Source organism: Tenacibaculum sp. 190524A02b (assembly GCF_964036645.1).
GTDB classification, from domain to species: Bacteria; Bacteroidota; Bacteroidia; order Flavobacteriales; family Flavobacteriaceae; genus Polaribacter; species Polaribacter vairaonense.
In genome coordinates this window covers 519,043-573,540 of the sequence record NZ_OZ038525.1, presented here as the reverse complement: position 1 = coordinate 573,540, position 54,498 = coordinate 519,043, and the positions used below count along the sequence as shown (strand labels likewise).

Annotated in this window: 76 protein-coding genes (1 of these 76 only partly in view); 9 read left to right on the top strand and 67 right to left on the bottom strand. The window is 29.2% G+C overall.

Annotated elements, in window-relative coordinates; translation table 11 throughout:
* From ABNT65_RS02380 to ABNT65_RS02370, 3 genes are all read left to right on the top strand, one after another.
* Positions 1–650: the 3' portion of a S28 family serine protease gene (locus ABNT65_RS02380; protein WP_348702089.1), read on the top strand. The gene continues 676 nt to the left of window position 1, outside the view; 650 of the gene's 1,326 nt are visible here — the last part of the coding sequence; its start codon lies off the left edge, out of view; the stop codon is at positions 648–650.
* Between the two features lie 11 nt (positions 651–661).
* Positions 662–1,873: a Xaa-Pro peptidase family protein gene (locus ABNT65_RS02375; RefSeq protein ID WP_348702091.1), complete on the top strand. Its 1,212-nt coding sequence runs from the start codon at positions 662–664 to the stop codon at positions 1,871–1,873.
* A gap of 261 nt (positions 1,874–2,134) precedes the next feature.
* A complete protein-coding gene (locus tag ABNT65_RS02370) occupies positions 2,135–2,935 on the top strand; it encodes a DUF547 domain-containing protein (protein ID WP_348702092.1) in 801 nt (266 codons plus the stop codon).
* Here ABNT65_RS02370 and ABNT65_RS02365 read toward each other — a convergent pair whose 3' ends face one another.
* From ABNT65_RS02365 to ABNT65_RS02345, 5 genes are all read right to left on the bottom strand, one after another.
* Complete coding sequence (locus ABNT65_RS02365) at positions 2,936–3,589, bottom strand: hypothetical protein (RefSeq protein ID WP_348747072.1); 654 nt, start codon at positions 3,587–3,589, stop codon at positions 2,936–2,938.
* Between the two features lie 81 nt (positions 3,590–3,670).
* The gene (locus tag ABNT65_RS02360; protein ID WP_348747071.1) at positions 3,671–4,495 is read right to left on the bottom strand and encodes a hypothetical protein; all 825 of its coding nucleotides are present in this window, start codon (positions 4,493–4,495) and stop codon (positions 3,671–3,673) included.
* Positions 4,496–4,767: 272 nt separating this feature from the next.
* Positions 4,768–5,436 carry a hypothetical protein gene (locus ABNT65_RS02355; RefSeq protein ID WP_348702095.1) on the bottom strand — a complete coding sequence of 223 codons (669 nt, stop codon included), beginning with the start codon at positions 5,434–5,436 and terminating at the stop codon, positions 4,768–4,770.
* Complete coding sequence (locus tag ABNT65_RS02350) at positions 5,426–5,593, bottom strand: hypothetical protein (RefSeq protein ID WP_348702096.1); 168 nt, start codon at positions 5,591–5,593, stop codon at positions 5,426–5,428. Before ABNT65_RS02350 ends, ABNT65_RS02355 begins: the two co-directional genes overlap by 11 nt.
* A gap of 76 nt (positions 5,594–5,669) precedes the next feature.
* The gene (locus tag ABNT65_RS02345; RefSeq protein ID WP_348736396.1) at positions 5,670–6,299 is read right to left on the bottom strand and encodes a response regulator transcription factor; all 630 of its coding nucleotides are present in this window, start codon (positions 6,297–6,299) and stop codon (positions 5,670–5,672) included.
* A gap of 379 nt (positions 6,300–6,678) precedes the next feature.
* Here ABNT65_RS02345 and ABNT65_RS02340 point away from each other — a divergent pair, with 379 nt between their 5' ends.
* Positions 6,679–6,891, top strand: coding sequence for a hypothetical protein (locus ABNT65_RS02340; RefSeq protein WP_348702099.1), 213 nt, complete (start codon positions 6,679–6,681; stop codon positions 6,889–6,891).
* Between the two features lie 2,348 nt (positions 6,892–9,239).
* Here the strand turns inward: ABNT65_RS02340 and ABNT65_RS02335 are convergent.
* Genes ABNT65_RS02335 through ABNT65_RS02315 form a run of 5 tightly spaced genes read right to left on the bottom strand, consistent with a single transcriptional unit; the run spans position 9,240 to position 12,756 of the window.
* Positions 9,240–9,869, bottom strand: a complete 630-nt coding sequence (locus tag ABNT65_RS02335) for a hypothetical protein (RefSeq protein ID WP_348747070.1) — start codon at positions 9,867–9,869, stop codon at positions 9,240–9,242.
* Positions 9,866–10,285 (bottom strand): TIGR02594 family protein, encoded by a 420-nt coding sequence (locus ABNT65_RS02330; RefSeq protein WP_348747069.1) that lies wholly within the window; start codon positions 10,283–10,285, stop codon positions 9,866–9,868. Before ABNT65_RS02330 ends, ABNT65_RS02335 begins: the two co-directional genes overlap by 4 nt.
* Complete coding sequence (locus ABNT65_RS02325) at positions 10,278–10,640, bottom strand: hypothetical protein (protein ID WP_348747068.1); 363 nt, start codon at positions 10,638–10,640, stop codon at positions 10,278–10,280. The genes ABNT65_RS02330 and ABNT65_RS02325 overlap by 8 nt, the downstream gene beginning before the upstream one ends.
* Positions 10,641–10,653: 13 nt before the next feature.
* On the bottom strand, positions 10,654–10,833 hold the full coding sequence (locus tag ABNT65_RS02320; protein ID WP_348747067.1) for a hypothetical protein: 180 nt from the start codon (positions 10,831–10,833) through the stop codon (positions 10,654–10,656).
* A 6-nt stretch (positions 10,834–10,839) separates the two neighbouring features.
* Positions 10,840–12,756 carry a hypothetical protein gene (locus tag ABNT65_RS02315; RefSeq protein ID WP_348747066.1) on the bottom strand — a complete coding sequence of 639 codons (1,917 nt, stop codon included), beginning with the start codon at positions 12,754–12,756 and terminating at the stop codon, positions 10,840–10,842.
* 110 nt (positions 12,757–12,866) lie between these two features.
* Here ABNT65_RS02315 and ABNT65_RS02310 point away from each other — a divergent pair, with 110 nt between their 5' ends.
* Entirely contained in the window at positions 12,867–13,094 is a 228-nt protein-coding gene (locus tag ABNT65_RS02310) for a hypothetical protein (RefSeq protein WP_348747065.1), read from the top strand.
* Here the strand turns inward: ABNT65_RS02310 and ABNT65_RS02305 are convergent.
* From ABNT65_RS02305 to ABNT65_RS02210, 20 genes are all read right to left on the bottom strand, one after another.
* Positions 13,084–15,147, bottom strand: coding sequence for a hypothetical protein (locus ABNT65_RS02305; RefSeq protein ID WP_348747064.1), 2,064 nt, complete (start codon positions 15,145–15,147; stop codon positions 13,084–13,086). The genes ABNT65_RS02310 and ABNT65_RS02305 overlap by 11 nt on opposite strands.
* Positions 15,148–17,370, bottom strand: a complete 2,223-nt coding sequence (locus ABNT65_RS02300) for a hypothetical protein (RefSeq protein ID WP_348747063.1) — start codon at positions 17,368–17,370, stop codon at positions 15,148–15,150.
* A complete protein-coding gene (locus ABNT65_RS02295; RefSeq protein ID WP_348747062.1) occupies positions 17,363–21,457 on the bottom strand; it encodes a phage tail tape measure protein in 4,095 nt (1,364 codons plus the stop codon). The genes ABNT65_RS02300 and ABNT65_RS02295 overlap by 8 nt, the downstream gene beginning before the upstream one ends.
* Positions 21,450–22,016, bottom strand: coding sequence for a hypothetical protein (locus ABNT65_RS02290; RefSeq protein ID WP_348747061.1), 567 nt, complete (start codon positions 22,014–22,016; stop codon positions 21,450–21,452). Before ABNT65_RS02290 ends, ABNT65_RS02295 begins: the two co-directional genes overlap by 8 nt.
* Positions 22,016–22,486 carry a hypothetical protein gene (locus tag ABNT65_RS02285; protein WP_348747060.1) on the bottom strand — a complete coding sequence of 157 codons (471 nt, stop codon included), beginning with the start codon at positions 22,484–22,486 and terminating at the stop codon, positions 22,016–22,018. Before ABNT65_RS02285 ends, ABNT65_RS02290 begins: the two co-directional genes overlap by 1 nt.
* Positions 22,428–22,640, bottom strand: coding sequence for a hypothetical protein (locus ABNT65_RS02280; protein WP_348747059.1), 213 nt, complete (start codon positions 22,638–22,640; stop codon positions 22,428–22,430). Before ABNT65_RS02280 ends, ABNT65_RS02285 begins: the two co-directional genes overlap by 59 nt.
* Before the next feature lies 1 nt (position 22,641).
* Positions 22,642–23,499, bottom strand: a complete 858-nt coding sequence (locus tag ABNT65_RS02275) for a hypothetical protein (RefSeq protein ID WP_348747058.1) — start codon at positions 23,497–23,499, stop codon at positions 22,642–22,644.
* A gap of 12 nt (positions 23,500–23,511) precedes the next feature.
* Complete coding sequence (locus ABNT65_RS02270; protein WP_348747057.1) at positions 23,512–24,012, bottom strand: hypothetical protein; 501 nt, start codon at positions 24,010–24,012, stop codon at positions 23,512–23,514.
* A complete protein-coding gene (locus ABNT65_RS02265) occupies positions 24,012–24,590 on the bottom strand; it encodes a hypothetical protein (RefSeq protein WP_348747056.1) in 579 nt (192 codons plus the stop codon). The genes ABNT65_RS02270 and ABNT65_RS02265 overlap by 1 nt, the downstream gene beginning before the upstream one ends.
* Entirely contained in the window at positions 24,590–25,873 is a 1,284-nt protein-coding gene (locus tag ABNT65_RS02260) for a major capsid protein (protein WP_348747055.1), read from the bottom strand. Before ABNT65_RS02260 ends, ABNT65_RS02265 begins: the two co-directional genes overlap by 1 nt.
* Position 25,874: 1 nt before the next feature.
* Positions 25,875–26,237 (bottom strand): hypothetical protein, encoded by a 363-nt coding sequence (locus ABNT65_RS02255; protein ID WP_348747054.1) that lies wholly within the window; start codon positions 26,235–26,237, stop codon positions 25,875–25,877.
* A 10-nt stretch (positions 26,238–26,247) separates the two neighbouring features.
* A complete protein-coding gene (locus ABNT65_RS02250) occupies positions 26,248–26,880 on the bottom strand; it encodes a hypothetical protein (RefSeq protein ID WP_348747053.1) in 633 nt (210 codons plus the stop codon).
* 81 nt (positions 26,881–26,961) lie between these two features.
* The gene (locus ABNT65_RS02245) at positions 26,962–27,237 is read right to left on the bottom strand and encodes a hypothetical protein (protein ID WP_348747052.1); all 276 of its coding nucleotides are present in this window, start codon (positions 27,235–27,237) and stop codon (positions 26,962–26,964) included.
* Positions 27,218–28,597: a phage portal protein gene (locus tag ABNT65_RS02240; RefSeq protein ID WP_348747051.1), complete on the bottom strand. Its 1,380-nt coding sequence runs from the start codon at positions 28,595–28,597 to the stop codon at positions 27,218–27,220. Before ABNT65_RS02240 ends, ABNT65_RS02245 begins: the two co-directional genes overlap by 20 nt.
* A 3-nt stretch (positions 28,598–28,600) precedes the next feature.
* Entirely contained in the window at positions 28,601–30,121 is a 1,521-nt protein-coding gene (locus tag ABNT65_RS02235) for a terminase large subunit domain-containing protein (protein ID WP_348747050.1), read from the bottom strand.
* On the bottom strand, positions 30,122–30,631 hold the full coding sequence (locus ABNT65_RS02230) for a terminase small subunit (RefSeq protein WP_348747049.1): 510 nt from the start codon (positions 30,629–30,631) through the stop codon (positions 30,122–30,124).
* Positions 30,632–30,814, bottom strand: coding sequence for a hypothetical protein (locus ABNT65_RS02225; RefSeq protein WP_348747048.1), 183 nt, complete (start codon positions 30,812–30,814; stop codon positions 30,632–30,634).
* A gap of 12 nt (positions 30,815–30,826) precedes the next feature.
* Entirely contained in the window at positions 30,827–31,243 is a 417-nt protein-coding gene (locus ABNT65_RS02220) for a hypothetical protein (RefSeq protein WP_348747047.1), read from the bottom strand.
* 281 nt (positions 31,244–31,524) lie between these two features.
* Positions 31,525–33,204 carry a pentapeptide repeat-containing protein gene (locus ABNT65_RS02215; RefSeq protein ID WP_348747046.1) on the bottom strand — a complete coding sequence of 560 codons (1,680 nt, stop codon included), beginning with the start codon at positions 33,202–33,204 and terminating at the stop codon, positions 31,525–31,527.
* 149 nt (positions 33,205–33,353) lie between these two features.
* On the bottom strand, positions 33,354–33,743 hold the full coding sequence (locus ABNT65_RS02210; RefSeq protein WP_348747045.1) for a hypothetical protein: 390 nt from the start codon (positions 33,741–33,743) through the stop codon (positions 33,354–33,356).
* A gap of 133 nt (positions 33,744–33,876) precedes the next feature.
* Here ABNT65_RS02210 and ABNT65_RS02205 point away from each other — a divergent pair, with 133 nt between their 5' ends.
* Positions 33,877–34,059, top strand: coding sequence for a hypothetical protein (locus ABNT65_RS02205; RefSeq protein WP_348747044.1), 183 nt, complete (start codon positions 33,877–33,879; stop codon positions 34,057–34,059).
* A gap of 9 nt (positions 34,060–34,068) precedes the next feature.
* Here the strand turns inward: ABNT65_RS02205 and ABNT65_RS02200 are convergent, their stop codons facing one another.
* The 30 genes from ABNT65_RS02200 to ABNT65_RS02055 form a co-directional block, all read right to left on the bottom strand.
* A complete protein-coding gene (locus ABNT65_RS02200) occupies positions 34,069–34,398 on the bottom strand; it encodes a hypothetical protein (protein WP_348747043.1) in 330 nt (109 codons plus the stop codon).
* 244 nt (positions 34,399–34,642) lie between these two features.
* The gene (locus ABNT65_RS02195) at positions 34,643–34,864 is read right to left on the bottom strand and encodes a hypothetical protein (RefSeq protein WP_348747042.1); all 222 of its coding nucleotides are present in this window, start codon (positions 34,862–34,864) and stop codon (positions 34,643–34,645) included.
* Between the two features lie 5 nt (positions 34,865–34,869).
* A complete protein-coding gene (locus tag ABNT65_RS02190; protein ID WP_348747041.1) occupies positions 34,870–35,031 on the bottom strand; it encodes a hypothetical protein in 162 nt (53 codons plus the stop codon).
* Positions 35,032–35,110: 79 nt separating this feature from the next.
* Entirely contained in the window at positions 35,111–35,863 is a 753-nt protein-coding gene (locus ABNT65_RS02185; protein WP_348747040.1) for a DNA (cytosine-5-)-methyltransferase, read from the bottom strand.
* Positions 35,864–35,882: 19 nt separating this feature from the next.
* Entirely contained in the window at positions 35,883–36,086 is a 204-nt protein-coding gene (locus ABNT65_RS02180; RefSeq protein ID WP_348738441.1) for a hypothetical protein, read from the bottom strand.
* Positions 36,087–36,136: 50 nt separating this feature from the next.
* Complete coding sequence (locus ABNT65_RS02175) at positions 36,137–36,466, bottom strand: hypothetical protein (RefSeq protein WP_348747039.1); 330 nt, start codon at positions 36,464–36,466, stop codon at positions 36,137–36,139.
* Positions 36,467–36,515: 49 nt separating this feature from the next.
* Positions 36,516–36,731, bottom strand: a complete 216-nt coding sequence (locus tag ABNT65_RS02170; protein WP_348747038.1) for a hypothetical protein — start codon at positions 36,729–36,731, stop codon at positions 36,516–36,518.
* 13 nt (positions 36,732–36,744) lie between these two features.
* On the bottom strand, positions 36,745–37,515 hold the full coding sequence (locus tag ABNT65_RS02165) for a DNA adenine methylase (protein ID WP_348747037.1): 771 nt from the start codon (positions 37,513–37,515) through the stop codon (positions 36,745–36,747).
* A gap of 252 nt (positions 37,516–37,767) precedes the next feature.
* Complete coding sequence (locus tag ABNT65_RS02160; RefSeq protein ID WP_348747036.1) at positions 37,768–38,013, bottom strand: hypothetical protein; 246 nt, start codon at positions 38,011–38,013, stop codon at positions 37,768–37,770.
* A gap of 21 nt (positions 38,014–38,034) precedes the next feature.
* Positions 38,035–38,163, bottom strand: a complete 129-nt coding sequence (locus tag ABNT65_RS02155; protein ID WP_348704203.1) for a hypothetical protein — start codon at positions 38,161–38,163, stop codon at positions 38,035–38,037.
* A gap of 9 nt (positions 38,164–38,172) precedes the next feature.
* Positions 38,173–38,379 (bottom strand): hypothetical protein, encoded by a 207-nt coding sequence (locus ABNT65_RS02150; protein WP_348704201.1) that lies wholly within the window; start codon positions 38,377–38,379, stop codon positions 38,173–38,175.
* Between the two features lie 4 nt (positions 38,380–38,383).
* Positions 38,384–38,653 carry a hypothetical protein gene (locus ABNT65_RS02145; RefSeq protein WP_348747035.1) on the bottom strand — a complete coding sequence of 90 codons (270 nt, stop codon included), beginning with the start codon at positions 38,651–38,653 and terminating at the stop codon, positions 38,384–38,386.
* Positions 38,654–38,663: 10 nt separating this feature from the next.
* Positions 38,664–38,843 (bottom strand): hypothetical protein, encoded by a 180-nt coding sequence (locus ABNT65_RS02140; protein WP_348747034.1) that lies wholly within the window; start codon positions 38,841–38,843, stop codon positions 38,664–38,666.
* Positions 38,844–38,853: 10 nt separating this feature from the next.
* Positions 38,854–38,985: a hypothetical protein gene (locus ABNT65_RS02135; RefSeq protein ID WP_348747033.1), complete on the bottom strand. Its 132-nt coding sequence runs from the start codon at positions 38,983–38,985 to the stop codon at positions 38,854–38,856.
* A 112-nt stretch (positions 38,986–39,097) separates the two neighbouring features.
* On the bottom strand, positions 39,098–39,691 hold the full coding sequence (locus tag ABNT65_RS02130) for a hypothetical protein (RefSeq protein ID WP_348747032.1): 594 nt from the start codon (positions 39,689–39,691) through the stop codon (positions 39,098–39,100).
* Positions 39,692–39,744: 53 nt separating this feature from the next.
* On the bottom strand, positions 39,745–40,161 hold the full coding sequence (locus tag ABNT65_RS02125; protein WP_348747031.1) for a hypothetical protein: 417 nt from the start codon (positions 40,159–40,161) through the stop codon (positions 39,745–39,747).
* A gap of 183 nt (positions 40,162–40,344) precedes the next feature.
* Entirely contained in the window at positions 40,345–41,034 is a 690-nt protein-coding gene (locus tag ABNT65_RS02120; protein WP_348747030.1) for a hypothetical protein, read from the bottom strand.
* The gene (locus ABNT65_RS02115) at positions 41,024–41,797 is read right to left on the bottom strand and encodes a hypothetical protein (RefSeq protein ID WP_348747029.1); all 774 of its coding nucleotides are present in this window, start codon (positions 41,795–41,797) and stop codon (positions 41,024–41,026) included. The genes ABNT65_RS02120 and ABNT65_RS02115 overlap by 11 nt, the downstream gene beginning before the upstream one ends.
* The gene (locus ABNT65_RS02110; RefSeq protein ID WP_348747028.1) at positions 41,790–41,987 is read right to left on the bottom strand and encodes a hypothetical protein; all 198 of its coding nucleotides are present in this window, start codon (positions 41,985–41,987) and stop codon (positions 41,790–41,792) included. The genes ABNT65_RS02115 and ABNT65_RS02110 overlap by 8 nt, the downstream gene beginning before the upstream one ends.
* A 17-nt stretch (positions 41,988–42,004) precedes the next feature.
* On the bottom strand, positions 42,005–42,310 hold the full coding sequence (locus tag ABNT65_RS02105; RefSeq protein WP_348747027.1) for a hypothetical protein: 306 nt from the start codon (positions 42,308–42,310) through the stop codon (positions 42,005–42,007).
* A 63-nt stretch (positions 42,311–42,373) separates the two neighbouring features.
* Positions 42,374–42,721, bottom strand: coding sequence for a DUF3127 domain-containing protein (locus tag ABNT65_RS02100; RefSeq protein ID WP_348747026.1), 348 nt, complete (start codon positions 42,719–42,721; stop codon positions 42,374–42,376).
* 10 nt (positions 42,722–42,731) lie between these two features.
* Complete coding sequence (locus tag ABNT65_RS02095) at positions 42,732–43,661, bottom strand: PD-(D/E)XK nuclease-like domain-containing protein (RefSeq protein ID WP_348747025.1); 930 nt, start codon at positions 43,659–43,661, stop codon at positions 42,732–42,734.
* Complete coding sequence (locus ABNT65_RS02090; RefSeq protein ID WP_348747024.1) at positions 43,661–44,209, bottom strand: hypothetical protein; 549 nt, start codon at positions 44,207–44,209, stop codon at positions 43,661–43,663. The genes ABNT65_RS02095 and ABNT65_RS02090 overlap by 1 nt, the downstream gene beginning before the upstream one ends.
* A gap of 74 nt (positions 44,210–44,283) precedes the next feature.
* Positions 44,284–44,526: a hypothetical protein gene (locus ABNT65_RS02085; protein WP_348747023.1), complete on the bottom strand. Its 243-nt coding sequence runs from the start codon at positions 44,524–44,526 to the stop codon at positions 44,284–44,286.
* Between the two features lie 5 nt (positions 44,527–44,531).
* Positions 44,532–44,726, bottom strand: a complete 195-nt coding sequence (locus ABNT65_RS02080) for a hypothetical protein (RefSeq protein ID WP_348747022.1) — start codon at positions 44,724–44,726, stop codon at positions 44,532–44,534.
* Between the two features lie 4 nt (positions 44,727–44,730).
* Positions 44,731–45,795, bottom strand: coding sequence for a hypothetical protein (locus ABNT65_RS02075; protein WP_348747021.1), 1,065 nt, complete (start codon positions 45,793–45,795; stop codon positions 44,731–44,733).
* 549 nt (positions 45,796–46,344) lie between these two features.
* Complete coding sequence (locus ABNT65_RS02070) at positions 46,345–46,545, bottom strand: hypothetical protein (protein ID WP_348747020.1); 201 nt, start codon at positions 46,543–46,545, stop codon at positions 46,345–46,347.
* A 77-nt stretch (positions 46,546–46,622) separates the two neighbouring features.
* Complete coding sequence (locus ABNT65_RS02065; RefSeq protein WP_348747019.1) at positions 46,623–46,859, bottom strand: hypothetical protein; 237 nt, start codon at positions 46,857–46,859, stop codon at positions 46,623–46,625.
* Positions 46,860–46,866: 7 nt separating this feature from the next.
* Positions 46,867–47,154 (bottom strand): hypothetical protein, encoded by a 288-nt coding sequence (locus ABNT65_RS02060; RefSeq protein WP_348747018.1) that lies wholly within the window; start codon positions 47,152–47,154, stop codon positions 46,867–46,869.
* Positions 47,155–47,173: 19 nt separating this feature from the next.
* Positions 47,174–47,512, bottom strand: coding sequence for a hypothetical protein (locus tag ABNT65_RS02055; RefSeq protein ID WP_348747017.1), 339 nt, complete (start codon positions 47,510–47,512; stop codon positions 47,174–47,176).
* A 97-nt stretch (positions 47,513–47,609) separates the two neighbouring features.
* On the opposite strand from ABNT65_RS02055, the gene ABNT65_RS02050 reads away from it, so the two are divergent.
* From ABNT65_RS02050 to ABNT65_RS02040, 3 genes are read left to right on the top strand one after another with little or no spacing between them, the layout of a single operon-like run.
* Entirely contained in the window at positions 47,610–48,029 is a 420-nt protein-coding gene (locus tag ABNT65_RS02050; RefSeq protein ID WP_348747016.1) for a helix-turn-helix transcriptional regulator, read from the top strand.
* A 33-nt stretch (positions 48,030–48,062) separates the two neighbouring features.
* Positions 48,063–48,479, top strand: a complete 417-nt coding sequence (locus tag ABNT65_RS02045; RefSeq protein WP_348747015.1) for a hypothetical protein — start codon at positions 48,063–48,065, stop codon at positions 48,477–48,479.
* A 13-nt stretch (positions 48,480–48,492) separates the two neighbouring features.
* Complete coding sequence (locus ABNT65_RS02040; protein WP_348747014.1) at positions 48,493–49,218, top strand: hypothetical protein; 726 nt, start codon at positions 48,493–48,495, stop codon at positions 49,216–49,218.
* A gap of 96 nt (positions 49,219–49,314) precedes the next feature.
* Here the strand turns inward: ABNT65_RS02040 and ABNT65_RS02035 are convergent, their stop codons facing one another.
* From ABNT65_RS02035 to ABNT65_RS02005, 7 genes are all read right to left on the bottom strand, one after another.
* Entirely contained in the window at positions 49,315–49,734 is a 420-nt protein-coding gene (locus ABNT65_RS02035) for a lipocalin family protein (protein WP_348747013.1), read from the bottom strand.
* A 41-nt stretch (positions 49,735–49,775) separates the two neighbouring features.
* Complete coding sequence (locus ABNT65_RS02030) at positions 49,776–50,054, bottom strand: hypothetical protein (protein WP_348747012.1); 279 nt, start codon at positions 50,052–50,054, stop codon at positions 49,776–49,778.
* A 1-nt stretch (position 50,055) separates the two neighbouring features.
* Complete coding sequence (locus ABNT65_RS02025) at positions 50,056–50,664, bottom strand: hypothetical protein (RefSeq protein WP_348747011.1); 609 nt, start codon at positions 50,662–50,664, stop codon at positions 50,056–50,058.
* A 55-nt stretch (positions 50,665–50,719) separates the two neighbouring features.
* Positions 50,720–50,887, bottom strand: coding sequence for a hypothetical protein (locus ABNT65_RS02020; RefSeq protein WP_348747010.1), 168 nt, complete (start codon positions 50,885–50,887; stop codon positions 50,720–50,722).
* A 393-nt stretch (positions 50,888–51,280) separates the two neighbouring features.
* Positions 51,281–52,030: a hypothetical protein gene (locus ABNT65_RS02015; protein WP_348747009.1), complete on the bottom strand. Its 750-nt coding sequence runs from the start codon at positions 52,028–52,030 to the stop codon at positions 51,281–51,283.
* A gap of 135 nt (positions 52,031–52,165) precedes the next feature.
* A complete protein-coding gene (locus tag ABNT65_RS02010; protein ID WP_348747008.1) occupies positions 52,166–52,792 on the bottom strand; it encodes a response regulator transcription factor in 627 nt (208 codons plus the stop codon).
* A gap of 274 nt (positions 52,793–53,066) precedes the next feature.
* On the bottom strand, positions 53,067–54,260 hold the full coding sequence (locus tag ABNT65_RS02005) for a pentapeptide repeat-containing protein (protein ID WP_348747007.1): 1,194 nt from the start codon (positions 54,258–54,260) through the stop codon (positions 53,067–53,069).
* Positions 54,261–54,498 lie beyond the last annotated feature (238 nt).

Below are 54,498 nucleotides of genomic sequence, written 5' to 3'. Positions count from 1 at the left end.
TAGAAAATAGAACAGAAGCTTTAGAAGCTTTTAATGAAATTGCAACGAAAAACAAATTAAGTTTTACAAAAGTGCCTCATGAAGAAGCTCTAGAATATACGGTATTGGAATTCCCTTTCTCTTTTTGGCAATGGGGTGGCGGTGCTTGTGATAAGTTACCTAGTTCAGATGCTTCTGTAAAAGATATTGTAGCTTATTTTCATAAAGATGTTGGTATTGGTTTTTATAGTGATAAAGGCTATCATAAATACTTACCTTCTTTTTACCAACACATGAAAGAATTAGGTTATTATGGTTTTGATTTTGAGCCTGTGAAAGATTTATTAAAAGTGGTTAAAAGTACTTCTAATAAACGTTTTGCTCCAGAAGGCGTAGATTTAACTTATAATCCTAATTATATTGCTAAGGTTAGAGATTTTGTTGAAAATAAAGGTAATAAGATTATATACATATACGGTGCTTATGATCCTTGGGGTGCTTGTGCTCCAACTCCTAAACCTGAAGTAGATGCTTTAAAAATGGTATTAGAGAAAGCTGATCATTCAACAAGAATTAAACATTTTTCTAAAGAAGATCAAGATAAAGTATATGCTAAATTACAAACTTGGTTAGGGCAAGAAACAACAATTTATAAATTATACAATAATTAAACTATACATACATGATTGGTATTGGAGGTTCTACAATAGCTGAAGAATTAGCTAAAATTAAACCAAATGTAAGCGATGTTCAACCTATTCAAAAAGAAGAATTTGCACAACGTATTGAAAAAGCTACTGCTTTATTAAAAGAGCAAGGAGCTGAAGCTATGTATTTACATGCGGGAACAAACTTGTATTATTTTACTGGTACAAGATGGAGTTCTAGTGAACGTATGGTTGGAGCTATTTTATATGCTGATGGCAATCTAGAATACATTGCTCCTAAATTTGAGGAAGGTACTATTTTAGACTTTATGCTGGTAGAAGGTACTGTTCGTTGCTGGGAAGAACATGAGAATCCATATGTTTTATTTTTAGATTTATTAAACGAAAAAAACATTACTAGCGGTACTATTCTTATTGATGAAGCTACTCCGTTTTTTGTTTCTAATGGTATTATAAAACTAACTTCAAGTTATCAGTTTGAGGATGCTAAATCTGTGACTGCTACTTGTAGAATGATAAAATCTAAAGCTGAGATTGCTATTATGCAACGTGCTATGGATATTACTTTAGAAGTACAAAAAGCAGTTGCTAGAATTTTACGTGTTGGTATTAGCACCAAAGAGGTTACTGATTTTATTAATGAGGCGCACAAACGTTATGGAATTCCATCGGGGTCTTATTTTTGTATTGTTCTTTTTGGTGTAGACTCTTCTTTTCCGCATGGTGTTAAAACACCTAAGAATTTAGAAGAAAATGAAGTAGTTTTAGTAGATACTGGATGCCAACTTCATGATTATATTTCAGATATTACTAGAACCTATGTGTTTGGTACACCAACTGAACAGCAACGTACTATTTGGAACATTGAAAAGGAAACACAATTGGCTGCTTTTAATGCTGCGCAGCTAGGCAATACGTGTGCTGATATTGATAATGCTTCTAGAAAAGTATTAGAAAGTCATAACTTAGGTCCTGACTATAAATTACCAGGATTACCTCATCGTACAGGTCATGGAATTGGATTAGACATTCATGAATGGCCTTATATTGTTAAAAATGACAACACAAACCTACAACCGGGTATGTGTTTTAGTAACGAACCTATGATATGTGTTCCAGATGCTTTTGGCATTCGTCATGAAGATCATATTTATATGACCGAAGACGGGCCTAAATGGTTTACGGAACCCATGCTTTCTATTGAAAACCCTTTTGGGCTACAATAAATACACCTACACACAACACACACTAAAACAACAAACAACTAAATCTAAAAAAGCTCGCCAATTTTGGTGAGCTTTTTAATTAAACATACGTTAGTAAGCTCCCTTTTGTATTACATTTTTACAGGCACAATAAAGTTTTTAAATTAACTCTGTATACTTACAACTCACCTATACTTTTACTTAAATTCATCTAAACTTTCAGTCAAATTATTATTACAACTAATACCTTTGGAATACAACCAACCATAAACTTTAAATAAGATGTTCTCGAAAATTACAACCATTCTTATACTTAATTTATTCCTAGCTTCAACAGTAGTAAGCCAAGAAGAAGCTTACAATTATCTTTTGAAAAAACATGTTAACCCAAGTACAGGAGATGTTAATTATTGTATGTTAAAAGAAGATAAACATTATCTAGATACTTATTTGAATTTTTTAGCTCAAACAAGTCCTACAGAAAAATGGTCTATAAGCAAAGAGAAAGCTTTTTGGATGAACGTCTATAATGCGTATGTTTTAAAAATTATTATTGATAATTATCCATTTCAAAAAAGCTCCATAGTTAAGCAAGAAAAGGAAAAAAACATGGAAGTTATCATTAACTATTCTTATAAAGAAAGTAAAAAAAGTAGTATACTTTCCGTAAAAAAAGAAGGGAAAAGTGTATGGGAAATTCCTTTTGTCAATGTTGGTAGTAAGGTATATACTTTAAACCAAGTTGAACATGAAATAATTAGAAAAAAGTTTAAAGATCCAAGAATTCACGCAGGGTTTAATTCCGCCAGTAAATCAAGTCCAAAAGTTGCCGTTATTGCCTTTACAGAAAAAGGCGTTGATGAACAACTAGAAGTATTAATGAAAGGTTTTATTAATGACACAACTAGAAATATTGTAACTAAAAATAAACTAAAACTGTCAAAAATATTTGAATGGTATGAAGGTGATTTCACTCAGAATGAAAGCTTGATTGACTATATTAACAAATATGTTTTAATAAACATTCAAAAAGATGCTACAATTAGTTATATGGAATACAACTGGAATTTAAATGACGAATAATTATTTAAATTTACTCTCAGTTACTATAGCTTCTAGTTTCCTTTTTTGGTAAACATCTAAATAAGAAACTATTATACTTAAACAAAAGCCTTTTTTAAATACGCAATAATACTTTTGCTTTATTTCTGTTCCTAGATATTTTATTGAACAACGCATTGTATAAAACGTTTCTCCACTTATTATTTCCTTTTCAAATTCGTCTTCTTCAAAATGATATTCAATAGCGGAACGTTGTAATAACTTTTTTGCATGCAGTAAATACTCTCCCGGATTCTTAACCTCTGGAGTATTTTTTAAATTTTCTGCCAATAGCATAAAATTAGGGTTATAAGTTACTTCTGTTCCCAATTCATACTCATACACTACTAACAAATTGGCTGAATCTACCTCAGCAGATTTAACCGCCGATTTCAAATACTCGTCATCACCAGCAGCAAGTTCTGCTCCTTTTTCTGCTAGTTTTTGAGTTTGTTCTTGAGACTGTACTGCCCAACCTTCAGGAATTTTAACCTCAAAATCAAAAAAAGAATTAGTATACATATTGCCTGTTACCTTACCATAATCAAACTTTTGGGGTTTCTTTTCAGATTTGCAATTATAAAGTAATGTTACTGTTATTATTATACTTACTATGTTTTTGGCTATTCTTATCATTAATTACTTTTTGTTTTTAACTCAAATAAAAAACTCACCACATAGGTGAGTCTTTTACTATATTATAATTTACTTCTATTTTTAGTTCCACTCTAAGGTTAACTTTATTTGTAAACCTCCACTATTAGCTAGTACTTCCGATGGTTTAGTAATTCTATATGGATTTAAGTCTAGATAATACGAAGTTAACTCCTTATAAGCTTCTCCATATACAACACTTGCTCCATAAAATTTAAAAATACTACTATACCATTGACTATTTGGGTAATAATTTCCTGTTTTATAAACTTTTATTTTATAATCTACAGCTGAAATATCCCAACTCATTACCTTAAAATCATATAAATACACTCTAGCGTTCTCCAAGTTTTCAGAAGAAGTATGTAGTATAGCATATCCTCCAACTTCATCTTTACCTTCTATTTGGAAATAGCTTTTCATTGAGCAACGGTTAAATTGGTTGTATTTAAAATTTTCAAAATAACTATAAGCCAACACTTCTACCTTTTTAACTGTAACTAAATATTTAGGTTTTTCTTTAACAGTTACTGTTTTTTCTACAATTTTTGTTTCTGAGTTACTGCTTTGTGGTTTATAGTAAATAATTTCTGCTTTTATTTTAAACTCTCCAAAAGCGCTAAAAGTATAATGCAAATCATAATATCCTTCTACTGAATTATTATTAACATACCATTTTACTTCATTAATATTAACATCTTCTTTATTTCCAATTTTAAACTCTACTTTATCTAATTCTTGAATATCGTTTAAAGATTGAGTAATAGAAAAGTTATATTCCTTTGGAGTAGGAATATTATTATCATCCTGAATATTATCTGAATTATTTGAGCAGCTATAAAAAGTAACAAAAGTTACTATTAATAGTAGTACTTTTAATATTTTCATATTTCAATTATTAGGTTTAGTTTTTAACAATTTAACTCACTTTTTCTTTCCTTTTACACTTTCTTCTTAATACTCTTTTCCTTAGTAAGAAAAATATTTTTTATTGTCTTCTATTGGGTCAAATATAAAACTAAATTATTTGCAAGACAATATTACTTTTACCTATAATCTAAAAGAGTGTCGCGAAAGGTTCTGTTATAAAAAAACAAACCTCAGTAAATTATCACCAAGGTTTGTTTACACTAATAAACAATTATTTACTTAGAATACTGTTAATTGGTTTTGGCTATTTTTTCTAAAACTTCAAACATTTCTGCTTGCTTCTCTGGTTTGGTATTCTTTATGGTAAATTTTGATATTTCTCGTACATTTCCTTTTAGTTTGTTAATATAGCTTTCTTTATACCTAGTAAAAAAGTAAACACCTGTAACTACCAAACTTGCCGAAAACAGCGTCATTATTAAATAAGTTACTTTACTAAAATCTTGAAATACGCTAAATATCCAAAAGAAGTAAAACATCGCTACAGAGATAACAAACCCATGAAATACTTTACTAGCCATATTTCTACGTTCGTAATAAAAAGAACGAAATAAGTTATATAGGGAATAAATAAAAATCAAAACAGTTAACCCTAACCTTTCTATAAAGTAATGAACTGAATTAAAACCATAAATTTTTTCATTTTCTTCTGCTCTTTTAAAAACACTCCAAGCTTCATTTGTCTTATCCCTTATCCGCTTATAATCTTCATAATAAACAGTACCTTTAGCATAATCTTTAACCCTGCTTAAAGCTATTGTTCTTTCTTTTTTAAGTTTTTCATGTTCTTTTAATTTACTCCAATAATCATTACTATATGGTTGTATAAATTTATGAGAATAGAAGAGTATAGCGCAAAACACAACAGATATATAAACTAAGCTCTGCTTAGCCTTCATCATTATCCCCGTTGCCTCCACTTTCTCCTTCTGAAGTACTACTCCCCTCTTTATCTGTTGCTTGAATTTTAAGAAGCTCTTCATGTTCTGTGGTATTGTCTGTACAGGCTGTAAAAACTAAACTTAATACGGTAATCAATACGTAAATTTTTTTCATGTTTCTTTATGTTTTTTGGTTATTCAATTACATAAAGATACAAAAGCCGTTTTTACATAAATATACTGGTTATTTGTTACTTAAATTCTTCTTTTATAGCTAAGGTTACTAAACCTACATTTGTTTTAACATTTACCTTTTCTCGCATGCGTTTGGTATGCGTTCGTAAGGTAGCATCATCCATGTTTAATTTTTCTACTATTTCTGTATTGGAAAAATTTTGTAACATGAGTCGTAAAATTTCTTTTTGTTTGCTAGATAACTTATCTTCAAAAGGTGTATCGTCTTTTTTATGACCACTTTCATACCCTATTATAATGTCTTTTACATAATCAGAAAAATAAAAATGTCCGCTATGTATTTTTTCTAAAGCATTTACTAATAGTTCATGTGCTTCTGTTTTTAATATGTATCCGCTAGCATCATTATTTATAGCATGTTTAATAAAATTGTAATGGGCATACTCTGATACCATTAATACTTTTTGCTCAATATTATTGGCTACAAAATACTCTAGTACATCACCTCCATCCATTTCTGGCATTCTATAATCCATTATTAATACATCTGCTTCATTGTTTTTAAACCACTCTATTACTTGCTTTCCGTTAAAGCTATGGCCAACCACTTCTATATCATAAGCTTCCAATAAAACTTTAACGCCTTCATAAATAATAACGTGATCATCTGCAATATGTACTTTCATTCACTCTTAATTAATTGGGGTTACTCAACAAATATAGCCTTAACTTTACAATTGTACTGTAAACATAAGTACAAAAATGCTGTACACAATCCCCCTAACACCTCTTACTCAATAACCCTTAGACAGTTAAGTGTTTCCCCTTAGAAATCTTTTAGGGATACTGGGGGTTTTAAAAAACTACAAGATGTTGTTAATTTGTTATAGTTTACTAACCAAAGTATAGGTTACTATGCTAGTAAACGCGACGTGTATCCAATTAATTTTATAGCCTACTCTTTAAAATTGGACTGTTAATTATTAACACTAAACTACATAAGGTTTATCAACATATGTGTATTAATATTTTAAATAATTTAACTAACCCCCAAAACAAAAAATCATGAACATTTTAATTGAAAGAATTGACAAGTTAGAATTCGATTTTAAAAGACTAGACTTATCTAAACCTGAGTCTAAGGAATTAATTAAAGCTAGAGCACGAAATATTATTCCAGCTATTGAGATTAGTAAAAGAGCGCAATTTAACATCAAATATTTAGATGTTTTAAATTTCTTACAAAAAAGAGTTTCAAATATAATTGCGCAATTATAAGTTAGAGAATTACTTTTTATAAATTTTATACGGTTTTTTATTTAGATACAGGGTTCGGTAAATTAATTTACTTAGCCCTGTTTTTTTATTAAGGGAAAATAGGTAACAGCTCTAATGGATTATAGGTATTTGATTTACAGTAGTTTTACTCATTTTTTTTATTCTTTTTATTATGTAACTTGCTTATGCTTGAATATTGTTTCGAATGTTATATAGTATGTTGTTCTTAAAGACTCTTTAATTAATTAAAGGGTCTTTTTAAAAAAAGAAATAATCTTCCTCAACAAATAGATTATAGATTAGATTTTTAGCTCCTTAGGGAGCTTTCTTTTTAAGTTTATTTTACTTTAATCTAACAATAGTAAATTTTTAATTGTATAATTTTGTAATGTGTAGTAGTAAGCGGCTTTTATAACCGTGAAAAAATAGGCTTTATTTAGCTGACCTCTCTTTTTAGAGAGGTTTTTTCTTTTTATGACTGGTATTTTAAATACTTCTTTTGGTAAAACAAACCATTGCTTTATTTAAAATTTATATTTTATTAATTAAAATATACTTCCTTCTATAAATTACACAGCAAATCTCTCTTATTATATTCTTTTATAAACAAGAAAAAATTTATTACAAATAGGCTTTTGTTTATTTAGACTGATTTCTTATTACAGCTTTTTCAATATTAGCTGTTTAATTATGTGTAATTTTTACACTAAGGGGTATCAGGTATGCTTTTAATGGTTTCTACCTATATAACAATAAGGTGTTTCCCCTCTTTCATACAACACTGATTTTCACTAAATTGCATATGTACAAAGCATAGCTTTATACATTATTACAGTAGGTTCATAAAGACTCTTGAATCAAGAGTCTTTTCCAAAAGATTATCCCCCCGTATGTTTTCATATATTACATTAGATTGCTCCTTAGGGAGCTTTCTTTTTATATTTAATTATTTTATTATCAAAATTTTACGTATCTTAAACTTGTGTAGTAGTTAACGGTTAATACCGTAACACAAATTAATCGGCTATATTGACTGCCTCCCAAACAACGGGAGGCATTTTTTATTAAATGATTGAAGCAAATCTAAAACTTATGTTAAAAAAAAGAACTTTAACATAAATCTATTGTAAGTAGCTCTTTATTTTACGACTATTGCAGTGTATAATTTGATTTAGAACAAGAGAAGGGGTTCTTAAAAAAATTAATACAATTGTTTAGTTTAGCTTCTCAAATTTTTTGAGAAGCTTTTGTTTTATTTATAAACAACTTAAAAACAATAAATTAATTGTGACTTATTAAAAAATTGTGTGTCAAAAGAATGTAACTAAATAACAAATAACCAGTTTTTAGTTTCTGAAAGTTAACTTGTTCTTTTTATTATTGAATATATAAATGAAACATAAAATAAATCTCACCCCTGTTTCCCTGAGGTCACTAGAAAGAAACATTTATATAAACTCTGATAAAAATATTATAAAAACTCCTAGTACTAGGTTTTAAAAACATATAACCAATATTATTGAGAAGTCTCCCCAACATTTTTTCCCCTTATACTTCTCAATGAATTAAAAAATTATACCGTTTAATCTCTGTATACTTATGGAGACTGTTATGAATGCTATATTTACTAACTTAAATAATCTTTTAGTACACTACAAGCACTTTTTTCTTCTAATAAAATAGTAGTAAATCTATCATCTATAGTATTTTTATCTTTTTGAATAAAGTTTCTTATACCACTATAAATTATACTTATTGTAATAAGTTAAATCATTACTTACTGCTTAATACATTTGTAGTATAATTTTTGTTTGGGGAGACAAAAGATTATTCTATTTATCTATTTAAATGAATCGGCTAACTTATGGTGTTAGCCGATTTTTTTAATATTAAAAATTTTTCTTATTCTGATTATTTTTAATTTATACATCTTGGATTTCTAAAGTAATACTGAATCTTCCATTCTTTTTCTAAAAGCTCTTTTCCTCCAGTTTTCCAATTTTTAGGAGTAACAACAGGAATAGAAGACTTACAACTGTTGGATAATTTTAATTGATCTTGTTTTTTTTCATTTTGTTTTATTTTAAAAATAGGGACGTTTGTAGGGACGGCACCGATAAAAACAAAACTTACAGGAAAGTAAAAAACACAAAAAAGCCCTTTGTATAAAGGGCTTTGGTTTTGGGTGAAAGATGGGTCTCGAACCCACGACCTCCGGAACCACAATCCAGCTACCTTTATAAGACCATACTTAAAACACTGTTTTACAGGTGTTTAAAAAATATTGATTCAACAAAAATAAGTCTTTTTTTTAATTTAAACACGGCATTAAACACGACAATTTTATTTTAATACTTACTAAATATACTTTTCTTATAACCTATAGTAAAGTGCTTTTGCGTATTAGCACCAAACTCTATAATATTTCCTTTTTTGTCCTGATACCCCAAATTCAATTCAAATGAAGCTTTTTCGAAATCGTATGAAGTATTTACCTTACCTCCTACTAAAAGAGAAAATTTAGGTTTAACATTTTTAGTAATAGTTTTTTCATAAAAAGAAACTTTCTGAGGCTTTAGTTTATAATCAAAATCTATTGATTTTAAATACCCTTTAGTTTCAGTTGTGACATTAGCACTAATTATAGAATCTTCAAAATGCTCTTTATAGGTTCTAACTTTAGTAGCCTGTAATAGTTCTCGTAAAATAGTAAGAGAATCGGCTTTTTGTTTGTGTTTCTTCTCAATTTTATCAATTAACTTTTCGTAATTCTTATTTTCTGATATGTAATTGTGTATTACAATAGGTCTAGGCTGTTTAACACTAAAGCTTCCTTTTTTTTCAGGAAGCTTTAAAGTTACTTTAGTACTATCAACAGAAGTACCGCCAGGATTAGCATTTGTTTTATTAAAATCACACTTAAAAAAAACTATTAGAATTAATAAAATGATTCCTATATATATGAAATCTTTTTTCATAGTCTTCTATATTGTAACAATCTGTTTATAGGGTAAGCTATAATACATACACTATTTCTTTGATTGCCTCCAAGAATGTAGATATGTCGATTAGTTTTCCTTATAAAAAAACCTACATGTCCCTTCCAGCTATTTGGCGATTCTCTCCATAAAACTACTACATCACCCATTTGTGGGCTTGTAACTTCTCTACCTACTTTTAACCAACTTCTAGCGTTTAACTTCCCTGTAAATTGCATGCCTGCTGTTTTAGCTACCCAATTAGCAAAAGCACTACACCAAGCAGTTTCATCGTGTAATTTTCTACCATTAAATCCTATTTCATCAAAGTATTTTAATACTTCAGGATTGTCTGCACTTCCTTTAACTTCCTTGATACCTATTTGGCTTAATGCTATTTCTAAAATCTTATTCATCTTCTATTTTATTGTTTGGATATTCTATTTCTTCATATTTGACAGGGACGGAATTAACATCAATTTTCATTCTATCTGTTATGATTGTTTCTTGCTCAACTTCTTCCTTACCCTTCTTAATCTCTTGGATATTCAATACATGTTGTTTCCATTCTTTAGAAACCCTTCCCAAAAGAATTACAATACCATAAACAATACCTAGAATCATAGCTATTTTACTAGGTATTGCATTTTGAATCTGTAAAAAGAAATCAGTCTGTGTAAACTCCTGTTCAATAAAAGCTAATGAACTTAGAGTAAATGAATACCCAAATATCCATTTTAATAGTGTGCTATTTGTAATAACTGTAATCATGGGGAATTTAAATTTAATCGCTAATATTTCGTTTTACTATTTCTGCAGCATTGTACACTAATGCAGAATCCCTTAAAGTACCTAACACACCTCTAGAATTTGCCAATTCAGCAGTGTTTAATAATATGTTTAAAGCTGATTTAAACTCATCTGTTAAATCAATCTGTTTTTGCTCTTTTTTTTGTTTTTCCATTTTATCTTATGTTAAAATTATTTTCCCCCAGGTTATAGAATCAAGCCTAAAGTGAAGCTCTTTTTTATACGGGTTTAAGACTGACATACCATTTGGGTTATTTGCTCCCGCAGGAAAATCAGAATTTAATTGTTCATTAGTCAGAGTTGTACTAGAATATTTAATTCTAGATTTTATATCATTTATCAAAGCCAATGTACCACTCTCTTTAGGGCTAGAAACTGTAATGTTTTTTGTTAATTCTGAATTTTGAATAAATACCGCATTTTTACCAGAAGATGAATTTTCAAGTATAAATGATGGCAATGGGCTTCTTGAAATTAAAGTAGTAGATCTTAAAAAAGCATTCGACGTTAAACTTCCACTTATAACTAAATCCCCTGCATTTTTTAGGTAATTAGCATCAGCATACTGTTTATTTAATAAGCATCGATTAGAAGCCTCTTTTATGTCATTTGTAGACACATTCATTTCGATTATTCCAGAAAACAAACTCGGAAGAGTTGTTAGAGATTTTATAAAATGAGCTGATCCTTCAACAGCGGGTAATTGATCATTACCTGCTTGAATATAAGCAAAATCACCTATAATTTTTGCACTTCCATTTGTATCATAATCAACATCTAGATAAAGTACATGGGAATCTTTTATAGTTCCATTTACATACTTGATAGTAGGGTGCATACCTTGTGCATTGTTAACTGTAATATTCGGATTATCGATAAGTATATGCGGAGACAATCCCCTAGCATAATCAACGGTTCCAACGCCAATTCCTTTTATTTCCAACTTATGAGATGTTGGCAACATAAAATCTATGTTTCCACTACCGTTATAGGCTGATTTAAAAAGTGATCCGTATAAATAATCAGCATTCCCACCACCAACATGATTTGCAACATAATTCGCTGCAATCAATCCTTTACTATCAAAATTCGATGCGTTTTTTAAACGAACTACCGAACCGTAACAATCACTTGTTGCATTGGTCGGCGTATTTCTATTTACATCAATAAATGAAGCAACATCTATACCCGGTACCGTAGAATCTTTTTTTACTGTAAAGATTGAATTTGCAATACCTGATAAACTTTTATTTTTATCTATTACTATTGATTTTTCGACCTGTATAGAATGTTCACAAAAAACATTATCCCTCAAAAAAACTTCTGCATCTGTAGATAAAACTCCATAAACTTCAACATCATCATCGAATTTAGATGTTCCATTGAAAGTAGATTCTCCATCAAAAGTCATATCTCCACTTACCAAACCTCCCGTAAGTTTCAAATACCTGTCATCGTGATAATGCTCAGACGGAACAAATGAAGTCGGTAAATCTGTTAAGTCATTAAAAGAGTGTTTATGACTTAACAATGAGTAACGACCATCTAATGAAACTGAACTTGTCTCATTATCATTTAATACTGCCGTGAAAACTCCAGTTGAAATATTAAAATTCAAACTATTCAGAAACACATCAGAATCAGTATCAATATCTTTAAAAGATGCATTAATTACACTTCCGTCATATCGTGTTAACGTAAGTATTTTATTAGTATCTCCAGTTATTGAAAGACCAGATATGTCTCTATCTAAGCCACTTTGTAGACTAGTAATTCGTGATATAGGCAAATCAGGTATGAATACTTCATTGATTTTACTTGAACTATTAAGTCCTACATATCCGTTAGGCTCGCCTTTTTCTTGCCTAAGCTGATAACCTGATAAGCTTTCATATCTATCTATGTGAGGAAATTTGACAGTTTTACCTGTAGTTGGGTCATAAACTGGGATAAACATACCCAATTTATAAGAAGTTTCTTCTGTAAGCTCATTAATAGACTTACTATTAAAATTCAGTTTCTGAAATTCCTGATTTATTAATATAAATTGCTCTTTTACCCAATTCTCGAAGCTCATTTTACCTATAAATATTTAGCCATCACTAAATTAAGATGAAGTTTTTGAGTTTCAGTATTTAAAGACCTTACAAAGTCGTAGTGTTAGTATTTTTATTGTATATTTGATATATGGAGTTAATTCTAAATATCTTTTTATTTTTTGTAGTCTTAGGTCTCGCTATTTCAAAAATATTTAAATCTTTAGTACCTAAAGAAGAAGAATCACCTTATATAGATATTGATGAATATCTATCAAAACAAAAAAGTGACTCTACTATAATAAACAACTACACAATAAATATTCAAAACAACTTAAATGTTTCTGAAGATGAGTTTAAAAGATTAACTAAATCTTAATAAAACCTCCATCACTATTTACTTCAATTAAATTCGGTAACTCGACAATTCCGCCTAGAATTGGAGAATTATTTTTGAATGATTTAGAATTATAAACTTCTGATGATTTAATTAACTTGGCTTTTACTACATAAAGGTTTGTTTCCTCTAATGCACCTTCAACCTCAGGCACGTCACTGAGTACATATTGAATCTTATCTATAAAGAGTTTTCGATGAAATAACGCTCTAAAAAGTTTAATCATCATACCTCTAGTACAAACTTCAAACTCAATTTCTTTAGTTTCATAAACATTTCCACTTAAAAGAACTGATTTAGTGTCGGTTTTATGTGTATTAACATTACCTATTGGTTTGTCGTTTATACTTTCAACTCTTATCCATATTTTGTGAGATATTCCTGATTTATAGTTTACATCTGTATTAGTGTCATTAGCATATAGTATTTCTACAAAATCATCTGTGTTTGTTACTTCTATATTCTCGCTTTTGTGAATAAGAGTTGGTAACCCTCCTTCTTTATTTTCTATTTCAATGGTAAATACCTGATCTATAAAATCTTTAAAATTTACTTCAAATTCAAATACATCATAATTTTCTCTATTGTAAATCGTTCCTGTTTTGATTATAGCTTCATCACTTGTATAATTATAGTCAATTATTAAAACTTCAGCATTTTTATCTCTACTTATAGTAGTATTTTCAATTTTAAACCAACTATTATCAATCTTAATGTATTCACCTATTTTCCCCCACTCTGGCAAACTTCCATTCAGCTTATAATCATCACCAGTATACAAGCCTGTATCAAAATTATATCTTTTACCTGTTGTAAAATATACTCCAGCTTTCCCTCCTTCTAATTTAAATATTCTAGCATCTCTACTATCTTTAATCAATAAATTATCAGTTAATTTTGTCACAAATAAAACCTCTTCTGTACCATCTTGTAAAACAGCTTTTACATTTATATTTGAGTAATTAGATTTAAATTGTGTTCTATCTCTATCATTACTATTAAAACAATAATACTCTGTATTAACCTCATTCACATCATCTTCATAGCTAAACCTATTTTCATCAATTCTTTTATCTGTTAATTCTCCGTTAACAGAATACGCTACATATCTTATAGAGTTAGATTTAGAAATGTAAAAAAATGGTTCTTTCTGCCCTATTTCATCAATTAAAACTTTTTTAGATATTTTACACCCAAATTGATCTCTTACGTAGACTTCATAAGTTCCCGCTGGTAAACTATCATAAAAATTAGATGTTTTCCAATTAACATCATCAAGAGAATATTCTAAATTTAACCCAAAAGCTTCATCTACATTAACATTTAAAGTTGCTCCATTTGGAGAGTTATAGACTTTAACATCAAGATTTGCTACACTCAATAAACTAGGCAGAATTAAAGCATCCCTAACACGTTGTCCATCATAATCCTCTAACTCAACATTTAGTAGTTTTTGTGTAGCACCTGTAGCTCTTAAAAACTCAGATTCAAAAAAATCAAAAGATAAATTATAGGTTAATCTTGGTCCATAGACATTCTTAATCTTTTTATTTGTTTCAACTCTTAATTTTATATGGGTACAAGGTTTCGTGTCTGACTTTAAAAGCTCTATTTTATTAATTTTAAATACATCACCAGTAAAATTTTTGTATTCAAATAAAACATTTACATCCTCTGGAACTGGGTTAGGATTTGGATTCTTAACATCCTTGATTGGTACATATTGAGCAAATCCATTACTAAAGGTAATATCTGGTCTTTTGGATTGAATAATAACCTCATTAACATTTCTAATAATATCGAAATTTGCACCTGCTGCATCATAATCCAATTTAAAAGAATTTATAAAGTTTATAGCTGTACCTTCTCCAAGTCTCCATGTTGAATTACCATGCATAACTTGATTAGATGCTGTTCTATAATTCACCCATTCTTCAAACACATGAATTGTTCCTGTAGGACTATTTATTAAGAATGTAATAAAACTACCAATCCTTAATTCTTCATTGAATGTTATTTTAATTTCTGAGTACATCTATATAGCTTTTAGAAATTTCCACTTCACTTTTCCGTTTGGTTTTAGACCTAAAAATCTCCCTTTTTCAATCTTTCCTTTTTCATTTATATATTCAATTAACCCGTAAATATTCATGACTTCTTTGCCGTTTACAATTGTTGTTCCTTCAATTAATTTTTTCAAATTATAATCTAACTCATGTTCAAATGATACTTCCTCAGGTAAAAAATTTGGAAAACCTAAATCATGAGCTGCTATATCTTGACTTTCTTTGTATTCAATCTCCCCTTTAATCTTAGTTTTCAACTGCCTGTTACCTTCCGTTGATCCAAAGCGCAATAAATCATTTTTAAAATTGTACATTGTATTTGATATACGTCTAGAATTTTTCATTACTAGATTAATTGGACTGTAAAGCAAATTATATGCAGTTTCTGGGCTGTAAACTCCTTCGGGAGCTTCTTCTAAATCATCTTGCCATTTCTTAATTTTTAATACCCCTGCTTCTTTTTTCAAATCAAAAACAAATATTTCTTTATCATTGTTATGATCTAAATCAGGGTAATCTCTTTTTTGTTTTCTTCTTATAAATTCTGCTGCATAAGAAGCATAGATGTATTTAGTTATTAACTTTAATTGATTCTTTCCTTTTGTAAGTGGTGTTATAAATGTTGCTTGTGCGTTGTATTCATCCAAACCCATTGCTTCCTCATTCTTCCAACCTTTAGCACACCCAATCAAAACACTAGTGTAATAATGCTTTTCTGCTATCTTTCTTTTAACATTACTTATTTGATATGGCAATCTAATAGTAACCTGATTAACATAAAACTCATCAATTGGTTTTATGTTAATTTTTTGTTGCTTCCCTACTTTTTCAATCCCTAAATCAAGATTCTCTGTTACTCTTAAATCTTCTACAAAATCTTTGAATGTAGTTGTAAATGCCTTGTACTTATTGCTATCATTATTCGGTAACTTATCAAATCCACGAATCCAATGTCCGCATGTATAGGCTTTGTATGCTCCTGGTCCATCTTTTTCATAACCTAATTCTTTTCTACCCAAATACTCACAGTAAAAAGCGCCTTTTCTTCCTGTTATAATCTCAGTTAACCTTTCCCCTAATTCATGAGCTAAAACAACTTTTGTTGTAGTTTTCTCAAAAAAACTATCTTCTTGAATAGTCATGGTGTCTATTTTCAGATCATAAAAGTCGTGAATAAACATTCCTCTATTCCAAAACCACCCATTTTGAGCACCTGTATAGTATCTTAAAACTAAACTGTCTCCTTTTTCTAATTGTAATTTATCATTAAAATCAAAATAGGCTGTTTTGGTTGATTTAAATGCTTTAGGACTTGGGTCTACCCATAACTTGTAATCCTTTTTAGGGTTGTAATTACTTCCGCCACCATAAACAGTTAAAATCAAAGCTACAATTGCGAAATCTTCACTATCTATTCTTGCATGGTGGGTATTGGTTACTTTAAAACTTCCTTTTAACTTTAAATTTATCGTTTTAGCCCTGTCATTGATTCCGTAAAACACATGGCTAATACTTGGTTTATCATTAGTACCTACAACATCTTGCCCTATGTACATACTTGGTATAGGGTTATTGATTAACTCATCTGATTTAGTTACATATTTAATCGGAACAGGTATTGTAGCATCTCCATAATCACTTTCTTTTCTTTCAAATACCCTAGTACTTACTACATTCGTAGCTGAATCTTCTTTAAACTCAGAATGCAGGAAAATATCACGTCCATCATGGTCAATTGTATATGTCTTTAAAGACTCTAGTGTATTTCCATATAAATCTGTAGTTCTTTCTATTTCTACTTTTTCAGACTCTCTGGCTTTTAATTCGCTTTCCAAACCATTTGAATTAAACTTCACCTTAACTGCAAAGCCCTCAGTTTCCCATTTCATTAAGTCTAAAGTTCCGTTGTAATCAACTACCCAATTATCTTCATATGGGTCTCGTATTTCTTTTTTTAGCCATATATCATCATTAACACTATAATTATCTTTTATGTAATTAATAAAATCTGCGGCATCATCATAATATTTTGATGAGTTAGAGAATTTTACTACTACTCCAGAATATTTAGAATGCTTTAAATATTCTTTTTGGTCTTCATCCCAACCATCTGGCTCCGTAATTTCTAATGAACCATGTGTTTTATGACTTAATGTATATCGTACTCTATCCCTGTATCCTAAATCAAGCATCCCAATCTGTATTTTTTAACCTAAAGAACTCATGTTCGAAGTCTGTAGGCTGTTGTTTTTCAACGTAAACATTTGTTTTATTTTTTTCTGTAGCAATTCTAGTTTTAATAGTTTCTTTTACTAATTGATCTAAAAGAATATTATCTAATTCTTTCTTTTTTTCGTTATAGTCATTTAATTTCTTCTTCTCAATAGATAATGAAGTCATTACTGAAGCATTCATTAAACTTTGATATTCTTCTAAACTAGGAACTACCTTAGTTCCCTTTGGTAAATCTAATACCGTTGGTTTATTAACTACATAAGGTGCTTTATTTGGTTCAATTATAACCTCTGGTCTTTCTTCTCCAACTTCTGCGAATCCCCCAGGGTGAAAATCTGTTCCTTTTGCGTATTTCGGTAATGGTCTTGAAGCTACTGCTGCCATTTGTGCTAACCCTAAGCCACCTACAAAAGCAGTCATCAACCCAGCACTAATACCAAAATCAACTTTTGGCACATCTGCCCAAATACCTAATATTGCTTGTGCTGTATTTATACCTATTTGAAAAAGCGCAGCGTCTCTTTGATATTTTGCTTGTTTATGCTGTTCCTTTTTCCTTTTCTTTTCTAGTTCTTTTCTCTTTTGCTCCTTTTCTTTTCTTAATTCATCTTGTTTGGTTTCATTTCCTTCTGCAAGTTCAATCTCTCGCTCATAATATTCATCATTCGCTTGGATTTGATTGTTTATTTCTTCAATATTTCCTTGAGATATAGAACTCATTACATCACCTATAACAGAAGCTACAGACGATACACCATTTAATATTCCCTCAGTTCCTTTACCAAAACCATCAACTACACCTGTTAAAAAACTTTCAATATTAGAAGCATCTAAGTTTAAACTATCTGCTATTACATTTGAAGCTTTTTGAATTTGTTGAGTTTTGTACTCTTGAACTGCTCTTTCTTTCTCTTTTTGCTTTTGCAAGTTTTCAATTATACCTTGTGTGGTAATATCTGATAAAGCTAATTTTAATGAAGAAAGTAACTCGGCTAATTGTTCCTTTTGTTCTTTTGTATAACTTTCATTTTTAAGTTCTTGTTCAAGTAATGAAATTTGATTTTTTAAATTCTTCTCAGCTGAATCTTGTTTAATTTTAGAAACTCTCTTTTCATGTTCTTCAATTAATTTTTCTCGCTCTTTTAAACTTAAACCTTCCTGTTTTAAAGACTCTTTTAATTTATTATTTTCAAGAGTAATTAATTCTTGTAAATGATTTTCTTCTGCATTTTTTTCTTTTTCTATAAATGCTTTTCTTTTATCAAAAGATTCTTTTAATATTTTCTTTGCATTATCTTCTCCATTTTGCCTTATCTCTCTTACTTTCTCTTGTAACCTTTCCTGTATCTCTTTTACTTTATGTGATCTTCCTTTAGCATTTTTTATTGCTTCTTTAGCCTCTAACTCAGCTAACTTTATAGATTTTCTTACATAATAAAGGTTTGATTTTAGTCTATTATAATTAGTTTCTTCTTGATTATCCCTAATTTCTTGCTCAAATTTTATGGTACTTTCTAATTGATATTTTTCATACTCAAACTTATCTTTAGCTAATTGTTTTCTACGTTTTTCATCAATGTCTTTTTTTTCTTTACTAGATTTCCTATAATTTCTTAAAATCTCATTTTCTTGCCTTTTCAAATATTTTAAATACTTCTTTCGTTCATCAATTTCACCTTGTATATAAGAAGCTCCTATTTCATCTTTCCTTTCTTTTAAAACATGTTCTTTCTCTTTTTCTCTTAATTCAATCTCCTTTTTAAATAATTCAGTTTTATCTCTAATAATTTTTAACTGTTCATTTAAAGACTGTTTTTTTATAGCTATTTTTTCTTTTTCAGTCTTAGCAAGAGATAATTTATTTTTTTCATCTTCTTTAACTTGATCTAACTCCAACCCTATAATACTTTTAAGTTTTGAAATATAATTATCAATATTTTTAGCACCTGCTGCTATAGCTTCATTTAATGTCATTTGAGCAGCTGCTGCTTCATTAGCTCCATCCTTAAAACTCTGGTATAACTCATATATTGATCCTAAAGCGACAATTAAAAACCCCAAACCAGAAGTAGCTGTAGCAACTTTCATTGCTTTTAATGAAGTAATAACTTTTTTAATACCTCCATTCATAGCGACTAAAGACAATTTGTACAATCCATTTGCTTTAGATGCTAAATTCACAGCTATATTTGTAGAAAAAGTAATGGCTTTATATATTCCAAACCATTTAACTGCTATTAGAACTGAGTTAATTACTTTATCTAGATTATCAGCTAAAAATTTTAAAATCTTTTTCAGATCATTTGAAGCCCCTGAAGCTTTATCAGCATTTAGAATATATTGCTCCCACCTTGATTCTAACATCTTAAAATGAGCATCTAAAGACTGTAACTGTTCTTTAACTAAATCATTAAGAGCACCACTATTTTCTCTAATAGCTTGTGCATTAACATCTATTAATTCTGTATTATCAGCTAATACAACACCTAATGCAGCAGCTTGTTTCCCAAAAAGTTCAGAAGCTAGTTTTAATAAATCAAGCTCACTAACATTTGCTTTTTTAGCCACATTAAGAGCATCTAATGCATCAGTTAATGTTTTTCCTACTTTTGCTAAACCTTGTTGTGCAGTTCCCAATAAACGACCAGCTCTTTCAGCCTTAATTCCATTATCTGCAAGAATACCAATTAAAGAACCTGTGTAAGCAATGTCTTTGTTTAAAGCCTTGGAGATTGGTGCTAGATATTGGAAAGAATCTCGCATTTTTTGAAAATCTAAAGATGTAGATGTTCTTATTGTTGCTATAATATCAGCATACTTCCCTGCTTCATTTGAACTTGCGCCAAACGTATTTAACATCTGTACTAAAAACTCTCCTGCTTCATCAGATGCAGCATTTAAACCAATTGATAAATCATTAACCGGAGCAAGTAATGTTTCAATTTCTTTATCAGTCTTACCTAAAGTTGCTAAAGACTCAGCCAAACTTGCAACTTCTGTTGCTGTATTTACTGAAGCACCAGCTACGGATATAATTTTAGCTTCTAATGATGCTAATGAATCACGATTAGTACGGTAAATACCTGCAATGTTGCTCATCGTTTTACCAAAAGACCTAACAATATCGTTAGCCTCTCTCATGGTTTGCACAAAAAGGAATATTCCACCAGTAAAACCTAAAGCGGACGCCATATTCCTAGCTGCATTAGCTGCTGATGCCATAGCTTTTCCGTAGTTTCCAACATTTCGTTGAAACTCTCCTACATTAGCATCAACTCTTTTTAATGTAGTATCGAGCTTTACAATTTGATTTCTTAATTCTATAGCTCTTTTACTTGTTTCTCCTTCACGTATAGCTACATCCTTGTATTGCCTTTTTAATCGATTTAAGACAATTACCTGCTTTTCATATGCTGTTGTTAAAGTTGATAAAAGCTTAGCGTTTTCTTTTTCTATTTTATTTAATCGTTGTTTATCAACTTTATATTTTTGAAGTGATTGGTCTAACTTTTCTATCTGACCAATATTTTTATTTAATAGCTTTTGTTCTTCTTTAGATAATTTGTTTCCTTCCTCCTTTTTCTTTAGAAGATCTCTTACTATTTTAAGTGAGTTTTTCCTTTTAAGATTAAGTTGTTCTAATTCTTTAGATGTTTTCTTTTTTAAATCAATACTTTTTTTTGACAAATTAATGTCCTTAGAATTAATTTTGTTCTTTTGGTTAACTAATACAAGTAAGTTTTGCTCTAGTTCAAACAGTTTCGCATGAGCTTCTTTGTTTTTTTTAAGTAACTCTGTTTCCTCTTTTTTTAATTCTAAAAAATCTTTCCTTGATGGAGCAACTTTAAAGGCCTTTTCTAATTTAGAAAATTCTAAAGTTTGTTTTTTAATGACAGAATAACTGTCACTCATTTTTAATAGAATCTTATTTAATTCCTCTCCAGCTTTTATTCCTGGTTCTAAACTCTTAGCCCACTTTTGCGCAAATTCATAGGCGCTTTGGTCTACAAAACTCTTTTCTGAAAGTTTATTCGTTTTAGCCATTTTTTTGTAAAGATTTAATTTTAATTGTCACTTGTTTTTCTAGACCTACAAACTCTAACAGAGTAATAGTATTTGCATCTTTAAAGCCAAACCCTAAAACAGCTAAATACCCCATAAAGACCTCTTCAAAAAGGGCATTAGATTTGTCATTAGATTTACTTAAATTTTGAAGTTTTTCATTTAAAGCTTCAATTTTAATTTCTATAGTATCGCTAAGTGTTTCTATTCTGTTTAAATCAGCCATAAAACACTCTTCTCTAAGTTTATAATTATATAACCTTAAATCTTCTTCTAATTCATCATCCCTTTGTATTTTGAGTAAATAGCAGCAATTTCTAATAAACTTAAACCTAGCGGATAAGCTTTGTATTTTCTTAGAAAGCTCTAGTAGTTTATCTGTGGTGCTTTTAAACGTTATCCGTTGATATTCTTGATTAATTTTTTTCCATGCTTTAAGTAAAGCATCTTCTTTCTTTTCATTAGGAGACAACAAGCTTAAATTGCCAGTTTCAACAATTTTAAAATAGATTTTAGCAGGAATAGTATCAATATTGTACATTACCCGAATAGTTGAGTTAAATAATACTTAATAAAATATGGGACAAACTTTTCTTCTATAACTTTGTTTAAATCTTGATCAGAAAGACCTAATATATCTGGAGATAAAAGATTTGAAATTACTTCGTTTTTTTTGGGGTCGTTGGATTCAAAAAGAATACTGTTGCTGTTAACTGATGCTGTAATACTTTTTAAAAAATCACCAGTATCTTCTAAATCATATGGTTCACCTTCTCTTTTGATTTTAGAACCTTTAACTAGTAAAGCGTTATTTAGCGTAATGTATTCGGTAGTTTTAGTATAAAAACCTAAAGGATTACCGAACACATCTTGACTATTTTTATTTAACTGTTCTTTGTTTAGGTTTGCTAAGTAAGTTTCTAAACCTCTTATAAACCTAAAGAAATCATGCCTAACTCTCTCTGGCTTTAATGCCAGAGCTCTCTTTTGTAGCTCTATTATTTCCTGCATTTGGAACAGCTATTTTATAAGCTTCTTTCAATGATTGTTTCCTTTTATCTGAAGGAATATTTTTGAACACTTCTTTGGGCTCATAAATTTTACAGAAATCACTAAAAGAGCAGTTGATTGTTTCAGGAAAAACAATACCTAAGTACTTTTTCATTTTAATTTAGATTTAAAATTAGTTTATTAGCTCCTTCAACAGACATTTCTGTTAAATCTATAACTCCATTTATTTCAACTGTGTAACCAGTCTTAAAATTGGTACCGTTTATTTCAAATACTCCATTACTTGTAACTGGAATACTCCCTAATCCACCTACAACCGCTTGATTTTCATCTTTTACGACAAAATCATCATACTCTAGTTGTGTGATTTTAGTTCCTGTTGAAATATTAAATACTTGAAACTTAATACTTGTTGTAGAGTTATCAATCAATTCTAGCCTTAAGTCATAAATACCCTCTAAATCCGATGGTTCTCCATCTGTTTTCAAAATAGAGTGTGTATTTTTTGCGTACTTAATAGTTACATCTGCAAAAGGAACATCACTATCAGTTGCTTGATTACGATTACCTATTAAAAAAGAGCTAATTTTACGTCCTTTTATACTACCATCTGATTGAATATCACAAAACACTTCGTCCATATTTGTGATTTCAAATACTCTAGTAAAATCAGAGTTTTCATATGTTAAAAACGCCTCATAAGTTGTATTTGAAATATCAAACCTGTACTTAGTTCCAGATACAGCTGCTGTCAGCTTACTGTCTATGTATCTCCCTTCCTTATACTGAGCTTCTTTGTTGTTTAATTCTAAACCTTCAGCATTTGGAAATGGCACAATATTCTTCTTTAGAATTGCCTTTTTCCATAATTCAATATTTTTAAAATCATTAGACTTAAAAGAAAAGTTTTCTTTTGCTAGTATTAATGTTTTAACAGGAGCTTCTAATCTTTGTTTTTTTCCTCCTATATTTCTAGGAGCTTGTCCTGTACTTCCTACTTCGTTTCTTACCATTTTTTTGTTATTTTAATAAATTCCTTGATATCTCATCGTACCATTAAACCTCAAAAAACAATAGGGATGGATTTCTTTTAAATCTGTTTTAAAACCCTTAAGAACATCATTCCCTTTTATTATTTCATCTAACTGAAAATACTTTTCTGTTTCTATTATTGAATAAATTTCAGTTTTCACTTCTTCATCTATTCTTTTATCATTTATATTACTTAGCTTTTCTAAATCAAGTAATATTATGAGGCTAATTGGTGTTATTAATTGTGAGCTTTTTTTCTTTGTAGTACCATCTTCAATAAAGAAAATGTTCCCATTAATTCTATCGTTTAATAATACTTCTTTGTATTCACCGTTTCCTTTATAATACTCTGGCACTAATTTGCCTTCAATTTCATTCAAATAAACTCTACCGAATGAATGCATCCCATCATAACTAATTTTATGATTAAGCTTTTTTTGTAATTTCTGAATAAGTAAATCAATACCAACAGGGTTTTCTTTTAGATGTATCATTACCATTTATTTACAAACTCAACCGTTAAAGGTTTTGATGGAAATAGTTTGTTCTTAATATTTTTAATTGATTTAGAATACAAATAGTTAACACCTACAGATAATACTTTTCCATTTTCGTTTTTGGTACCATCTAATTCAACTTTAAGTTTTGGGTAACTACTCTTCAATAACCTTTCTTCTGAATTTCTTCTATTAGTTGTTATCATTAATTGAATGACCTGTATAGTCATATAATGTTTTAATGATTCATCAAACAATGAAGGATTATTAGAAACTAGTAAATCATAATTCTCTTTAGAATCAACCTCACTATCAAATACATCTTCTAGTATTTTATAAACACATGAGCTTACTAATTGTCTTAGATATTGGTTAAACTTTTCTTTTGAAATATTCTCTTCTGGTTGAATTGCATGTATATTTGAAATGGTTACAAGCTTATGAGCATGTTGATAACATTTCGATAAAGGTTTAGCTTTTAAATCTTCTTCAAGAACATTAGCAAGCTCCTTATCAAAAGGAGCATGCCATTTTATTCTATTATACAGTAATTCAATTGAAGATTCTGAGTACATTAAATATTATTTAGCTTTAACACTTCCTCTTTAACCAACTCCTCTTCCTCGTTTGAAAGTTCATTGATTTTTGATATTAAATCACTATCCGTAATATTATTATCAGTTTGGATGTCTAAAACATTCAAAATGTTTATTACTTTTTGCTTATCATAAACACCTCCCCAAATATTAATTTGTGTATCTCCTTCAACTTCTTTACTACTTACCTCAATAGCTTCTTCTGTGTTTAAATAGAAAAATGATTCAACATTTTGCAAAACAGGAAATACAATAGCCTGACCTGTAGTTTTTTCGCTTGGTGGGTCTGTTTGTCCAGATTTACCAATTAAAATATAACTATTAGGTTTTGCATATTGAACCCCTTCAACTGGAAAAGACTCTTCAGCTAAAGTACTATATACTAAAGTTCCCAAATCCGTTCCAGTAGTTAACACAACCATATTAGGAGCCCATCCCTGTGTAACAATCTTTTTACCGTCTTTTTCATGAACGAATGACCTATCAATAACAATCACTTTTAATTTTAGTTTTTTACTTAAAACGTTAATTGTCTGATCTTCATCTAGAACTGGAATTTGTGTCCCAGTAAAATTTAAAAAGAAAGCATGTTGCTCCTTAAACTGTTTGTTATTACTCAATAAATCAATAGTATCACTATTCATCCATATATGTGTTGGGTATTCTCCTTTATCTCTAGCAGATTTCAAAATCCTTTTTATATCATCAATTGGCTTAGCATCAGGCTTACTCCATTTAACAGAAGTTCCAAATTGATTTGATTTCGGGATATCATAATCTATCCTAATCCCATGGCCTACATTTTCAGAATCTTGAATCAAAGTTGTTCCTGAAGAAAACCCAATCAAAAACGCTTGTTCAATCCTTTCTTTTATTCCAAAAACACATCCTTCAACATCTGAAAATATCTTTTTTATTAACTCTTTTGATTTACCAGGAACAGATTGTAAAATCCTAAGAGTATTCATTTGCTTTTCATTTAACACATATTTCATCCCAATTTTAGGAATGTCTCCAGATGCTTTTTTAATTGTACCTCTTGACTTAAGTGGTAAAGGAGAATCAAATGCAACTACATCAGCTGTTACCCTCGTATAATTACCACTTATAGAATCATAAGTCATATCCACTGAATATTCCTCTTTCAGATACTTGTCATGGAAATATTTTGGTTCTTCTTTAGAGCCATTTACTTTTATATAATAAGCTTTAGTTATTTTACCTAAATACTTTTTGATTAATTCTTTGAAATGTGATACCATTTTAATCTACTTGATTTTTAATTCCTTTTCCTTCTAACACTTTCAATGATTCCTCATTAAATGGGTATTTCAATGTGTTATTATTGATTACCCCAATTGTCATAACCCCAGTTGAAGGCATACTTTTCTTTGTTGTTGACCTTACAACACCAATCAACAATTCATGTTTTGTTCCATCTACTGGTTGTGGTTTGTATACATTACCTTCCAAAATAACCCCATGTCCAGCATAGATATAATCATCAGGAAAACCTTCCACATCTAGCACCGCACCACCTTCTTTTCCATGGATATATTTTTTAATAGCTATACTGTCATTGCCTCCAGCATATTCTTCTTTTCTTGTTTTTAACTCTAACGGCATAATTTGAATTTTAATTAATATATTCACTTATTTCATCATCCGTTGGCTCACTATCATTTACTAGATTAGGAAAACCTTTAGAACCTACATTAGTATCTATTATTGATTGTTTAAAACCAGTTGTTTTTTCAATCGCTGTTTTTATTTGATCCTCAATTGAAGTCTCTGATTCTACATTAATAAAAGTTTTAAAGAAGTAATCATCTTCCTTAATTTCTTTTGGAAGCTCTGAATCTTGCCAAGCCTTTTCTGCTTCAGAAAGTTTTGAGTTTTTGGAGTTAGAACTTTTTAGTTCAATTACTTCCTTTTGTAATTCTTTTAATAATAGAATAGTTTCGTCCTCTTCATCTTCCTCTGGATCGTCAATCTCCTCTGATTTTTTACTTTTTGACTTTTTTCTTTTTTGAGTGTTCAATGCTTTTGTTACTCTTCTGTCAAATTCACTCTTTGCATTGGGATTCTCTTTTAAAAAGTCATCAAGTGATTTAGGTTCTTCATCCTTAGTCTTATGAAGTTTTTCTAGTTTATCCAGAACACCTTCAACTTGACTTTCTTCTGTAACGGTTATGAATGCTAAAAGCTCCTTAGGCAGTCCTTTAGCTAAAAGTCCAGCCAAAAGTTTCTTTTTTAATTCCTCGTTCATAAATAATAGTGTTTTAATTAGATAATTAATTGAACACTAAATTATAACCTAGTATTATATAAACGAAGCTTTTAAAGCTTGCTATGTCGTAGTGTTAGTAATTTTTTTTAATATTCTATATATTGTATACTCTGAAACAAATAAATGAAACCTAGATAGTTCAGATACAGCTTTAGATATATTCATATCTGGCTCATTTTTAGGTATCCAATTATCAATATAATATTTAATATATGCTTCTCTATCACTTAATAATCTTTTATCTCTCTGCATTGCGTAATCTTTAAAATCTTTCTTAACTTTTATTGCTTTAATGATATTTTCTTTATTGATATAATTAAGCTGCTTCTCCATCATCAGAACCTCCTTCTTTTTTTATTTTTTCCATTTCATCCTTTACATTATCCACTAACCCTAAATACTCAATAGCTTTTTCTCTAGAAATAATTTTGCCTTCAGTTGCTTTAACTAGCATAACAATTAAATCAGCTAAATCATTAGGTAACGGACTCATAAACTTAACATCATATACCAATCCTTCTAATTGCCCTTTTAAATTTATATCAGTTGCATTCGTAATTCCTGATAATAATACATTCACTATTCTCTGTATATCGGTTTTATTCTTCCCTTCATTTAGTTTTGCTTTAAGAATTGAACCTAAAAACATTAATTCTAATGCAACGCCTGCTACATTACCTATTCCCTTTAATTTATTAAAAGATAGGTTTGGCGTATCTGTCAAAGAAAATATTAAATCCTCTAATGTTTCTTGTTCAAGTTTTATAGACTCAGGAGCATTATCATGGGTTAGAAACTTAGCATCACCATGTATAACTTTACCATCATTAGTTTTTTCCATTTGAGCGTTAATCATTTTACCATCGCTATCTCTATCTGGCATCCCTGACACTTTTCCTACTGTGAATAATAATGGAGAACCTGAATAATTATTAGCAGCTCCTAGCTTAGATAACAAAGATTCATACCTATCAATTAACTCTTTTACATCTTCCCATTCTGGTTCATCCTGAGTTAATACAACGACAGGTATTTTATCAAAGCCATGAACTTCTTGAGAATCTACAGCCCAATCTTTTACTTTTTTGTATTTGTAAATTATTTTTTCATCATAGACCCACAAGTTTAAAACTTCTTTTCCTCTCTCCTTAGTTTTAAACTTCCAACAGAAAAGTATCATACCTCCATAGAAATCAAATACAGGCCAGAACTCTCTTTCTTTGTATCCTAGGACTTTACTTTTTATACTATTCTCTTCACCTTCTTTTTTCTTTATTTGAAATATAATAGCAGATAAAGTTTCACTCCTTTGTAATATTTTAGCTTCTTGTATGTTGGAATCCATTCTATTTTTAACCCAAACATTTTTCAATTTAAGAGTTAAATCATTTTCGATATTAGGCTTTAATTGTGGCGGATTTCCAAACTCAAAAGCAACACTATTTCTAACTATTTTCTTTTGAAAAGAAACAATAGTTCTTATAGCTTTTACTAATTTTGTATTTCCTTTTTCATCTTTAATACTTTTATCTTTTTGTGTTTGTCCTATTTGAGTCTCTCTAATAGTTCTATCTTTCTTAGAATACTCTTTAAAATACTCCTCAATCTTTCCGTAATCCTTTTTAGAATTAGATAAGTCTTTAATATCTTCCTCAGTAATACTACCGTTTTTAACTTTTTTTATTAATTCTTCCATTGATTAAAAGTTTATTCCTAAATCTCCTAATGATTTTGCTTTTGTTTCGAATATTTCACTTTTTGGTCTAACATCAAATATCCTTTTCATCATTTTACTATCTAATAAATCAGGGGATTCTCCATTTAAATATTTTTCTTTCATTTCATTTTTAGGTATTAAAGCAAATGGCTCTTCATCCCTCTTAATTTTCTTTTTTATAGCTTTTCTTTCAAATAACAGTCTTTGCCTTACTGTCATTTTATTATCATACATCTTATTAGCTACTTTGCTAGATATATATTGAGATTCATTTTCCCCATCTAAATAGTAACATTGAGATTTTAAATTTTTGAATTTCCTTCCATCTTTCATTTCAAAAGCTTTACTTGCATTATCAAACGGAATTGAATTAGGTATAAATGCATTATCTCCACCCCCAATAAATGCCCCTACCCCATTAGCATCATAAGTAACTTTAGAATTAGACACTCCGTACCTCTTTTGGAACTCCTTTATAGCATCTATAACATCTTTCCCAGAAGATTTAGCTATGATCTCTATGTCTTCCCACCTATCACCTTCAAAATAAGATACAACTAACTTGTTGCTTCCCGACATAGCTACATCCACAGTAATGCACTTCTTACCTTTCTCAACCCAATCATTAGTAAAATAATCCTTAAAACTATCATAGTTATATACATCTGCTGGATTTACAGAAACTTTCCAGTTTCCATCTAAAAGCTGTATTCTTGTATCTTCATCCTGTGAAGCCAAATTTGCTAAGTACTCTGGATTGACTGAGAGCAACTCTTTATTATCATAAACTGACCCTCCAATAAAAGTTATAGACTTTACAAAACTCTTAGGGCTAACCCCAGAGGCTTTAGAAAGTGGATCAACAAAATAAGAGGCTTTTTCAAGACATTTATCTACAGAATCACCCCAAATCAAATTTTCTCCGTCTTTTACAAAATACCTAATCACACCTTGTCTTTCTGGGATTGGAAACCCATCATCTCCTATCCACCAAGATATTAATTCAGAAACCCAACTATCAGGGTCAGGATTACATGTAGCTCTTACTCCTGGTCTAACTCCACAATTAGACCTATTTCTTGATAACAAATAGAAGAAGGTTTTTTTACTAAAGTGTGTTAACTCATCAAAACCTATAAAAGGTATCTGAGCACCTTGCCAGCCATATATATTCTTCTCATGCTCTAAATGTGTAAACTTAATTTTAGCGCCTTTTGGAAATTTCCACTGTAGCTCTGTTTTATTAGCAATCCCACCAACAAATGGATAAAGCTTATTACTTTCATCCCATAAACCTCCCTGAGCTTTAATTTGAGTTGTAAGCCTTCTAAATATAACAGCACCAAAATCAGGATTATTTATTGACCTTAAAGGATCTAATAATAAAGTAAAAGTTTTTCCAGCTCCAGCTGCTCCACCACCAATAACAATATCAGCTGAACTTGACAAAGCCATCATTTGATACCCTTGCTGTGGTTGTATAACTTTTACCTGTCTTTTCATTTACTCTCTTCCGTTTTCTGGTAACCTAAACATAACAACATTATCATTCTTCTTTTGACTGTTATCCTTCTCATAGAAACCAATATGTTTAGCTATCATTTCCATAGCTTTTTCCTTTGATACAAAATGAAGCTCTATAACCTCTTCTGTTATATCTTCTCCTATTTTCTTTGTTGTCTTTTTGTATTTTGTGATTAGCCTTCTGATTTCTTCTGGTAAGGCTTCTACTCCTGATGGAGTTAATGATATTGTTTGAGTGATATCTGAATAAGCCCAGTTATGAAGTTCTTTCAATACTTCCTGATGTGTAACATCTAATTCCTTTTGTGCTTTTTTGTTTTTAGCTTTTATATACAACTCAACCTCTGGCAAACTCTGGATTTTGCTAAATGAATCGTCTGCTCTTGAGTTATTTGGATAAAACTTTTTGTAAGCTTGTGCACCATTGAATCCGTTATTAAACCATTCGTCAATAATTAATTTATATCTTTCTAAAGTACTCTCTTTCATCTAGTAAATTGTTTTAACAGATGATAACTCTATTTTATAACACTCTGTTTCCCCTTCCTTGTCACTTACCAAATAAGTATATACATTATCTGGTCTTTCAATAACTCCAGTTACAATTCTTGGCTCTTGTAGTTCATCTGTCCTATGGTAAACAGTGTCTCCTGTTTCAAACTCTTTTCCCATATATCTATATACTTACATGCCAAAAACCAACATAGCAGCATCCCTCTTTTCTTGATTTGTCCTACCTTGGTAATTGGTGATTTTATTAAATGTTTCTGCTTTTAATTTACCTTTAGGCTTTACTAATTCAAATTTTATGTTTTTATACTCACAAAACTCTTTTATTAGAATTCCTGTTTGGTGATTCATACCTACATTCTTTGCTATTTTTTCTGACTGAAGTTTACCGTTTGATTTATGCCAATTTGATTTTTTAATTAACCAACCAGCTTCTATCATTACTTTTAAATCTGAAGTTTTATTTAAAGAATACAACTCATTCACTAAATCCCAAAAACAAAGTGTCCTAAGATTTAGATTATTCTTATCCCATACATCAAACCCAGACTTATCTATATCAGGATCTATGCCTACGTAAACTTTTTTCAAAAAATAAAAATGTGTTTGGAATCTCTTTTGCCTTATAGCAAGGACTTTGAATCTAGTTGCCTTTTTGAGAAAAGGACTTTGGAATCGCTACTACAAATATAGTGAATATCTATAGATTATAAAAGTTAAAACAATGATTAATAGATTGGTTGTGATGAATTATATATTATAAAAAACATTAACCAATATTCTATTAATTGTATTATATTTGATGTGTCTTTGGAGACGTCCTCAGACTTTTCTTTTTCATAGCAATTTTCCCACTCTATTTTGAGTGGGTTTTATTTTTTCTTAAATGCTGATAAATTAATCTTATAAATGGAATCTACTTCTATTCCTTCAACACGTCCTTCTTCAGTTTCTTTTTTATAAATACTTGATAATTCATTGAAATAATTAATAATTTCACTTGAAAGTGTTAAAGAATCTTTTATTGATATTTTTTTTATTTTATAAATATTAAATTTTAAATCCTTCTTAGACTTTATATATTCCCCCCAACTATTATCAATTGAATAACTATCTTCAATTACCACCCTATCTTTAACCTTAAAATTTAAAGAATCATCTATAAATTCTGGTAAAATTGAATTTTTAATAAATACTGAATTAAATACACTTGAATCAAATTGACAAATTAATAAATTGCTTGAAAAAATCCTCACATTTTCAAAAACAGAATCGTCAAAATTCGCTCCTACTAATTGACAATATCGAAAAGTGATATCTTTTAAATATGCATTACCGAAATCCGAATTAGCTAAACATGAATAAATAAAATTTGAATTAAAACCTTTCATATCTTTAAAGCTAGCTTCAGTAAAATTAATTCTTCTGAATAAACTTTTTGAAATAAAACTATTTGATAAATTAATCATACTAAAATCTTCATATTTAAAATCATTATATCTAATCCTAGAAGAAAAAGAAGTATTATTTATTTCTGAATATGTAAAATCTGCATTTTTTAAAATTCCTTGCAAATCTACATTTGACTCATTTAAGGCTAGAATTAACTGCCCCCTTTCAGGACTTCTCTTTATTTTTAATAGCTTATTAACGGAATCAATATACCTATAAGGCTTTAATGCTTTAGATAAAGCTATTATCCTTCCATTTAATCTATCGCTTAATTTTACTTTAATTATACTTCCAAAATCTTTATCATAATTAAATTTAAACCTAACTGAAGAAAGGTTTAATACACTATTTCTATTTGGATGTGGAGCGAAGAAAAAAATGTTTTGATCTTTATTAAATGGATATTTCTTATAAATTGAGTCATATATTCCTTGAATATTTTTATTAAACTGTTTTAATAATCTTTTATCATATTGATCCATTTCTTCATCTATTTTATCAAGAACAGAACTTAATTCAAAAACAACAGCTGACCTCCTACTTGATTCAGTTAAACTGTTTTGTGTGTCTATAAGTTTAGTTTGCTTATATATAAGTTCATTTTGTTTTTCTAGATGCTTTACTTGTAGAAAAGTAGCCATGAAAATAGCAAAGCTAATCAAACCTCCTAAAACACTCATTAAGGTACCAAAGGCCATAAATCTTGTCACAAATGCTACAGCTAATTTTAATATCTCAGAAAAAGAATCACTAAGCTTTATTTTAGAAAAAGCTTTTGGTATATCTTCATTTTTATTTTCAGACAGAACAGCCTTTAATATTTGATAAGAGTTGTCTTTTATTTCGTTTGTTAGCTCATTAGTTTTTTCCGATAATATCTCTTGAACCTTTTCTTTTTGTCTATTAACATAATAATTACCAATTATAGCGCCCAATAATAATAAAACTACCAATATTATAAACCCATAAAATATTTTAAGAAGTGAATCAGTATTTACAATAAATACTAGTATTATAGTAATAACAATTCCTATAGCAATACCTCTAATAAATGTTGGATCTATTAGCTTAAGCCATTTTTTAATTTTATTCAAGTACATAATATAGATTGGTTAGTTAGTAACTTTAAATTTATAGAATATTAAATAAAACAACCAATTTTGAATAAACGATTATTAAATCTTTGACAATAAAAAAGAGCTTCAAATTGAAGCTCTCGTGGCAAGTTTTGTAATCAAAAAAAGTTTCCTTATTCTCTTTTCAAAATCGACTTAATTATTTCCAAATCTAAAGGAGTAATTCCAAATTCCCCAGAAGTGATTCTATCTCCATACTCATTCCAAATCTGATCAAATTGAACTCCAATAGACTCGTTTGCATTAAGCTTGTCTTTAAATTTAAAAACGGTACCTCTAACATGATTACATGGATTAGAGTCAACAATTTTTTCATCTACATTATACGATTCAATCTCCTTAAAAATAAGTTTTGCTTGTTCTTCCGCCTTCTCAGAATCTTTAAATCTACTTCCAATAGGATGCTGAGAAGCCCCTACTAGAAGACTCATAGTAAGTCCATAATCATATAGATAGAATTTCCCTTCATCGAACCCTTTTAAAATTTTAATCCAGTCGCTCATTTATAGTCTATATTTTGGTTTAAACCAAAAATAATAAACTTGCCACAATTATATCAAAGAACTTTTCAGTTTTGAAGGTTCTGAAAACCTACTGTTATTTTAGTTTGTTTATATTTGGTTAAAATTTTATACTATGGTTAATATTGGCGACATTGTTACTCACAATGACAGAATTTCAAATACACAACAACAAGTTGAAATCATTAATTATGATAATAATCAAAAAACTGCTGTGGTCAGACCCGAAGGTTCTGTAGATCCAAAGGATAATTTCATATGTCCTCAAAGTGAGTTAACTTTAGAAATTGGTAAGTAATTTTTCATACTACTGTATTTGTGAACGGTAGAAAACACTACCTAGATTAATTTTTATATCTCCTTTTTCTACTAATACAATCAAACCATTAGAATATTTGATTGTTTGATTTATCTGTGAAATTTCAAAACCTTTAAAGTCTGCGCAAAACTGCGGTTTATCACAACCGTACCCATTTACAAACTTTACGTGGTCGTATGTTCTTGGATTCCCTTCTTTATCATAAAGCCTACTTTTTATCCATTCACTTGGCTTTCTAAATTCTTCAGATTTTTCTCCTGTAGCCATTACTTCAAATGGTTCTTTGCTTAATGTTAGAAATAATGTCGTTTTCTCCATAACTACTGTTAATTTAATTTGTCAAATCTTATATCTACATGCTCCCCTATAGTGAAAACTTCGCTTAATATATCTCTAGAAGAAGTCAATTCGATTTGACATTCATCTTTATCATATAGAAGAAAAATAGCCTCAATATCTGTCTCAATAAACTTGTTACTCTTGTATGCTTTAAGACACTCAATGAACAGATCTGCCTTCTTCTTATCCATTTTTGCTATAAGTGTGTTCATGATTCCTACTCTTATTTTATAATTGCTAATTCTTTCACCCAAGACCTTCCTTCTAGGAACATACCCAGATTGAAAAATTTATTCCTCTTTTTGTTAAATATGATTTCGGTACCATCTCGAGATATTTTCACAATCTCAGCTTTAACTGGTTCGTTTTTTAATGTGTGACCAGTTATAATTAAAGTGTCTCCTTGATTAATTTGGTCTATTTGTGTTACTGGTTCTAGTTTCATTTTAATTACAGGTTATTTAAGTTTCCTATTAAGGAATCTAATTCAGTTGAAAGTTTAATCCCTTCTTCTTCTATCTTTCTCATTCCTTCAAAATCACCTTCCGATTCATAATGACTTGCTCCAATAGAAATCCCAGCTATTCTTTCATCTATCATAGCCGAAATCATCGGGTATTTTGTTTCGAATATTTCTTTTAATTCTTCCATAATTGTGTTTTTGCGTTTTTGGGTAGTTGAGTAACTACAATTAGTTTATAATTTGATTATAATGTTCTTTTATGCATTTATATAGGTAACTCGCTATAATTGGTTTAACTGCATTACCCATTGCCTCTATTCTGTTTTTGTCCAGTTCTTTGGAAAACCCATTATCCATTCGTAAACCTGACAAGCTATCTCTGCGCTTAAACCGTTTAATTGGCATTGATAAAGCAATTTGTCCTGGTGTCCGTTTCGGTAATATTTCTCGAAAGCACTGTGTGATTTCATTATTACCAGAGCATCTGATTTGCTTGGGGTAGGCAATAATGTAAATTCGTTCCCTTTTATCGGGCAATCCGAAGTCGAAACCTCGTAAACATCTCCATTCTGCATCATACCCGATTTTGGCAAGGTCGCATAAGACGTATTCAAGACCTCGAACAGCGAGCATTGAGCTGTTTTCAATGAGTATGTACTTAGGTCTAATGTCCCTGCAAATCCTATGCATTTCAATCCATAACCCAGATCGCTCTCCCTTAATTCCTTTTGCTCCTCCATTATGTTGCTGAGCGATTGAAATGTCCTGGCACGGAAATCCTCCACATATAATGTCTGTGTATCCGGGGTTTTTAATTTCTCGTATATCTCCATATTGTTTTGCTTTGGGAAATCTTATGTTTAATAATTTTCTTCTTTCTTCTGATATTTCGCAATTCCAAAGGGTTTCAATTCCTTGCCATTCTGCACCTAATTCAAACCCTCCGGCACCACTGAATAAACTCCCATTTGTTAGTTCCAAAACCTACAGATTATTTAACCTATTCCAAATGAGATTGTAAAATCTTTCCTTCCTTGTCTTTTATTCCTTTGTCTTCTTGAAGAATTTCCAACCAACAATGTGCTTGTTCCAAAAGAGCTAACACATTTGATATTTCTTTTGGATTTTTCAAGTCATCTTTTGCTAAATTCACCTCTCTTATAGCGTCTGTTATTTTTTCTTCTACTTTTAATAATCTTGTCATTTTATTATTCTTTTTATTTCTCGATCACTTAAACAGGCTGATCGATTAACCTACTGTTTTACTGTTTTGTATTGATACTTTAAATCGCACTTAGTGCAACAAACTACTTTACTACCAGATCTTGATTGCTTCAACTTTGCTCCGCATTGGCATCTGTCCTTTAAAAGCTTCTCTTTAATCATTTCATTTACCTTTTGGTTTTTGTTTTGGCGTAACTTTCGTTTATATTCTTTTTCCTTTGCAGTAGCTTCAGGTAAGAGAATAGCTTGCAGTCTTTTATATTCTTTTGTAATCCATGGATCTTCATGATGTAAACCATCACCTATCATTTCACCAAGTTTTATAAATTGATTCCACTCAAATTCGTTTTCTCTTGCCATATTCTAATTATTACAATTATTTTAAAAAGGTTAATAAATCTCTAATTGATTAAGGAACATCATTTATTGTTATTTCTTTATGCTCCTTTCCAAAGACATATCCGTTTTGATAATCCAATACAATATTTTCAAAATGAACTCCAGAAGCATCGTGTTCTCCAAAATCTAGTCCTGGATCGTATTCAACTTTCAAGCAGTTGTTTTTGTCTTTAGTAAAGAAGAATAACTTTCTTCTTTTATGTTCTTCAAATACATGTATTTTCATAATTACACTTATTTTAGAACATTGATAACTGGTCGCTATCATAGTTCGTTATTAAAATTTCGTTTCTTTTATTCTTTATGTTTTGACGCTCCTTTAAATAGATTACATTCATTTTATAATCCGAAGCAAAATCCATTACCGATTCATGATCAAATTCTGACATCGCGCATTTAATTCCGCAATCATTCATTATTTTAAAACAATCCTCAGTATCAGCTGCAGTCCATTTGGGAACTTTGTAGTAATGATCTGTTTCTAAGTAAACAGGATCTAGGTAAACAAAACAATCATTTTTAGGTGTAACTTTCTGATCAAAAGAAACCTTCTGCAGCACTTGTCTAAAATCACAATTGGTAATTTTTGAATTAGATAACATTTCAAAAGTTGGTTCAATTCTCTTGAGTAAATTTCTTTTAGTGTTATCTTTCCCTAACCTTAAAGTATCTCCTTTACCTAAGTATGTAAAATTTGATATTAATAAGAACCTAACAGCTTTCATAACTGGATCTGATTCTGTATTCTTTTTCCAATAATCTAAAAGACCTTCAGAAACTGGGAGTAACTCTATTTGCTTTTTTAGCTCCTCTTTTTGATCAAGAATAACCAAATACAAATTGCTTACATCACTATCAAAATCATTTAATATTGAAAATTTTGGCTTAGGTAAGTAAAAGAAACTACCTCCAGCACCAAAGAATAATTCTATTCTCATTTTATGTACTGGGAAATGCTGATTTAATAAATCTTTCATTTTTCTTTTATTTCCTAATCTTGTTAATACCACTTTATTTTATTGTTTTAATTATATTTATCTCATTAACTAACTTAATTAATACTTATGCCTCATTTTAAAATTAACTTAGAAATTGAAAAACTGGAGACAGTAAAAAGTGTAATTGATAAATTTGAAATCAATTTAGATCATGACTATTTTAGTTCTGAAATCTTATCTTCTGATATGGAAGATCATTTCACTCTAAAACTTTTAGCTAATGTTGACGATCTTAAAAGACTCATAGATCTACTCCCTTTATAACTACTGTTTGTTTGGTGTTTTAGGAATCATCATTATGTGAGTTGGAGCAGTATCAAAATCTGCATCGTAACAATCATGGGAATTATTCCATTTCGCAGAACACCAACCTTTTTCACCTGAATCATTTTGAAAACACACTCGAGTACCTTTTGGGTTAAAATCTTCATCTATCCAGTCAGGATTATAACCTATGATTTCAAAGTCATAATTAGTTTCTATTGATTTATCTATTTTTATCCAGTTCATAATATTCGTTTAATTACAGTTTTAAAGTTCGTTTAATACCCACCTAAGTGAGTATATTTTAGTCATAATAATGTCTTTGTCTGAGCCTTCCTCTAAGAGCTCCTTTTCAAACTCTTTTATTTTAGCCTCTATTTCTTGTTTTGTTTTCATTTGCTACACTTATTTAAGGTTCTTGTTTTTCCATTCATTGAACTTATCTACCCCGTTTTCTAAAACTTTTTCAACTGGTTCAAATGATCCATATTCTACTATTACCGTTGAGTCTGTGTCTTGTTTCATAATATCTAAAGTTCTTAATCCGTTAAACTGATTTAAACTCCAATCAAAACCTAAATCCTCTATTTCTTTTAGTTTTTCTAAATTCATAATCCTACAGGTTTTTTAAATGTTTAATTGCTAATTCTAATATTCTCTTTTTTAATGTGTCTATACCATCAAAAACTTGTTCTTTTCTTTCAAATGAAAAATCAAAAACTTCGTAATGTGTCATTTCACTAGAGTTTATTTTCCATTCGCCAAAATCTTCATTCCAAACAGCATCAAAAAATTCTTTTTGTGATTCGTCAGAAGGAACACCAAGTAAATCATGTGTATTTACTCGAATAGTTATTGTATTTAAAAAAACATCTGCTACTTCCATAACTACTGTATTAATGAATTAATGTATTGAAAGTCATTTTACCTTCTAATGAAGAAACTTTTATGTCTAATTCATGGTTTTCTAGCATTTCAATCTCAATTGTTACTGGTTGATGAGCAACAGATTTAAAATGACTATTTAACTGTTTGGTTAGCTTTTTAGCTGCTTTGCTACTAATTATTAATTTCATTGTTTTCTCTCTATTTATGGTACCTGCTTTTAGGTTTCGTTATTTCTTTTTGACTTAATCTTTTAAGAGTTTCACCTATTTGTTTAAACGAAATACCTGCTCTTTTTCCAATTTCTTTAATTTGCTCTGTATTAAATTTCATTAATCACTACTTAAGTTTTATAATATCCATAGGATATATCCTGTTAAAAATGTACTAACTACCCCAAGCACAAACCCAAGCGCTATGTATTTTAGTTTTTTCATGATTATTATTATTTATTTGGTTTATACTTGCATTTTCCTTTGTGAGCATTTAAGGCATTCTTACTGTTGAAAGGCTCTTCACAATACTCACATGTATGTTCCTTTAATTCCGCTAATTTTCGCTCTAATTTGATTACCTCTTGTTTCTTCTCGCTAAACTCTTGCTCTATTTCTCTAAAGCTTTGCTTTAGTTTAGCTTTCTCTTCCTTTAATTTTGCTACAAAAACATTGATTAATTGATACCCTACAAATGCCATAAATAGACTTATAAACACAACTGTAAATACTTCTTTAAATCCGCTTGAATTAAATACATCAAACACTAATAATAGAATTATGGAATCCATTACAGATATTACATAAGGAACTTTTTTGTTCACTTCATGTATTGAGACAAATAATAATATTGAAGATATTGCTACACCTGTAAAAAATGAAGTTGTAAACCTTAATTCTATACTAGGTATTCTTTCTGTTAATAGCGAATTGAAAAGAACTGTAAGCTTAAAAGCATATCCAAATATGTACATCAATACTGTTAAGGAAATAGCCCTTAAACTTGTAATTTTTTCCTCTAAAGAATATTTATCTTTTCGTATCATTTAAACCCTGTTTTATTAAAAAATTATTTGAAACAGTTATTTAGAATTTGATTTTAAATACTAGTATTAAGCTTCTTATAACTCAAATAATGCGATACTTTATACCCATTCATGTAACATTTTACTTCCCCAACCAACGGGTCTAAAAAAACATCATCAACTTTTAAAACATAATGACCTCCTCCACAAGGTTTCTTAAACCTTATTATGCTTTCGTTTGGGATTTCTTCTAAATTAAAATCCCCATAAGACACCACTGCTTTGTAATTGTTTTTATTTAAAAACTCCTGTAAATCAGTGTAAATATTTGTTGTGTATTCCTTGCCTATCTCTTTGCATATTTGGTCAATAGACTTACCTGTTATCATAGACAAACAAGATTGCCCACATTTTTTAGATAAGTATGGTTGACATTTATATTCAACACTATAAACTGGTTTATGTATAACTTTTATATTGTTTGGCTGCATTGTATATTAGATTTAAATTTTATTAGCTTTCCATGAATACCGTCATGGATGGTTATTTGATTTTTTATATAGAGATCATTTAACTCTTTTTTTATTTTATTCCTTTCCCCTGGTAGGTCAGATACATATAAACCACAATGTCCACCAGACAAATTATGTTTCTCTATCAAAAGCAATAGAATATTACTTTTCATGCCTAAAACTATCTCCCTTCCAAATAATGATATTACACATTTCAGGAAGTCTATCTCCTATTCTTGCACCGTATCTCTCTGCAATTTCTAGAGGAGTTAAATTTGTTGTAATAAAAGTCAAAGCATTGTTTCTGTACCTCTCAAAAAGTACTTGCTCCATCAATTCATAAGCATTAAAAGCTTTTGGTTCAACACCTAAATCATCTATGTATAACTTAATTTTTTGGAAAGTTGACAAGTTAAACTCCAAGTGTTTTTTCTTAGAACTAGCCATATAAAGACCTACAAAATCCCCACAGCTAATAGATTTAAAATTCATTCTTTTGAATCCTGTCTTCAAATAAAGACTTCTCCCAGCTTCAGAAAGAATTTTAAACAAAATAGACTTTCCAACACCTAAATCTCCTGAGACTAATAGCCCTTTAGAAAGTGAAGGGTTATTTTTTATTACACCAAACTCATTAAAATCATCATAACCAGAAAAATACCTCAAAATCGTTAATACAATTTTTCTATTATCCTCATTAAATTCAAATGCGCATTTGCTTTCTTGATTAAAACTTTCTGCTTCTATATTTCGGTTTGCTGCTAACTGGAACTCCTTCCATAAAAACTTTTTGTTTATTATTTCTACATCCTCCTTAGATTTCATCATTTTTTCAAATTCGTTAACCTCCATAAGCTGCTAATTTTTCGTTTAATTTTTTGTTTTTTAACGACATAACACTTTCACCTCTTTCACTTTCTTTGAGCTTTTTTAACTTATCTTGCCAATCAACTTCCATCCAACATGCCTGATAACTCCACCAACCATGTATTTTTTCCTTTGATTCTTTTTTGAACTCAATGTAAGCCTCTGTTTGAATTTTAAAGTTTTCGAATTTTTCAGTTTTTTCTAAACCTCTAAAAAATCCGCTGGCTTTAATTTTTTGATCTTCGGTTTTTAAAGAAAAAAAATCATAAAGCATATTTTTAAAATCTTCCTCACCCTTTGTTTGTTGTTTATTGTTTATTGTTTTATTGTTTATTTGTTTTATTATAGTGGCATTGAGTTTGTCTGTGCCTGGGCTTTGCTTTAACTCTTGCTTTGGTTCTTGGTTTAACAGTGCTTTGTCCAGTGCTTTGGTGTCTGCTTGAGTATCTGCTTTGGTATTTTTTACCAAAGCAACTATATTGGCTGTATGTTGATTTTTACTTTCTTGATACATAATTAAAAACCCCCACTCTACAAGATTTAAAAGAGCTTTTTTATATGTTTTAGGTGATTTTACACCTATGCCTTCCATACTTCTATAAGTGCATAATGAAAACTTCTCCTTCCATCCTAACCTGTTACAGGTATCAATAGCAATGAAATATATTGCAGTATGAATAGGCTTTACTAAATCAGGATTTTCAAAAGAAAAATTAAACCACTTCCTACTTAAATCGTAACTATTCATAATTATCATTAGTTTTAAATAAATTTACATTTATAGCCATATCAAGTAATCTTAATGTAGTTTTTATTGGTATAACCACTTCATTCTCTATTTTTAAATAATCATCCTTGTTATAAGCTAATAGACATAAAGATTGAGCGTGCTCAGCTTCTTTTAACCTTTCTTTCATTATGTCTATTGGGTAAGTCATAAAAGGAAATCATTTTACTAAGCTATTTTGCTTTTAAACTTTAAATTAGTTCCGTCTTTCTCTTGGTGACACTCCCTACATCTTATGGTTATATTATTAACATCAAAAGCCTTTTCAACTCTTCCGTTTTCCTTACAACTCTTTACACTTTCATCATGTGAACAGTCTAAAAAAGTTCCATTAGAAACCCCACATTCTTCACAAAAATTATAGCCTTTATCGTCAAATTGTTGCCTTAGTTTTTCTCCTTTAGCTTTTCTTATCAATCTTTCAATAACAGACTGTTTTAAGCGAGTTCCGTCTGAAGTGCTGTAAGTATTCATTATTATTTTTCGTCGTTGAAATAAACCTTGTAGAATTTCATTATTGAGCAAATATTTTGCTTATTAAAAAGGTAAATCGTCTGGTTCACATTGAGTTAAATCTGTAATAGCTTGGTTTGCTAATTTTTCTGTATTATTTATACTTTCGATCTTCCATCCCTGTACAGAATTAAAATACTTTGCTTCTCCTTGTGGATTAATCCATTCTCTACCTCTAAGATTTATTGAAATACATACATTTTGATTTATTTCGTAATCTTCTAATAGACTACATTTATCCTGTACAAATTCTATCATTATTGTTTGTGGATACTGTTCATCAGTGTTTATAACTAATTCTCTTTTTCTAAAACTGTTATCTCCATAAGTTCTAATTAGACCTATATTTTTTATAAAACCTCTTAATTCCATTTCTAAAAATTTAACTATCTATTTTATCATGAATCCCCATATTGTTCTTATAATAGAATGGGAAGCTTACTGTACGTATTCCGTTATCTTTGAAAGGGTCATAACTTAAAAACAATTCCTTATCATAAGCTCTCTTTATCTCTTCTAACTTAAACCTATATGCATCTAAAAAACTTTCTACATCTGAAGAATCAAACTCATAAACTTCAGTATTATATGGTGGATTTTTACAACAGAAAACCCAAAAGTATCTAGCAACTGAAATGCTATCTATTAATCCAGATTGCCATAATCCATCTAATTGCATAATAGCTTGTATAGGATAATTATTATTACAAATAGATTTGATATGCTTGTCTGCTGTAGTGTCCTTATCTGTCTTTAAATCTGTAATAATAGGCACTCCAGTTTCTAAAGATTTCTTCCAAAAATCTGGTCTAGTTTTTAACTTTAATCCAGTGTTTTTACAAGTCCAAAAGATTGTTGTTTGATAATTAGCATTGGTAACTAATGTTTTTGCAGTCTCATGTTTATAAAAACTATTTTTTAGTATTAATAAAATATCTTCACTGTCTGAACCACTTCTTGGTATTATTAGTTTACTTTTATTTTCAGAATAAAAATTCTCTTTCCATTCTTTATTTTTTTTCACCCTGAAATCTTTGTCTTTTACAGGTCTTTCTTTTGGATCAAATACGGATACCTTTTCTTCATATTCATAAAAATCTGTTAAGGATAACTCAAAAGCATTTCCAAAGTCTAAATGATTTTTTCTAATTTTAGGAGTCTCTAAGTAACTTTTAAAGTGAGCAAGCGATTTAAAACACTCCTTTATTGAAGAGGCTGATAAATGAGTTCTATTACCATGATATACCTCTATTGGCATATCATAATATACACCATCTTCTATATTGTTTATATCAATATTTGACCAAATCATTAGACTAATTCTTTTAAAGATTTATTAGATTCTTCTAAATTGAAATTTGGCATATTTTCCATATCAATCTTATTATTACAAAAGTCATAAAGAGCTTGGCCTTTTAACTTTTTAGAACCATCCATTGGTTGGTATTGTTTTTTACCTTTATTATCAGTGTAACTTTTCGCTTTTACATATACTTCACCTAATTCATATGCATCTCTATTCACTCCCCATTTTAAACATGCTCTTTTAAATGCATCTGATGCTTCACCCTTTTGCTTTTCAAATGTAGTTTCTGCTCCAGCTCCACTTTTCCATACCCAATTTCCGTTAATCAACACACCTACCTTACACATTAAAGTTCCTTTGACTTGATAATATTCATCTTGCCAATTTTCCTCTCCTAATGTTTTATCTAAATGATTTTGTACATCCCTAGCATCTACATATGGTACTAAAGAAACCCATTCAATATTACTTTTATCTGAAAACCCTCTTTGAACTCTCCATTTAAAAGGGATAATCTTTTTTAAAGCTTTGATTTTATTTGTTATACTTTCCATAATCTAGTTGTTTTTATGGTTGTTTCAGGTTTGAAATTATCTCCCCCGAAACAACTAGGTTGTTATATTGTTTTTTATTTTATTCTTTCTATTCTCTGGGCAATAATGTTGTTAAAAGTGTTTGTACTATTCTCTCTTGCTTTTGAGTTTATATTTATTATAACTCTATCTCCTTCTTTTAAATGAATACACTGCTTTCTTAATTGCCCTCTTACTTCGACCCACCAAGTATTTTCATTTATCTCTTGCACCTTTACTTTTCTTTTAGGTGGATTACTTTCCACTTTTAACTGTGTTATTACACCTTCTATAATCATGTAGTTTATTTTGGTATTCCAAACCCTATTAAGATTCTATTGCTGTTATAAATAGGGTAATGATATGATCTCTTTTTTCTTGCTAGTTCATAACTGGCTAAATCAGTATGTACATCTGTGCCTTTAATGAATTGAGTTAGTTTCTGTTCAACTCTTTTGGTTACTTCTGTACCATCTTCTTTATATAGTTTTGGTTCCATATAATTAATTGATTTTTAACAATGCTTCTTTCATACTTTCCTTATAACAATCAAATGAAACTATGGTTTCATTTAACCATAGATTAAGACCTTCATCTTTTAACTTTGGAATCTCTGTTGTAAACTTTAATGATTCTATAAATTTTGATATCTTTTCTATATCTGGTTTTAAAGCTTCAGATCTTCGCAACCTATCTTCTTCTATTTTCTTTCTTTTGATCTCTTCCTCTTCCTTACGTTTAGCCTCTTGTTTTACTTTACGTTCCTTTTCTTCTTTTGCCTTTATATCTGATTCAATTTTCGCTATTCGTTTTCTTTCCTGTTCTATAGCAGCTTCTTTTTTTTCTAATTCTGCTGCCCTTTTATTATTCTCAGCATTAATACGTTCTCTTTCTTTTTGTAATCTTTCTTCCTCTTCTTTCTGCTTCGCTTCAAACTCCTCTCTCTCCTTCCTAAACTTCTCATTCTCTAATCTTTGTTTCTCTCTAATCTCTAATTGCTCTTTTTTATCAAAATATAAACCTGTTAATACTTTTACTTTCTCTACAAAATCAAGTTCAAATTCTTCAAAAAATGAAGTATCTATTTGATTTAAATTCTCTAATATTTTACAACTTTTTAAATCCTCGAACCTTAGCTGACTAATAATCAAAGATTTTTCTTTATATATTTCCTGAATAGAGTTTTTAATCTTTTCAATTCTTTCCTTCTCCAACCTTTCTTTTTCAGCTTTTTCTTTAGCCTTTAATTCTTCGTATTTTTTTACTTCTTGTTGCTGTTTCTCTTCATGTGGTAAAGTAATAGCTATTAACTCTTTTGATACTAATGAAACCTTACTTCTAAAGTTTTTTATCTTTGAAGCAATTAGTTTATCTTGATTTTGTATTTCAGTTCTACCAGACACAAGTGATGTTCTTCTTTTTTTTGCTTCTTTATAAGTTTTATTATCTGTTATAGTAATAAAAGGGTTCTTTTTTACAATTTCTTCTTGCTTTTCTCTCCAACCTTGTAGCTCTAGTAAAGAACCTACATTGATATCTTCTATAGTTACTAATTGATTTGTTTCCATTTCTTTTTTTATATTTGATTAGTTATGGATTACTTTATTATTTTCATCCTTTGGATTCTTGGTTTTCTTTTAAGAGAATTTCTCTTTAAAAAGAACCGTTAGTGGTTATCTAGTCTATTATTTAACTTTTTGTTTAGGTTTACCTTTTCCAAGTAAAATATTACCATCATTAAGCTTGTTAAAAACAAGCCTGCAAACAATAAGTATGTTAGCTCTGGACTCTGTATTTTCTCTAAGATTTGTATCATAATTCTTTCTTTTTTTAAAATGGGTGGTCGCAGTTAAAACCACCCAAAAAATCAACTAACCAAACTTAAAAGGGAAAACTGCTTTATTTTTTTTATTAAAAGAGTGGCGGATAGTGATACCACTCTTAGTCAACTATTAAAAAAACCTTATGAAAATTTAAACACATACTATCCTTTGTTTTTAATCTCTTTAAAAGAGTGGTAGACAGCCAAATCCACTCTTGATTATTTATTAAAAGAACTTTACTGTCTTTCTGGTAAAATATCTTGCAAGTCAGCCCCTATTGTGACATTGATATTTTTAACCCAGCCTCTTTAGTAGTTTTGCTTTTTGAGCGTTTGTTAAACCACTTTTTCGAGGTTTTTTTGAGGAATCATCCTCTTCAACAATCCTGTAAGATTTGTTTGAAATATTTTTAAGCATCATGTTACCCTTTTCTACCAAGCTATTACCCTCAGTAATCATTTGATGCGCTATTGCTATTTGCTCTTGAATTGTCATTTTATTCTTGAGGAAGCAGCGAAACCTCAGTTTGTGTGATTTCAAAAAATCATATAGCCTTTACTGCTTTTTAATTTTTATTTATTTTTTTTTAACTCTTCCTGAATCTTGATATAGTTCTGCATAAACATGATAACTTCATCAATCAAATCATCTGGTACACTCCAAAAATTTGCGAACCAATGATTCTTTAAAGTATTTGGGCTTCTACCTATAAAGTCTGCTAAGCTTTGTAAAAACTTAGTTTTGTTATCTATCTTAAGGTATAAGCTCTTTAGATTGTCTTTTTTTGTTGGTACTTTTTTAGTTTCCATTTATTTATTATGCTGCTACTACTTCTAATTCTCCTTTTAAAAGTGTTATTCCCATTTTATGCTCTAGTTCCAGTAAACACTCCCTTATATTTTGCTGAAAGTCTTTAGGGTTACTATACCATCTTTCTACTGAGTAATCAGTTATTTCAAACCACGAATCATCTATAAATTCAGATACAGTTACCTTTACATTGTATTCACAATAAAAACTGCTATATTTTATCCTTGGGCTATTAATCTGGTATTGATTCCCATTTAGTAAATGACCTTTGAAATTGTTTACATTAATTTTCATGATATAGTTGTTTAGTTGATTAAGCTGCTTGATTAAATTCTTCTTTTTCCTCTCCGAATGATTCGGTTACTTTAGAAAGCCTTGCGTATGACTTTCCGAAATCTTCAACAACATTTAAGTAGTGTAATTCTAAAACATGAGCTATGTAGTCTTTTTGCTCATCTGTTAAAGCTATTTCTTCATCTTCTCCGTATAACTCAACATCATACTCACAATCATTTACATTTAAAGTAGCTGTTAATTCAAAATCTATTTCTGAATAGTAAATACTTGTAACCGTTCCCTCTACTTCTACATCTAGTCTATTTACTAAGTTCTTTAACTCCTTATTCGTAATTGTTTGGCTGAAAGTTTGCATAATTTACTATCTTTGTTGTTGTTGATGATACAAATATATATTTAATGAAAGTATTATGCAAGTATTTTGCATTATTTTTCGATAATTTATTGCTTTAATGGATACAATTAGTTCAAGATTATCTTATTTACTTAATAAAAAAGGGCTATCTGCTTACCAATTCTCTTTAAAAATAGATGTAAGTCAGTCTACAATAAGTAGAATACTAAAACAAAACAGCAAGCCTAATGCAAGTACTTTGCATAAAATATGCAGTTTTTTTAATATTTCTGAAGAATGGATTTTAACAGGTGAAAAGGTAAATGATGAAATAAATGATATAAATACTGATATAGATAAACTAACTCCTTCTCAAATAGCTTTTGGAGAAAAAATATTATTAAACCATGAGAAGCAATTCTTTGAAGAAAGTGAATTAGCTAGAAAGTGGCTTGAATTAAAATTAGGACATAAAGAAATTGAAGTATTAAAACGTGTTACTGAAGCTCGTGATAGAAAAAATAAATCAATAAATTAGAAATGACTTTGTAAATAATCTAATTTTTATTGAATGAATTGGCTTAAAGACTATATTACACACAAGAATATCAGTGTTTTACATTTTGAAAAATCTATAGACACAAGAAGTACTATTGATAAAGCAATAAAAAACAATTCTAATCTTAGAAGTGATATTTTAGCGAAAATTATTGAAAGGTATCCAGACATTAACCCCAAATGGTTAGTCACTGGAAAAGGGAATATGTTAAAAAACCTCGATAATGATTTTGAATTTGATTTAGCTCTTGAAGTACCATTTCTTTTAGAGTACTTACTAAAAAGAAAAGATGAGCTATTAGAAGATGAAAGTTTCAGAAACTATATTAAAATGAATATGGCGTATATTGAAACTGATGAAGATAGAGAGAAAAACAAAAAAGCTCTTGAAAAACTAAGGTCTTTCTACAAAGAAAAGCATCAAAAATAGCTATATTGTAATAATGAATACAAACGAAGCTCTATTAAGATTAAAAAAAGCTATAGCGTATTTAAAAGGAAACCAAACTATATCTACACAACAAGATATAGCTAATGCTATGGGCTATAATAAAGGCACTATATCTCAAGCTGTAAACAACAAAAACAATTATTTTACAATAGACTTCGTTAAAAAGTTTGCCCAAGTATTTGATTTAAATGATAAATGGATAATTACTGGTGATGGTGAAATGACTGTTTCAAAAAACACGCTATCTAATAAAAAAACATTTATTAAAATTGGAGATAGAGTCAAGGAAGTTCTAAGTATAAAAAAACTTAATTACAGATCATTATCTATGGAAATTCCTTATTCGGATGTTCAGATAAGAAGAATTTGCTTAAACGAATCTATTCCAAAAGTAGACTTCATACATCATATATGTAAAAAATTCCCTGACATAAATATTGCATGGCTTATAAATGGTAATGGTAGTATGTTTTTAGATCAAAACAATGAACCTTCCTTTTTAAAAGAGTCAAAAGCCAATTATGAAACAAACATAAGTACTGATATAGATAAACTAACATCTAGTCAAATTTCACTTATAGAAGATGCGTTATTAATTCACGAAGAAGAATTGTTAGCTAAAAGCGAAATTGTAAGAAAGTGGATAAATATAAAACTAAAGGAAAAAGAGTTAGAAGTATATAAAAAAGACTTAATAAATGTAAAAAAAGGAATCTAAATAGACTCCTTTTTAATTATCTTTTACCTGCTCATTTATTTTATACTTAAAAGTAAGTTTTTTATCAGGTCTTTGATTGTATTTTCAATCCATACACTATTGTTTTTTATACACTAATACTTCTGGTATTTCAACTTTTACACCATTTTTTATTATGCTATAAGATGAATAAAGCGTTAACAAATTGTTTTTTAATATAAATTCTGGACTACTATCTTTTCCATGAAAGATATACGTAGTATCGTCTTTCTTTTCCCATTTACCACCAAGAACAGTTCCTTCACATTCTGTTTGGTTCTTTTTTTGGTATAAATCATACTTATAAGTGTTATTAGTATAAAATTCCATTCTGCATTTAGCATCACAACTATTTAATATATTTTTTCCATCTTCTGTCATTGATAAAATAGCCCATTTACCTATTAACGGATCAGAAGAGTTAGTATTTAAATTGTCATCTGAATTTGAGCAATTAGCAAATACTATACTTACTATTAAGATTAATAGTTTTTTCATTGATTTAATTTTTAAGTTATTGGTTTATTGATTTTTGTATTTTAAAATTGTAATTCTAAATTCTTATATAAGTATAATTTCTCAGAATTAACTATTTCTAACTCTTTGTCTAATACTTTAATACTCTCTAGTCTGCTAATAAAGTCATCCATAATTTTATACAATTGAATGACAATGGGATGTGAGTTTCCCAAACCAGAGGATATTTCATCTAAAATACTTTTATACTCATTAATCACTTCTTGCTTTGTGATTCTTCCCTCTTTGTAAGCTTCTTTAAGCTTTACTATTTCGTTACTTAATTGTACTGGGGACTTCATTTTAAGTGGTTTTAATTAGGTTAACAAGCTGATTACCATTTAATACTAAATCTTGCAAATCTTTTTGGGTTTGTTTTTTCTTTTGCTCTATTTTTGACAATACACCTATGGAGATATAAACAATAGAAGACGTTATTAAAGCAGATACAATAAAGCTCATATCGTAACTCCACTTAGGAAAATCTGTCTTTGTTAAAAATGATCTTAAAACCCAAAAAGAAGACACATAAATAAACCCTAATCCAGCAAAAAAATATAATTTCTTATAGTTTTCAATAGTGTTAGGATTAAGGATTAATATTAAAAATGTTACAGATAGAATAAAAGCAAATATTGGAAAGCCAATCGTGTAAACAAAAGACCTAAATGAATTATAGCCTAAATAAGAGAATTCATTTTTTAAACCTTTTCTTTTAGTAAAAAATGCTTTTAGTTTACTTGCCTTTTTTTCTTCAATACTTTCAAACCTCAAAGCATAATCTACTAATCCTTTTTCTTTTAATTCATTTATAAGAAGCAACCTTTCATTATTTGAATTATCTATAATTTGCTTATGCTGTGTATAATGAGACTTATAAGGCTCCCAGTTTGAAAGCCTTTCGTAGCTCATGTGCAAAAAAGGTGATAATAAGGCTATTAAAAAGGTTAAACCAATTAAAAAAGTTTTAACCTTGACCTTCAAGTGGTGAGTCGTCTTCTTCGTCGATTTCTTCGTTTTCGATGAGTTTAATTTCATTTTTTTCTTTAGTTTCTAATTCTTCAATACTATTATCAGTACATCCAATAAACACAGTAGATAAGATAACCAACGCAATAAGTAATACTTTTTTCATCATTATAAATTTTTAGATTAATGAAGTAAAAGTACTTATAATATGTTAATTACATACAACTATTATATCAGTTATAGCCGATAAAAATTCTTAGTAAAAGATTAGGTTAGGGTAAACCTAATCTTCAATTTTTTTTTGAAATCACATTGTAAATTTAATACAAATTTTCAAATTGTCTAAATATATTTTTTAAAATCTTCCTCACCCTTTGTTTGTTGTTTATTGTTTATTGTTTTATTGTTTATTTGTTTTATTATAGTGGCTTTGAGTTTGTCTGTGCTTGGGCTTTGCTTTAAATCTTGCTTTGGTTCTTGGGTTAACAGTGCTTTGTCTAGTGCTTTGGTATTTTTTACCAAAGCAGACACCATAATAATTAACAACAAGCTTTAAAACTTATTTATCGTGTGCTATCTTTTTTAGCATTTGAAAAGTTTCTTTTTTCTTCTCAGGTTTTGCATTTCTATATGCATGAATTGATATTGTAAACATCTGTTCTCTAAGTTTGGTAATCTTATCTTTATTATATTTTGTAAGTAGATATACAGCAAGTGATACCATTGATGCAGCAAATACTGTCATTAAATAATATGTAACTCTATTTAAGTCTTGAAAGCTTTGGAATATCCAATAAAAAGAGAAAAAACATAGTGAAATGATTAGAGTATGAATAATTATTGCTCCTTTATTTTTCTTGTCTCTTAAAAAAGAGTTGACAATGTTATAAAGCGAGTATAAGAAGAAACACAATATTAATCCGAACCTTTCAGTAAAATACCGTAACGAAGCAAAACCAAATACTTTCTCATCCTTTTTAGCTTCAAGAAAAACCTCCCAAGCTTTGTCTGTTTTATTTTTACTTAATTGAAACTTATTGTAAATATCCGTTCCTTTTGTAGATTCTATTAATTCTATTAGAATTTTTGTTCTTTCTTTTTTATTAAGCCTATGTTCTTTTTGGGCAATAGTATACCTTTCGCTTCTTTTTGGAATAAATTGATGCGAGTAAAATAATGTTGCACATACTAATGCAACTATGTAAGGGAAGAGTTTTCTATAAATCGTTACTGTCGTTGTCTCCTTCGTCTCCTCCGTCGTGGATGTCACTTTCTTTTTCGACTGATTGTATTTTAAGTAATTCTTCATGTTCTGCTGTATTATCTGTACATGCAGTGAATAATAATCCTAAAAAGGCGATTGCTAGTATATATTTTTTCATGGTTATTGGGTGTTATATTAACCCATAAAGATAGCAATCCTAATTCACTGTGTACTATATATTTATTTTTTGTTATAAAACCATTTCACAAGCCCAACCTTAGTTTTTATACCTAACTTTTCTTTCATGCGTCTTACATATGTTTTTATAGTATTAACGCTTAACTCAGTCTCTTTACTGATCTCTGTATAACTTAAATCTTCTAACATTGGCAATAATTCCCTCTCTCTATCTGATAACTCATTTTCTAAAATTAAACTTAACTCTAACTCTTCATTTAATTCTGGAGCTTCTAAACTCTTACTAAAAAATACTCCGCCTTGTGAAACTACTCTTACAGCTTCTTCAAACTCTAAATGAACTGTTTCTTTTAATAAAAATCCTTTACATCCCAAATCAGCTACGTCATTGATATAATTCTGTGTACTATATGCTGAAATTATGATAGTATTCATTTCAATATTATGAAGCCTTATATACCTCAAAACATCAATTCCTTTCATCCCTGGCATTTCAATATCTAATAACAATAAATCTGCATCATTAGAATTAATTTTTAGCCATTCCAACAAATCATCACCTCGGTTAAACTCAGCAACAATATTAACATCATCCAGTAAAAGAACAGACTTATATCCCTCTATTACAAGCTGATGATCATCCGCAATAACTACCCTTAATTTATTCATGTCCCAAATGTAAATGTTATATTTTAACATTTTGTAAACCTTTTGGGTATAGGAAAGAATTTTTATTTAAAAAAACACCTATTTATATCAACTCTAAATAAAAAACACTGATTTACAAGGAAAAAGAACTACAATTTAAATTCATTAACATTTGAAACTACTATTGAATTAACAACTATTTCTATTAGGTTAATATTCGTTTGTTTTTTTTGATAATAAAAAAACACCTTAGTACAAGGTGCTTGTGATTAGTGTTATTAAAGAAAAAAATAAACTATACTGCCTTTTTTTCTAAATCTTTTAATTCTGGAATTATTACTCCTTTATTTTCAAGATAACCTATTATCTTATCTTGAGAACTCAGTAATTCAGGATTAGAGTCTAAATCATTTGCAATAGATTTTGAAATTGTTTCTGATATCAATACCGATTTACCATTTATAGTTTTCTTAATTAAAATCAATTCACCAATTCTAATAACAGCATTATCTATACTTTCGAGAGATTTTACAACCATTGAATACGCTTTAACTATATCTATGTTTTTAGAATCTCTTAAACTTTCTTTATCCTTATTAAATATTTTTCTTACTCTTTCAAAAAGTAAGGGGCTTAATTTGGAAGCTATTGGTTTTACAAACTCAAAAAATAAATCTTGAAAAAAAGACCCAAATACTGGCTCATTTTTCTCCTTATATTTAAACCCCATTGCCTTCATTAAATCTCCTATAGAATTAACTATTTCTTCTTGATTTACAAGAGGGATTTCTTCATCATAAATAGCTACATTAACTTGAATATTATTATTATTTTCATCTGACTTGTAAAAAATCACATTTTCTAAGACCGTTTCAAGTATATTAACTCCTTTTAAATTAGCTTCTATTAAATTAGCTTCAGTTAAATCTGCATGTCTTAATTCTGCATTTCCTAAATCAGCTCCAGTTAAATTAACTCCAGTTAAATTAGCTTCTTTTAAATTAGCATATCTTAAATCAACTCCTATCAAATTAGCTCCAGTTAAATTAGTCCCTGTTAAATCAGCATATCTTAAATCAACATCTCTTAAATCAGCTCCAGTTAAATCTGCATCTATTAATTCTGCATTTCCTAAATCAGCTCCAGTTATATCAGTTCCACTTAAATTAGCTCCAGTTAAATCAGCTCCATTTAAATCAACCTTACTTAAAATAGCATCTCTTAAATCAGATCTTACTAAGTTAGCTCCATTTAAATTTGCTGCACTTAAATCAGTTACTTTTAAATCAGCTCCACTTAAATTAGCTCCTCTCAAATTAGCTCCACTTAAAAAAGCTCCTATTAAAATAGTTTGACTTAAATTAGAACCACTTAAATCAACTTCAGTTAAACCAGCTCTAGCACCTTTCTTTAAACCTGAAACAATCCACAATTGGTGCTCTTTTATTATTTTTTCTAGTTCTTCTTTGGTAATTTTTTTTTTAGGCATAAGATTAAAATTTGAAATAAAAATAAACAATAAACTTTTACACCTCTATAATTAAAGTATCAAAACATATCTTTCTCATACATTATACATTAAATAAAAGGTTTTATACTTGAATTTATTTAATTTCATTACTTCTTTCATTACTTCCTTAATCAGCTTAAGCTATTCTTCTAATTAGATTTTTATCTTTATATCTATATGTAAAAACATCTTTTTATATATTTTTTTATATATTTGT

What these genes read in the sequence shown, in the direction of transcription:
- ABNT65_RS02035 (WP_348747013.1), bottom strand. Translation starts at nt 49,734, where the DNA reads ATGAAAAAACTATTAATCTTAATAGTAAGTATAGTATTTGCTAATTGC.
- ABNT65_RS02255 (WP_348747054.1), bottom strand. Translation starts at nt 26,237, where the DNA reads ATGCCGTTAGAGTTAAAAACAAGAAAAGAAGAATATGCTGGAGGCAAT.
- ABNT65_RS02235 (WP_348747050.1), bottom strand. Translation starts at nt 30,121, where the DNA reads ATGAAAAGACAGGTAAAAGTTATACAACCACAGCAAGGGTATCAAATG.
- ABNT65_RS02130 (WP_348747032.1), bottom strand. Translation starts at nt 39,691, where the DNA reads ATGATACGAAAAGATAAATATTCTTTAGAGGAAAAAATTACAAGTTTA.
- ABNT65_RS02240 (WP_348747051.1), bottom strand. Translation starts at nt 28,597, where the DNA reads ATGGAAGAATTAATAAAAAAAGTTAAAAACGGTAGTATTACTGAGGAA.
- ABNT65_RS02365 (WP_348747072.1), bottom strand. Translation starts at nt 3,589, where the DNA reads ATGATAAGAATAGCCAAAAACATAGTAAGTATAATAATAACAGTAACA.
- ABNT65_RS02245 (WP_348747052.1), bottom strand. Translation starts at nt 27,237, where the DNA reads ATGATGGAGAAGCAGCTTAATTATATCAATAAAGAAAATATCATTAAA.
- ABNT65_RS02210 (WP_348747045.1), bottom strand. Translation starts at nt 33,743, where the DNA reads ATGAGCGACTGGATTAAAATTTTAAAAGGGTTCGATGAAGGGAAATTC.
- ABNT65_RS02070 (WP_348747020.1), bottom strand. Translation starts at nt 46,545, where the DNA reads ATGACAATTCAAGAGCAAATAGCAATAGCGCATCAAATGATTACTGAG.
- ABNT65_RS02280 (WP_348747059.1), bottom strand. Translation starts at nt 22,640, where the DNA reads ATGAAAAAGTACTTAGGTATTGTTTTTCCTGAAACAATCAACTGCTCT.
- ABNT65_RS02150 (WP_348704201.1), bottom strand. Translation starts at nt 38,379, where the DNA reads ATGAATTTAGAAAAACTAAAAGAAATAGAGGATTTAGGTTTTGATTGG.
- ABNT65_RS02080 (WP_348747022.1), bottom strand. Translation starts at nt 44,726, where the DNA reads ATGGAACCAAAACTATATAAAGAAGATGGTACAGAAGTAACCAAAAGA.
- ABNT65_RS02320 (WP_348747067.1), bottom strand. Translation starts at nt 10,833, where the DNA reads ATGGAAAAACAAAAAAAAGAGCAAAAACAGATTGATTTAACAGATGAG.
- ABNT65_RS02045 (WP_348747015.1), top strand. Translation starts at nt 48,063, where the DNA reads ATGAATTGGCTTAAAGACTATATTACACACAAGAATATCAGTGTTTTA.
- ABNT65_RS02175 (WP_348747039.1), bottom strand. Translation starts at nt 36,466, where the DNA reads ATGGCAAGAGAAAACGAATTTGAGTGGAATCAATTTATAAAACTTGGT.
- ABNT65_RS02330 (WP_348747069.1), bottom strand. Translation starts at nt 10,285, where the DNA reads ATGAATAAGATTTTAGAAATAGCATTAAGCCAAATAGGTATCAAGGAA.
- ABNT65_RS02030 (WP_348747012.1), bottom strand. Translation starts at nt 50,054, where the DNA reads ATGAAGTCCCCAGTACAATTAAGTAACGAAATAGTAAAGCTTAAAGAA.
- ABNT65_RS02360 (WP_348747071.1), bottom strand. Translation starts at nt 4,495, where the DNA reads ATGAAAATATTAAAAGTACTACTATTAATAGTAACTTTTGTTACTTTT.
- ABNT65_RS02215 (WP_348747046.1), bottom strand. Translation starts at nt 33,204, where the DNA reads ATGTACTTGAATAAAATTAAAAAATGGCTTAAGCTAATAGATCCAACA.
- ABNT65_RS02040 (WP_348747014.1), top strand. Translation starts at nt 48,493, where the DNA reads ATGAATACAAACGAAGCTCTATTAAGATTAAAAAAAGCTATAGCGTAT.
- ABNT65_RS02065 (WP_348747019.1), bottom strand. Translation starts at nt 46,859, where the DNA reads ATGGAAACTAAAAAAGTACCAACAAAAAAAGACAATCTAAAGAGCTTA.
- ABNT65_RS02090 (WP_348747024.1), bottom strand. Translation starts at nt 44,209, where the DNA reads ATGGAAAGTATAACAAATAAAATCAAAGCTTTAAAAAAGATTATCCCT.
- ABNT65_RS02135 (WP_348747033.1), bottom strand. Translation starts at nt 38,985, where the DNA reads ATGAAATTTAATACAGAGCAAATTAAAGAAATTGGAAAAAGAGCAGGT.
- ABNT65_RS02195 (WP_348747042.1), bottom strand. Translation starts at nt 34,864, where the DNA reads ATGAAACTAGAACCAGTAACACAAATAGACCAAATTAATCAAGGAGAC.
- ABNT65_RS02265 (WP_348747056.1), bottom strand. Translation starts at nt 24,590, where the DNA reads ATGTACTCAGAATCTTCAATTGAATTACTGTATAATAGAATAAAATGG.
- ABNT65_RS02095 (WP_348747025.1), bottom strand. Translation starts at nt 43,661, where the DNA reads ATGATTTGGTCAAATATTGATATAAACAATATAGAAGATGGTGTATAT.
- ABNT65_RS02170 (WP_348747038.1), bottom strand. Translation starts at nt 36,731, where the DNA reads ATGAAAATACATGTATTTGAAGAACATAAAAGAAGAAAGTTATTCTTC.
- ABNT65_RS02350 (WP_348702096.1), bottom strand. Translation starts at nt 5,593, where the DNA reads ATGAAAAAAATTTACGTATTGATTACCGTATTAAGTTTAGTTTTTACA.
- ABNT65_RS02295 (WP_348747062.1), bottom strand. Translation starts at nt 21,457, where the DNA reads ATGGCTAAAACGAATAAACTTTCAGAAAAGAGTTTTGTAGACCAAAGC.
- ABNT65_RS02085 (WP_348747023.1), bottom strand. Translation starts at nt 44,526, where the DNA reads ATGATTATAGAAGGTGTAATAACACAGTTAAAAGTGGAAAGTAATCCA.
- ABNT65_RS02300 (WP_348747063.1), bottom strand. Translation starts at nt 17,370, where the DNA reads ATGCTTGATTTAGGATACAGGGATAGAGTACGATATACATTAAGTCAT.
- ABNT65_RS02305 (WP_348747064.1), bottom strand. Translation starts at nt 15,147, where the DNA reads ATGTACTCAGAAATTAAAATAACATTCAATGAAGAATTAAGGATTGGT.
- ABNT65_RS02120 (WP_348747030.1), bottom strand. Translation starts at nt 41,034, where the DNA reads ATGGAGGTTAACGAATTTGAAAAAATGATGAAATCTAAGGAGGATGTA.
- ABNT65_RS02375 (WP_348702091.1), top strand. Translation starts at nt 662, where the DNA reads ATGATTGGTATTGGAGGTTCTACAATAGCTGAAGAATTAGCTAAAATT.
- ABNT65_RS02115 (WP_348747029.1), bottom strand. Translation starts at nt 41,797, where the DNA reads ATGAATAGTTACGATTTAAGTAGGAAGTGGTTTAATTTTTCTTTTGAA.
- ABNT65_RS02105 (WP_348747027.1), bottom strand. Translation starts at nt 42,310, where the DNA reads ATGAATACTTACAGCACTTCAGACGGAACTCGCTTAAAACAGTCTGTT.
- ABNT65_RS02125 (WP_348747031.1), bottom strand. Translation starts at nt 40,161, where the DNA reads ATGCAGCCAAACAATATAAAAGTTATACATAAACCAGTTTATAGTGTT.
- ABNT65_RS02270 (WP_348747057.1), bottom strand. Translation starts at nt 24,012, where the DNA reads ATGATACATCTAAAAGAAAACCCTGTTGGTATTGATTTACTTATTCAG.
- ABNT65_RS02020 (WP_348747010.1), bottom strand. Translation starts at nt 50,887, where the DNA reads ATGAAAAAAGTATTACTTATTGCGTTGGTTATCTTATCTACTGTGTTT.
- ABNT65_RS02075 (WP_348747021.1), bottom strand. Translation starts at nt 45,795, where the DNA reads ATGGAAACAAATCAATTAGTAACTATAGAAGATATCAATGTAGGTTCT.
- ABNT65_RS02205 (WP_348747044.1), top strand. Translation starts at nt 33,877, where the DNA reads ATGGTTAATATTGGCGACATTGTTACTCACAATGACAGAATTTCAAAT.
- ABNT65_RS02230 (WP_348747049.1), bottom strand. Translation starts at nt 30,631, where the DNA reads ATGAAAGAGAGTACTTTAGAAAGATATAAATTAATTATTGACGAATGG.
- ABNT65_RS02160 (WP_348747036.1), bottom strand. Translation starts at nt 38,013, where the DNA reads ATGAACTGGATAAAAATAGATAAATCAATAGAAACTAATTATGACTTT.
- ABNT65_RS02310 (WP_348747065.1), top strand. Translation starts at nt 12,867, where the DNA reads ATGGAGTTAATTCTAAATATCTTTTTATTTTTTGTAGTCTTAGGTCTC.
- ABNT65_RS02250 (WP_348747053.1), bottom strand. Translation starts at nt 26,880, where the DNA reads ATGAACGAGGAATTAAAAAAGAAACTTTTGGCTGGACTTTTAGCTAAA.
- ABNT65_RS02275 (WP_348747058.1), bottom strand. Translation starts at nt 23,499, where the DNA reads ATGGTAAGAAACGAAGTAGGAAGTACAGGACAAGCTCCTAGAAATATA.
- ABNT65_RS02225 (WP_348747048.1), bottom strand. Translation starts at nt 30,814, where the DNA reads ATGGGAAAAGAGTTTGAAACAGGAGACACTGTTTACCATAGGACAGAT.
- ABNT65_RS02055 (WP_348747017.1), bottom strand. Translation starts at nt 47,512, where the DNA reads ATGCAAACTTTCAGCCAAACAATTACGAATAAGGAGTTAAAGAACTTA.
- ABNT65_RS02370 (WP_348702092.1), top strand. Translation starts at nt 2,135, where the DNA reads ATGTTCTCGAAAATTACAACCATTCTTATACTTAATTTATTCCTAGCT.
- ABNT65_RS02355 (WP_348702095.1), bottom strand. Translation starts at nt 5,436, where the DNA reads ATGAAGGCTAAGCAGAGCTTAGTTTATATATCTGTTGTGTTTTGCGCT.
- ABNT65_RS02340 (WP_348702099.1), top strand. Translation starts at nt 6,679, where the DNA reads ATGAACATTTTAATTGAAAGAATTGACAAGTTAGAATTCGATTTTAAA.
- ABNT65_RS02005 (WP_348747007.1), bottom strand. Translation starts at nt 54,260, where the DNA reads ATGCCTAAAAAAAAAATTACCAAAGAAGAACTAGAAAAAATAATAAAA.
- ABNT65_RS02335 (WP_348747070.1), bottom strand. Translation starts at nt 9,869, where the DNA reads ATGAAAAAAGATTTCATATATATAGGAATCATTTTATTAATTCTAATA.
- ABNT65_RS02015 (WP_348747009.1), bottom strand. Translation starts at nt 52,030, where the DNA reads ATGAAGAATTACTTAAAATACAATCAGTCGAAAAAGAAAGTGACATCC.
- ABNT65_RS02145 (WP_348747035.1), bottom strand. Translation starts at nt 38,653, where the DNA reads ATGGAAGTAGCAGATGTTTTTTTAAATACAATAACTATTCGAGTAAAT.
- ABNT65_RS02060 (WP_348747018.1), bottom strand. Translation starts at nt 47,154, where the DNA reads ATGAAAATTAATGTAAACAATTTCAAAGGTCATTTACTAAATGGGAAT.
- ABNT65_RS02140 (WP_348747034.1), bottom strand. Translation starts at nt 38,843, where the DNA reads ATGAAATTAATAATTAGTAGCAAAGCAGCTAAAAAGCTAACCAAACAG.
- ABNT65_RS02190 (WP_348747041.1), bottom strand. Translation starts at nt 35,031, where the DNA reads ATGATTTCGGCTATGATAGATGAAAGAATAGCTGGGATTTCTATTGGA.
- ABNT65_RS02010 (WP_348747008.1), bottom strand. Translation starts at nt 52,792, where the DNA reads ATGAATAAATTAAGGGTAGTTATTGCGGATGATCATCAGCTTGTAATA.
- ABNT65_RS02050 (WP_348747016.1), top strand. Translation starts at nt 47,610, where the DNA reads ATGGATACAATTAGTTCAAGATTATCTTATTTACTTAATAAAAAAGGG.
- ABNT65_RS02155 (WP_348704203.1), bottom strand. Translation starts at nt 38,163, where the DNA reads ATGAAAACAAAACAAGAAATAGAGGCTAAAATAAAAGAGTTTGAAAAG.
- ABNT65_RS02325 (WP_348747068.1), bottom strand. Translation starts at nt 10,640, where the DNA reads ATGATTACAGTTATTACAAATAGCACACTATTAAAATGGATATTTGGG.
- ABNT65_RS02100 (WP_348747026.1), bottom strand. Translation starts at nt 42,721, where the DNA reads ATGGAATTAAGAGGTTTTATAAAAAATATAGGTCTAATTAGAACTTAT.
- ABNT65_RS02290 (WP_348747061.1), bottom strand. Translation starts at nt 22,016, where the DNA reads ATGTACAATATTGATACTATTCCTGCTAAAATCTATTTTAAAATTGTT.
- ABNT65_RS02110 (WP_348747028.1), bottom strand. Translation starts at nt 41,987, where the DNA reads ATGACTTACCCAATAGACATAATGAAAGAAAGGTTAAAAGAAGCTGAG.
- ABNT65_RS02345 (WP_348736396.1), bottom strand. Translation starts at nt 6,299, where the DNA reads ATGAAAGTACATATTGCAGATGATCACGTTATTATTTATGAAGGCGTT.
- ABNT65_RS02285 (WP_348747060.1), bottom strand. Translation starts at nt 22,486, where the DNA reads ATGCAGGAAATAATAGAGCTACAAAAGAGAGCTCTGGCATTAAAGCCA.
- ABNT65_RS02315 (WP_348747066.1), bottom strand. Translation starts at nt 12,756, where the DNA reads ATGAGCTTCGAGAATTGGGTAAAAGAGCAATTTATATTAATAAATCAG.
- ABNT65_RS02200 (WP_348747043.1), bottom strand. Translation starts at nt 34,398, where the DNA reads ATGGAGAAAACGACATTATTTCTAACATTAAGCAAAGAACCATTTGAA.
- ABNT65_RS02025 (WP_348747011.1), bottom strand. Translation starts at nt 50,664, where the DNA reads ATGAGCTACGAAAGGCTTTCAAACTGGGAGCCTTATAAGTCTCATTAT.
- ABNT65_RS02260 (WP_348747055.1), bottom strand. Translation starts at nt 25,873, where the DNA reads ATGGTATCACATTTCAAAGAATTAATCAAAAAGTATTTAGGTAAAATA.
- ABNT65_RS02180 (WP_348738441.1), bottom strand. Translation starts at nt 36,086, where the DNA reads ATGACAAGATTATTAAAAGTAGAAGAAAAAATAACAGACGCTATAAGA.